Origin of the sequence: Streptomyces montanus (assembly GCF_005786655.1) — a bacterium.
In the GTDB taxonomy this organism is placed as follows: Bacteria; Actinomycetota; Actinomycetes; order Streptomycetales; family Streptomycetaceae; genus Streptomyces; species Streptomyces sporangiiformans.
The window spans coordinates 1-52,146 of record NZ_VBZC01000063.1; the positions used below are offsets into that span (position 1 = coordinate 1).

A 52,146-nucleotide genomic window follows, 5' to 3' on the forward strand; every position below is an offset into this window, starting at 1 on the left:
GGGGCCGGGCTCGGTGGCGGGTGGCCTCGGTCCGTCCGCGGTCGTCGCGGAGCCGGTCGTCGGGCGGTTCGGGGCGGCGCCGGAAGGCTTGGGTGCCGCGGGCGGCCGGCCCGCGTCCGGGGGTGGTGCGGCTGCGTCGTCGCCGCTCGAGGCCGTCGTGGGGGAGCGGGACGTACGGGCCGTGGGTGCGCCGCTGACCGCTGCCGCCTCGCTGTCCGCGACCGCGGCCGGATCCGCCGTCGCTGTGAAGTCGGCCGCTGTGGGATCGCTGTCCGCGGCCGTGACGCCCCCGCCCGGCGGCCCCGCCGCGGGCCGCAGCAGGGTCAGTGCTCCCGCCGCCAGCGCTAGCCCTCCGACGGCGAACAGGGCCCGCCGGGGGCGGGGCTTGCGGTGACGTCCACGGGGCGGCCGCGGCACCGGGCCGGGGCCCACGTCGCGTACCTGTTGCTTCGTCGCGGTGTCCCGCATGCAGATCCTTTCCCGACGCGAAGGCGCCCGCCGACGCGCTGTCGCGGTGCGCAGGTTATGCGGCCTCTGGGGCGGTACGTCGGGGTTGGCGGCGGGTGTCACTCGAACGTGGCGGGAACACCCCGGCTGCCCTTCCCCGGACGGGCCGCGCCTGGGATGATCGGCGATGACTTAAGTTAACCAGCGTTAACCGGGAGGGTGTCATGGCGGAACAGGGCGAGGGGCAGGGCGAGCGTCAGGGCGCCGAGCGGCGGTTCGGGGAGTACGTGGCCGTGCGCCGCCACGCGTACGTCGCCGAGCTCGCGCTCGACCGGCCCAAGGCCATGAACGCCGTGTCGACGCAGATGGCCCGGTCGATCGCCGCCGCCTGCGACGCGCTGGCCGCCGACCGGGACGTCCGCGTGGTCGTCCTGACCTCGACCCACGAGCGGGCCTTCTGTGTCGGCGCCGATCTGAAGGAGCGGAACTCGTTCACGGACGCCGACCTGGTCCGCCAGCGGCCGGTCGCGCGCGCCGCGTACACCGGCGTACTGGAGCTGCCGATGCCCACCGTCGCCGCCGTGCACGGGTTCGCGCTGGGCGGCGGTTTCGAGCTCGCGCTGTCCTGCGACCTGATCGTGGCGGACCGTACGGCCGTGCTGGGGCTCCCGGAGGTGTCGGTCGGTGTGATCCCCGGCGGGGGAGGTACGCAGCTGCTGCCGCGCCGGGTCGGGGCGGCCCGCGCGGCCGAGCTGATCTTCTCGGCGCGGCGACTGGAGGCGGCCGAGGCGAGGGATCTGGGGCTCGTGGACGAGCTGGTGGACGAGGGGCGTGACCGGGAGGAGGCGCTCGCGCTGGCCGGGCGCATCGCCGCGAACTCGCCCGTCGGCCTGCGTGCCGCGAAGCGCGCGCTCCGTCTGGGGCACGGTCTCGACCTGCGCGCCGGCCTGGAGGTCGAGGACGCGGCCTGGCGTTCGGTCGCCTTCTCGGGCGACCGCGCGGAGGGAGTCGCGGCGTTCAACGAGAAGCGCAAGCCGGAGTGGCCGGGCGAGTAGGGAGCCCCTCTGCCGCCCCCACGTTGCCCAACGTCTCAAAACGCCGCAAATCTACTTAACCTGGAGTGATGGGCGGTGACGATGTGCGGCTGAGGGCCGTGGTGGCGTTGGCGCAGGGTATGGCTGCCGCGCACACCCCGCGGGAGTCCTGGCGGGCGGCTGCGACGGGAGCCTGCCACGCGCTGGCGGGGAGTTTCGCCGCGCTGTCCGTCTGGGAGCGGGAGCTCGGCCGGCTGCGGGTGCTCGCGAACGTGGGGGAGCGTGCGCCGGGCGAGGAGGAGTACCCCGAGAACGAGGCGTATCCCGTGCATCAGTTCCCGGAGATCACGGAGTTCCTGCACGAGCGCTGGGTGGCCGGCGGCGAGCCCAACGCGTGGGTCGAGACGGCGGAGGGACCCGAGGGGCCGGCCGGGAGACACGCCGAGTACTGCCACCAGAGGGTCGCCGCGTTGCGCAGGCGCGGGCGCGGCTGCTGCGTCGTGGCACCGCTCGTGCTGCACGGCAGGGCGTGGGGCGAGCTGTATGTGGCGCGTCCGGTGGGGGCTCCGGCCTTCGAGCGCGCGGACGCCGACTTCGCGACCGTCCTCGCCTCGGTGGTCGCCGCCGGGATCGCCCAGACCGAACGCCTGGAGGAGGCCCGTCGGCTCGCCTTCACCGACTCCCTGACCGGTCTCGCCAACCGTCGAGCCGTCGACGTGGGTCTGGAGGAGGCCGTCGAGCGCCACCGTGCCGAGCATGTCGTCGTCAGCCTCGCCATCTGTGACGTCAACGGCCTCAAGCGGGTCAACGACACTCAGGGGCACGCCGTGGGCGATCGGCTCCTGGAGCGCTTCGGATCGGTCCTCTCCCTGTGCGGAGCGATGCTCCCCGGCACGCTTGCCGCGCGGCTCGGCGGCGACGAGTTCTGCCTGCTCGCCGTGGGGCCGGCCGCCGATGACGTCGTCCGCGTCGCGGACGAGCTCTGCCGCCGGGCGAGTGGGCTGGAGTTCGGGGAGGGGGTCGCCTGTGGTGTCGCCTCCACCGGTGACCCCATCGGGCCCGTTCGGTCGGCTCGTCGGCTCTTCCGTCTTGCGGATGCCGCGCAGTATCGGGCCAAGGCCGTTCGCGCGCCCAAGCCGGTGGTCGCCGGGCGTGAAGGGCCCGAAGACCCGGTCGTGCGTCTCGCGGACGCGCCCACTCCGGTGGCTCCGGAGCGGCGCCGCTTCCGCGGCCGCCCCTGAACTCCGTCCTCGGTCCGGGCTTTTCGCCCCCGCCGCCCCTACCCTCCCCCAAGCTCTCGGCTTCGCTCGAGCAGGGGGACCCCCATCATCCCTGGGGGCTCCGCCCCCAGACTCCCGGGTTCGTCTTTCGGCTGCGGACCGTCCGTGGCTGGTCGCGCAGTTCCCCGCGCCCCTGGAGGGGCGCGCTGCCGTCGGCGTAAGGGGTCAACCCGGCACCCGCTAGTGACACGGTGGCATTCAGTGCGTACGCTTCTGAATATGGATATGCACACTGTGGTGGTGGGGACCGCCGGGGTCAGCGCGGACGACGTGCTCGCCGTGGCGCGCGGCGCGGCGCGGGTCGAGCTTTCCGGTGAGGCGGTGGCGGCGCTCGGCGCGGCGCGCGAGATCGTGGAGGCGCTGGCGGCCAAGCCGGACCCCGTGTACGGGGTCTCCACCGGCTTCGGCGCCCTCGCGACGCGACACATCAGCCAGGAGCTGCGCACCCAACTGCAGCGCAACATCGTGCGGTCGCACGCCGCCGGGATGGGGCCGCGCGTCGAGCGCGAAGTGGTCCGCGCTCTGATGTTCCTGCGCCTGAAGACCGTCTGTTCGGGCCGGACCGGTGTCCGCCCGGTCGTCGCCCGCACCATGGCCGCCCTCCTGAACGCCGGTGTCACCCCGGTCGTGCACGAGTTCGGATCGCTCGGCTGCTCCGGCGATCTCGCACCGCTCAGCCACTGCGCCCTCACGCTGATGGGCGAGGGTGAGGCGGAGGGCCCGGACGGAGTCGTACGTCCCGCCCGTGAACTCCTCGCCGAGCACGGCATCGAACCCGTCGAGCTCCGCGAGAAGGAAGGCCTCGCCCTCCTCAACGGCACCGACGGCATGCTCGGCATGCTGGTCATGGCCCTGGACGACCTCGACACCCTGTACAAGTCCGCCGACATCACCGCCGCACTGTCCCTCGAAGCCCTTCTCGGGACCGACAAGGTCCTCGCCCCCGAGCTGCACGACATCCGCCCGCACCCCGGGCAGGGCACCAGCGCCGCCAACATGCTCGCCGTGCTGAAGGGTTCCGGCCTCACCGGCCACCACCAGGACGACGCCCCGCGTGTCCAGGACGCGTACTCCGTGCGCTGCGCCCCCCAGGTCGCGGGCGCCGGTCGCGACACCATGGCGCACGCCCGCCTGGTGGCCGACCGCGAGCTCGCCTCCGCCGTCGACAACCCCGTCGTCCTCCCCGACGGCCGCGTCGAGTCGAACGGCAACTTCCACGGCGCCCCGGTCGCGTACGTCCTGGACTTCCTCGCCATCGCCGCCGCCGACCTCGGCTCGATCGCCGAGCGCCGCACCGACCGCCTCCTCGACAAGAACCGCTCGCACGGCCTGCCCCCGTTCCTCGCGGACGACCCGGGCGTGGACAGCGGACTCATGATCGCTCAGTACACGCAGGCCGCCCTGGTGAGCGAGATGAAGCGGCTCGCCGTCCCGGCCTCGGCCGACTCGATCCCGTCCTCCGCGATGCAGGAGGACCATGTGTCGATGGGCTGGTCCGCCGCCCGCAAGCTGCGTACCGCCGTGGACGACCTGACCCGGATCATCGCCATCGAGCTGTACGCGGCGACCCGCGCCATCGAGCTTCGCGAGGGGCTCACCCCGGCTCCCGCCTCCCGCGCGGTCATCGACGCGGTCCGCGCGGCCGGCGTCCAGGGCCCCGGCCCGGACCGCTTCCTCTCCCCGGATCTGGAGGCCGCCGACGCCTTCGTGCGCGGAGGCCACCTGGTCGCGGCGGTGGAGCCCGTGACGGGACCGCTCGCGTAGCGACCGGTCACTCGATCGGTCAGCCAGTCGGCCGGTCGGTCTCGACACACTCGACACACACGGGTGCGGGTTTCGTTCGCTTCCGACACCGGCACCCGTATGTGTGCTACGGTCGTTACCGATTACGTTTTTGGTACCCATTAACTTTGTGCGCCTGAAAGGAATCATCTCTCAGGCGCGTTTTGTTTTTCCGGCCGCTCCGGTTCTCCGGCGCAACTCCGGGTGGGTCCGCTATCCATCCAGGAGAAAAAAAGCATGGCTACTGGCACCGTGAAGTGGTTCAACTCGGAAAAGGGCTTCGGTTTCATCGAGCAGGACGGCGGCGGCGCCGACGTCTTCGCCCACTACTCCAACATTGCCACCTCGGGCTTCCGTGAGCTGCAGGAGGGCCAGAAGGTCTCCTTCGACGTCACGCAGGGTCAGAAGGGCCCGCAGGCGGAGAACATCGTCCCCGCCTGATCCAGGGACGCGCTCTACACGAGCCGGGGCCCGCACCTTCGGGTGCGGGCCCCGGCTTGTGCTGTCCGCACGGAAGGAATCCCAGACCCAGCATGACCCGATCCGAACGTCCTGAACGTCCTGAACGACCCGCCGGTAAACGGCCGGCGAATTCTCGTGGTGCACGTGGTGCTCGTGGTGCTCATGGTGCGCGTGGTTCTCAGAGCGCCCGCAACGGAGCCCCGGCCGTCGCGAACGGCGGCGCCAGAAACGCGCGTAAGAAACCGTCGCCCGCGGTCACCGCGCCGCGCGAGTTCACGCTGCCGGAGACCGTCACGCCCGCACTGCCCGCCGTCGAGTCCTTCGACGCGCTGGACATGCCGGCCGCGCTGACGAAGACCCTCGCGGCCCAGGGCGTGATCGAGCCCTTCCCGATCCAGGGCGCGACACTGCCCAACTCCCTTGCCGGGCGCGACATTCTGGGCCGGGGCCGGACCGGCTCGGGCAAGACCCTCGCCTTCGGGCTCGCGCTGCTCGCCCGCACGGCCGGCCGCCGCGCCGAACCCAAGGCACCGCTCGCACTGGTCCTGGTGCCCACGCGCGAGCTCGCGCAGCAGGTGACCGACGCGCTCACGCCGTACGCCACGGCCGTCAACCTGCGCCTGACCACGGTCGTCGGCGGACTCTCGATCTCCCGCCAGGCGGGCGCGCTGCGGCGCGGCGCCGAGGTGCTCGTGGCAACGCCGGGCCGGCTCAAGGACCTCATAGACCGCGGTGACTGTTCCCTCCGCCGCGTGTCGATCACGGTCCTCGACGAGGCCGACCAGATGGCCGACATGGGGTTCATGCCGCAGGTCACGGCGCTGCTCCAGCAGGTGGAGCCGGGCGGGCAGCGGATGCTGTTCTCGGCGACGCTCGACAAGAACATCGACAAGCTCGTACGGATGTTCCTCAGCGACCCCGTCGTGCACTCCGTCGACCCCTCTGCGGGCGCGGTGACCACGATGGAGCACCATGTGCTGCACGTCGCCGACGAGACCGACAAGAAGGCCGTCGCCCTGCGCATCGCGGCCCGTGACGGGCGTGTGATCCTCTTCGTGGACACCAAGCGCGGCGCCGACCGCTTCACCAAGCGTCTGCTCGCCAGCGGCGTACGCGCCTCCGCGCTGCACGGCGGCCGCTCCCAGCCGCAACGCAACCGCACCCTGGACCAGTTCAAGAACGGCCAGGTCACCGCCCTCGTCGCCACCAACGTCGCGGCCCGCGGCATCCACGTCGACGACCTCGACCTGGTCGTCAACATCGACCCCCCGGTCGACCACAAGGACTACCTCCACCGCGGCGGCCGCACCGCCCGCGCGGGCGAGTCCGGCAGCGTCGTCACCCTGGTCCTGCCCGACCAGAAGCGCGACATGGCCCGCCTGATGGCGAACGCGGGCATCACCCCCCGGACGGCTCGCGTCAAGTCCACCGACGAGGAGCTGGCCAGCATCACCGGCGCCCGGGAGCCGTCCGGTGTTCCGGTGACGATCGAGGTACCGGCCCCCGCCGTCGCCCAGCCCGCACAGGCGAAGGGGAAGGCGAAGACCAAGGCCAACTCCCGGCCGCGGCCGCGCAGGGGCGGAGCGCGCACACGCAGTGCACGCGGCACGCGGAGCTGACGAGAGGTCACGCGGAGCTGACGGAAGATCAAGAAGCGCTGATCGCCAGATCGTTGGTGACAGTGAAGAAGAACCGGGCCTGAACCTGTCCGTCCGCCGTGCCGGGGGCCGCGGCGGTCAGGGTGGTGCTCGGATGCTTGTCCGTTTCCTTGCGGGTCACGATGTCGCCGACGAGCCGGCCGATACGGAGCGGCTCCGCGGTTTCGGCGGGGCGCAGGAACAGGTCCCACAGTGACTTGTCCCCGTCGGCCGGACCAGGTGGCAGGGAGGTCACGCGGGCCCGGAAAGCGCGGGCTCCGGTGGTCGTCGTCGCGGTCTCGAAGTCGTACGCGCTTCCGCTGCGGGAGACGCCCAGCAGCGCCGCGCCCGGGCCGAGTTCGGCCCCGTGGAGCAGGCCTTCGACGGCCAGGGATCCCTCGTGGGTGCGCAGGGCCGTGGCTTCCGCGTGGGCGGGGCGGCGGAAGGTCCGCAGGGCCAGGAAACCGTCCTTGGTGGTGTACGGGATCCACCATGCGAACGCCTGGTCCGCCGCGGGAGTCGCGCTCAGCAGGCCGCGCTGCTCGACGAGGGTGGCCTTGAGACGACGCCGTGCGCCGTCCTCCGCGCGCGCGATGTGCACATCCCAGCGCCCTTCCGCCAAGGCGAGCCGGTCGTGGGTCAGATCCGCCGTCCAGGGGGAGCGTGCCGCCACGGGTCTCTCCAGCGGGACGCGGATCTCGTCGTCGCCTTGCCGGTGACGCAGGACGAGTGCGAGGCTCCCCCCGGACACGCCGGAGGGGTTCACCGCGATCCGTACGCCGCCGGCCGAGTCGGCCGTGCAGCGGCCCTTCGGGCGCAGGGTGCGCGGCCGGTCATCCGCGTCCGTGGGCGGAACGGTCGTCGCCGGGGCCGCGGCGCCCTTGCCCGGGGATCCCTGGCCCAGGGACCTCTGGCCCAGCGATTCCTTGCCCGGCGATTCGTTGCCCGGGGACGGCGGAGCCTGCGTACGACGAAGGTGGGTGCGGCGGGGCAGAAGCGTGCCGGCGGCACGGCGTACACGGCGGGTGAGCTTCACCGCCGCCGGGATCCGGGCCTCGCGCAGCTCGTCGATCAACCGCTCGTACTCGCCGGCGATCCTGCGGGGCGCGAACCGCTGGACGGATTCCCTGGCGGACTCGCCCATGACGCGTCTCTGGTCCGCGTCCTCGATCAGCTTCAGCAGCCCGACGGCGAGCGCGTCCGGGTCGCCCGGAGTCACGAGCAGTCCGTCGGAACCGCTGGTGATGATTTCACCGGGACCGTGCGGGCAGTCGGTCGCGACGACCGGTACGCCGGCGTGCATGGCCTCCAGGATCGTCATGCCGAAGGACTCCCACTCGGAACTCACGGCGGCGATGGAGGCCTTGGCCCACTCGGTCTCCATGGTCGGATGCGGTCCCATGAGAAACACGTGGTCGTTCAGACGGAGCGTGTCGACGGTGGCGCGGAGGCGGGCGCGCTCCGGCCCGTGACCGTAGATCCGCAGCCGCCACTCGGGCCGTACGGCGACGACCTTGGCGAAGGCCTCGATGAGCAGGTCGTAACGCTTGACCGGCATCAGACGTCCCGCGGCGACGACCAACGGGGCCCGTACGTCGGAGAGCTCGGCCCGCGGCCTCGGCGCGGCGTTCGGGATGTTGGCGATCCGCGTCCTCAGTCCGGGCAGCCGCGCGCGGTGGTCGGCCGCGTCCTGGCCGGAGACGGTGACGAAGGCGTCCAGGCGCGGGATCGCGTCGTTCTGCGCTGCACGGACGCCGACTAAGTGATTGTCGTAGGACAGGTGTTCCTGCCCGATGCGCAGATAACGGCGCGAGCCGTGTCGGGCGAGGAAGACCACCAGCGCCGGGCGGGTCGCCACGACCACGTCGGCGTCGGTCTCCTTGAGGAAGTCTCTGAGCCGTTCGTCCGTGAGCGCGCTGTAGCGGTGGGCGAGGACCTCGGTGGGCGGTACGACGGCGGAGGGCCGCCCCATGAGCGGGTGGCCGCCGTCGTGAGCCGGGGAGTCCGGGCGCTCGTCGACCAGGGGGACGAGGCGGACCTTGCGACTCAGCTCGAGCAGCGGCCTCTCCGCGGTGCGGAACACCGAAACGATCTCAACCTCGTGCCGCGCGGCAAGTGCGTTGGCCAGGTTGAGCGTTGCACGGACCGTGCCCCCGATGGCGTAGGCGTTGTGCAGCAGGAAACTTAACTTCAAGGAGGCGACTCCCTCTCTCAGCGCCTCTCAGTATGCCCCGCTGCGCTCCCGCCGTACGGAATACACGACGAAGCCCGCCCCCAGGCCCAGGCACATCGTGCCGCCGAGTACATACGGGGTCGTGTCGACACTTCCCGTGTCGGCCAGTTCGGTGGACTGGGTACCGGAAGCGGAGCCGGCGGTGGAGCCGGAAGAGTCCGAAGAGTCGGAGGAGTCGGCCCGGGCCTGCGTGATGGTGGTGGTCGACGTCTGTGCTCTGTGGTCCGCCATGGATTTGTCCGCCGTCGCGTTGGCGGAGGGGACGAACCACAGGGCGCCCAGGAGGGCCCCCGCGGCGGTAGCGGTCAGCAACGATCGACGTGCGGCGGACACGGAATATCGATCCCCTTGCGGTGCTGGCGAATTGGCCGTGTGGGCGATGTTAATGAAAGTCGCGGGTCTCGGGAAAGTCACGGTGGCTGTGAGCCGTACGCTCCGGGTATGAATTCTTCGGAGACATCCCGCTTTGTGCGGTTGCATGTGGAACTGGTGCTGGAGATCGGCGACGAAGACGGCGTCACCAAGGCAGCGTTGGGGCGGATCGCCGGCGAAACAGAGATGCCTGCCGACGAGCGGGCGCACACCGAGAGCGCGGTGACGGAAGACACAGCGGAGGCCCTCGCGTACCTCGTCGACCCGTTCGACCTGGTCAGCAAGGTGCCGGGGATCGAGATCGCGCAGGCCTCGTGGAGCAGTGAGCGGATCGACTACGACCCCGATGCGCCGGAGTGGGACCTCGGCGGGGATGATGATGTGCTGGACGAAGAAGATGAAAAAGAGGTTGGCTGACGCGGCTTGGGATAATCGTGACCCCGGGCGGCAACCGCCACCCGGGGTTCTCTCGTCTCATGAGGCGCAGTGACCGACACCCGCACCGGTAGTACGACGGAGTATCGACGTGGTGTGCCCCACACCTGTGACGGATGGGGAACGGGACGAACCGGTCGTAGCGTTTGAAGCTGTTACGGGGATTCTTGGGGTTCTGGGGATTCGGCAACGATGGAGAAGCGTGTGATGACGGACAGTAAGCGGCGCAAGGGTCTCATGGCCGCGTCCGCACTGCTCGGCGGTGTGTTGTTGCTCTCGGCGTGCGGCGGGGGTGACGACGGTGCCAAGGGCGGCGGCGACGGTGGCGACAGCACCTCGCAGGCCAAGGCCGACGAGGCGGCAGCCGAGAAGGCCTCCGAGGCCCAGATCAAGATCACGCCCAAGGACGGCTCGGACAACGCCTCCATCAACAACGCCGCCAAGGTCACGGTCAGCAAGGGCACGCTCACCGACGTCAGCATGGAGACCGCGAGCGGCGCAGCTGTCGACGGCGAGATATCCGCCGACAAGAAGACCTGGGCGCCCAGTGTCCAGCTGGAGCGGTCCACCACCTACAAGATCACGGCCACCGCCAAGGACTCCGACGGTCGCGCCGCCCACGAGAACGCGTCGTTCACGACGGTCTCGCCGGCCAACAGCTTCATAGGCAACTTCACGCCCGAGGACGGCTCCACCGTCGGTGTCGGGATGCCGGTGTCGATCAACTTCGACAAGGCGATCACCAACAAGGCCGCGGTGCAGAAGGGCATCACCGTCTCCTCCAGCAGCGGCCAGGAAGTCGTCGGCCACTGGTTCAACGCCAACCGTCTGGACTTCCGCCCCGAGGACTACTGGAAGGGTGGCTCCACCGTCACCCTCAAGCTGAACCTCGACGGCGTCGAGGGCGCGAGCGGCGTGTACGGCGTGCAGCAGAAGACGGTCACCTTCAAGATCGGCCGCAACCAGGTCTCGATCGTCGACGCGAAGAGCAAGACCATGAAGGTCACTCAGGACGGCAAGACGATCAAGACCATCCCGATCTCCGCCGGTGCGCCCGAGAACAAGACGTACCAGGGCCGGATGGTGATCTCCGAGAAGTTCACGGAGACCCGGATGAACGGCGCGACGGTCGGCTTCACGGACGACGACGGCAAGGGCGAGTACGACATCAAGGACGTACCGCACGCCATGCGTCTGTCGACCTCCGGCACGTTCATCCACGGCAACTACTGGGCCGCCGATTCCATCTTCGGCAACGTCAACACGAGCCACGGCTGCGTCGGCCTGAACGACACCAAGGGCGCCAAGGACCCGAACACCGAGGCCGCCTGGTTCTACAACAACTCGATCATCGGCGACGTCGTGGACGTGCGGAACACCGGCGACAAGACCGTCGCCCCGGACAACGGCCTCAACGGCTGGAACATGGACTGGGCCGCCTGGAAGGAAGGCTCGGCCGTCTGACGGCCGGTCGGCCGGAGTGACGGCCGGCGAACCGGCGCCCGACCGGCGCCGGGCCCTCGCCACCGCCTCACCACCGCACTGATGGCGTCGGCCGCCCCCCAACCGGGGGCGGCCGACGCCATCGGCGTTCTCACAGGTTCCCCAGGCTCGCCACAGCCTTCTCATCACTCTCTTATGCCTGCCTTATCCCGCCATCACGTGCCGTACTTACCTTGCGGCCATGTTCTTCACCTACCTGAGGCGCGAACTGCGCCGCCGCAGAAAGGCGGCCCTGGTCGTCGCCTCCGGTCTGGCGCTCGGCATCGCGCTCGTCATCGTCGTCAGCTCCGTCTCGTCCGGCATGGAGAAGGCGCAGGGCAAGGTCCTCCAGTCCCTGTACGGCCTCGGCACGGACATGACCGTCACCAAGGCGGCACAGGCCGGGGCGAGCGGCGAGCGCCCCCGCTTCCGGTTCGACGCCCAGGGCAATGACTCCGACGAGGAGCAGAGCAGCGACCGGGTCATGGTGCAGGGCTTCCAGACCCTGTCCGCCGCGACGGTCTCCAAGGTCGGCGCACAGAGCGGCGTCTCGGACGCCGTCGGCGGGCTGAGCCTCCAGGTCCTCAAGGTCAGCGGCCAGTTCCGGCAGGGCGAGTTCCAGCAGAACCAGAACGGCGGCGACCGGCAGGGCGGTGGGCCCGGCGCCGCGCCCACCGGCGGGCCGCAGGGCCGCGTCGAGGGCGGCGGCGCCGACTTCGACGTCAACAGCTACTCGGTGTACGGCACCGACGTCACTAAGCCCGGGCTCGGCCCGCTGACCTCCTCGAAGATCACCAGCGGACGCACGTTCAAGACGTCCGAGACCGCTGCCAAGGTCGTCGTCGCCGACAGGTCCTACGCCAAGCAGAAGAAGCTCGAACTCGGCGACAGCGTCACCATCAAGGGCGTCAAGTTCGAGGTCATCGGTATCGCCACCCCCGACAGCGGCGACGCGGCCGCCAACCTCTACATCCCGCTCCAGCAGGCACAGACGCTGAGCGACTCCAAGGACAAGGTCACCACGATCTACGTCAAGGCGTCCGACTCGCAGCAGATCGGCGCCGTGAAGTCGGCCATCCAGAAGAACATCGACGGTACGACGGTCACGACCTCCGCCGATCTCGCGGACACCGTCTCCGGCTCCCTCTCCACCGCGTCCGACCTCGCCTCGAACGTCGGCAAGTGGCTGTCGATCGCGGTGCTCGTGGCCGCCTTCCTGGTGGCGGGGCTGCTCACCTCCTCGGCCGTCTCCCGCCGCGTACGCGAGTTCGGCACCCTCAAGGCGCTCGGCTGGAAGTCGGGGCGGGTCACCCGGCAGGTCGTCGGTGAGGCCCTCGTCAACGGTCTGGTCGGCGGCGCCCTCGGCATCGCGCTCGGCCTCGGCGGCGCGTACTTCGTCACGGCGATCAGCCCCACCCTGCAGGCCGACATCGGCGCCACGGGCGGCGGGCCGGGCGGCCCCGGTGGCGGCGGTCCCGGCCCCATGGGCGGTGCCGCCCAGCAGGCCGCGACCAAGGCCATGGACGTCGCGCTGACGGCGCCCGTCAGCCTCGCGACCATCGCCATGGCGGTCGGCCTCGCCGTCACCGGCGGCCTGATCGCGGGCGCCTTCGGCGGCTGGCGCGCCTCCCGGCTGCGTCCCGCGGACGCCCTGCGCCGCGTCTAGTAGCAGCCGAGCCGCATCCACACACCAGGAGTTGCACCATGTACGAACTCAGAGACGTCACCAAGCGCTACACACGGGGCAAGGAAACCGTCGACGCGCTCGACGGCGTCGACCTGACCATCGGGGACGGCGACCGCCTTGTCATCCAGGGCCCCACCGGCGGCGGCAAATCCACGCTGCTGCAGATGCTCGGCGGGCTCGACCGGCCCACCTCGGGCAGTGTCGTGTTCGACGGCACGGATCTGGCCACCCTGTCCGAGTCCAAACTCACCAAGGTACGCAGCGAGAACATCGGCTTCGTCTTCCAGAGCTTCAACCTCATTCCCACGCTCACCGCCCTGGAGAACGTGGAAACCGCGCTCGTCCCCCTGAAGGTGCAGGGCAGGCAGCGGCGTGAACGGGCCGCGGCGGCGCTGGAGTCCGTGGGACTCGCCGAGCGGCTCGGGCATCTGCCGGCCGAGTTGTCGGGCGGCCAGCAGCAGCGTGTTGCCATCGCCCGCGCGCTGGTGAAACAGCCGAAGGTGCTGCTCGCCGACGAACCGACCGGAAATCTCGACGAGTCGATGCGCGACGAGATCATGGAGGTGCTCGAGTCCCTCTGGAAGGAGCACGGGCTCACATTCATCATGGTCACCCACGATTCGACGATCGCGAAGAGGGCCCCGCGGCTCGTGACCATTCGCCAGGGACGCATCACGGTCCAGGAGAACGCCAACTCTTAACAGGCGCCTCACTATTGAGCACCCGTCAGCCCCCCGGCATACTGCGTATTCCGGGGGGGGCTGTGCGCGCATGAGTTCGGACCTTCCCCCGGCCGGACGGATGGGGATTTCGTCCGGACTTCATCTCCAGGGGGAGACTTGCGAAGACAAGTGAAGAGAGCGTGCGTGGCCACGATCGCCACGGCCGCGGCCGTGGCCCTGGCGGCGGGAATGACCACCCCGGCGCAGGCCAAGGCGGAGAGCGCGGCCGGTGCGGCCGCCGCTCAGTACTCCGCCAAGCACCGCATCACCCTGATCACCGGCGACCGTGTCGTCGTCGACGCGAAGGGCCGCGTCGTCGGTCTGGAGCACGCGAAGGGCCGCGAGGGGATACCCGTCCAGGTCCGCAAGGCCGACGGGCACACCCTCGTCGTACCGGCCGACGCCGCGCGTCTGATCGCCACCGGCAAGCTCGACCAGCGGCTCTTCGACATCACCGAGCTCGACAAGTCCGCGAACCGCAAGGCCCAGAAGCAGGGCCTCAAGGTGATCGTCGGCTACCGGGGCGCCGCCACGCAGGCCAAGGCGGACGTACGCGACGCGGGTGACACCCAGGTTCGCCGAACTCTCAAGACCCTCAACGCCGAAGCCGTGCTGACTCCCAAGGACGACGCGGGCGACCTGTGGACCGCGGTCACCGACGCGCGGGACGGCGGCGCGAAAACCGCCTCCGGCGTCGCCCACGTCTGGCTCGACGGGGTCCGCAAGGCCAGCCTCGACAAGTCCGTCCCGCAGATCGGCGCCGACAAGGCGTGGGCCGCCGGTTACGACGGCAAGGGCGTCAAGATCGCCGTACTCGACACCGGAGTCGACGCGACCCACCCGGATCTCAAGGACCAGGTCGTCGCGGAGAAGAACTTCACCTCGGCCACGAGCGCGGCCGACAAGTTCGGCCACGGCACGCATGTCGCGTCCATCGCGGCCGGTACGGGCGCCAAGTCCGGCGGCAAGTACAAGGGCGTCGCACCGGGCGCGAAGGTGCTCAACGGCAAGGTGCTCGACGACACCGGCTACGGCGACGACTCGGGCATCATCGCGGGCATGGACTGGGCCGCCGAGCAGGGCGCCGAGGTCGTCAACCTCAGCCTGGGCGGCGGCGACACCCCCGCGGTGGACCCCATGGAGGCCCAGGTCAACAAGCTGTCCGCCGAGAAGGGCATCCTCTTCGCGATCGCGGCGGGCAACTCCGGCGACTTCGGAGAGCAGACGGTCGGCTCTCCCGGCAGCGCGGAGGCCGCGCTCACCGTGGGCGCCGTCGACGACAAGGACAAGCTGGCGTCCTTCTCCAGCCGTGGCCCCGGCCTCGACGGCGCCCTCAAGCCGGACGTCACCGCGCCCGGCGTGGACATCACCGCCGCCGCGGCCCCGGGCAGCGTCATCGAGCAGGAGGTCGGCCAGAAGCCGGACGGCTACCTGACCATCTCCGGTACGTCGATGGCGACCCCGCATGTCGCGGGCGCGGCGGCGATCCTGAAGCAGCAGCACCCGCAGTGGACGTACACCGAGCTCAAGGGCGCGCTGACCGGCTCCGCGAAGGGCGGCAAGTACACGCCGTTCCAGCAGGGTTCGGGCCGTATCCAGGTCGACAAGGCCCTCAAGCAGTCCGTGATCGCCGACCCCTCGTCGGTGAGCTTCGGCATCCAGCAGTGGCCGCACACCGACGACACCCCGGTCACGAAGAAGGTGACGTACAGGAACCTCGGCACGACCGACGTCACCCTGACCCTGTCCATCGCGGCCACCAACCCGAAGGGCCAGGCCGCCCCGGCCGGATTCTTCACCCTCGGCGCCAAGACACTGACCGTCCCGGCGGGCGGCACGGCCTCCGCCGATCTCACCGCCAACACCAGGCTCGGCGGCACGACGGACGGCGCCTACTCCGCGTATGTGACCGCGACCGGCGGCGGCCAGACCGTGCGTACGGCGGCGGCGGTGCAGCGGGAGGTGGAGTCGTACGACGTCACGCTGAAGTTCATCGACCGTGACGGCAAGCCGGCGCAGTACTACAACGCCGACCTGAGCGGGGTCTCCGGCCTTGCCGAGGACAAGTCGTACATGCCGTACGACGAGTCCGGCACCGTCAAGGTCCGCGTGCCCAAGGGCGGTTACATCTTCAACACCTCCGTCTTCGCGGATCCGGAGGACGCCGCCGAGGGAATCGACTGGATCGCCCAGCCGAAGCTGAGCGTCACCAAGAACACCACGCTCACAGTGGACGCGCGGACCGCGAAGCCGGTCGACATCACCGTCCCCGACAAGGACGCCAAGTCCGCGTTCGCGTCGCCGGACTACACGGTCGACGTGGCGGGCGGCAGCTACACGTACGGCTGGTTCCTGGACACGTACGCCAACTTCCGTACCGCACACCTCGGTCCGCAGATCACCGATGGCACGCTGTTCCAGCAGTGGGGCGGCCACTGGGCCAAGGCGGGCGAGCAGTACGACACCATCGCCGGCGGCAAGGTCAAGCAGCTCGCCGCGGGCTACACCAAGCACTACAAGGCGAGCGAACTGGCCACGGTGAAGGTCGGCCTCGGCGGCGCGGCAAGCGGCAAGGAGGGCGGGGTCTCGGCCGTGGGCTGGCTCCCTGACAGCGGGATCGCCTCCTCGATCAGCGTGCTCCAGCCGCTGCCCAGCACCCGGAAGCTGTACCTGTCCACGGCGAACGGCGTGAAGTGGGGCCTTGATTTCGAGCAGTCCGGCGGTGTCGACTCGGACGGCTTCCCGATCACCGAGGCCTCCTACACGCTCGGCAACGCGCAGACCTTCAAGGCGGGCAAGAACTACGAGAAGGTCTTCAACACCGCCGTCTTCGGTCCGCGCCTCGGCTCCGAATACGGCCTCTTCCGCAGGGGCAACAACATCTCCGGCGTCGTGCCGCTGTTCGCCGACGGCAAGACGCACGCGGGTTCCTCGCTCTTCACCTCGGTCAACACGACGCTGTACCGCAACGGCACCAAGGTCGGTTCGAACGACGACCCGCTGTTCGGCGGGGAGAAGTTCAAGGTGCCGGCCGCCGAGGCCTCGTACAAGCTGACGACCTCGGTCAAGCGCAGCGTCAAGGTCGCCGCGGCCTCCACCCGCATCGACGCCAGCTGGACCTTCCGCTCCAAGAAGGTCACCAGCGCCAAGCTGCCGGCCTCCACGGTCCGCTTCAACGCGGCCGTCGGGCTCGACAGCAGGGTCACGGCCGGCGAGAAGGCCTCCGTCCCGGTCACCGTCCAGGGCGCGGCCGCGGGCAAGAACCTCAAGTCGCTGCTGGTGTACGTGTCGTACGACTACGGCCAGACCTGGAAGAAGGTCTCCGTCGACAACGGCAGGATCAGCGTGAAGAACCCGGCGAAGGGCGAGGCCATCTCGTTCCACGCCAAGATCGCCGACAAGAAGGGGAACAAGTCGACGATCTCGATCTACAACGCGTACTACGGGAAGTGAGCCAATAGCGAACGGCCCGCCGGAAGAGCCCCTTCCGGCGGGCGTCCGTGTTTCTGTGGCCCCATGACTGCCCACACCGTCGAATACATCCGGTACCTCATTCCCGAGCAGCAGTCGGCGGAGTTCCTGGCCGCCTACACCCGGGCCGCCGCCCAACTCGCCGCGGCCGAGCAGTGCGTCGACTACGAGCTGTCGCGCTGCGAGGAGGACTTCGAACACTTCGTCCTGCGCATCACCTGGACCTCGACCGAGGACCACATCGAGGGATTCCGCAAGTCGGATCTGTTCTCCGCGTTCCTCGCCGAGATCCGCCCGTACGTCGGCCACATCGAGGAGATGCGCCACTACAAGCCGACCACCGTACGCGGCACGGGCGGGTCCGTACCGACGCTGTACGCCTGGGCGGGCGGCGCCGAGGCCTTCGCGCGGCTCACCGAGGTCTTCTACGACAAGGTGCTCAAGGACGACGTGCTCGCGCCCGTCTTCGCCGGTCTCGCGCCCGAGCACGCGGCCCATGTGGCGCTCTGGCTCGGTGAGGTGTTCGGCGGCCCCGCGGCCTACTCCGAGACGCAGGGCGGCCACGGCCACATGGTCGCCAAGCACCTGGGCAAGGGCATCACGGAGGCGCAGCGCCGCCGCTGGGTCAACCTCCTCCAGGACGCGGCGGACGAGGCGGGCCTGCCGACCGACGCCGAGTTCCGCTCGGCGTTCGTCGCGTACGCGGAGTGGGGCACGCGGCTCGCGGTGTACTTCTCGGGCCCGGACGCGAAGCCGCCGGCGGAGCAGCCGGTGCCGAAGTGGACGTGGGGGGCGGCTCCGCCGTTCCGGGGGTGAAACACGGATCGGGCGGTCGATCGATATGAGAGGGTCCGGGGCCTCCCCGTCGCCACTGGTACCCACATGGCCGGATCTTGGGGCGTGCGGCTGGTCGGGCTCACTCCTGCTCAGCCTTCAGGAACGGTGAACCGGGGATCAGGGGTCCATTAGGGTCACGCCATGACCGCCGCAGTGACCGCCATGATCACCGCCGTCGTGGGCGTCCTCGGTACGCTTTTCGCGCCCGTGCTCAGCCAGCGGCTCACGGCGCGGCAGCGGGCCGAGGACGCCGAAAGCGCCGAGCGCAGGCAGCGGTTCGAGGAGCGCCGTACCGCGTACACGGCGATGAACCGGTCCTCGCGCCAGTTCCACACGCTTCTCAAGGACGCCCTGCACCGCATCCGTGACGGCGTCTACACCGGTCAGGACCGCGACCAGCTGGAGGAGGCGCGCCGCGACTACCGGGACCGGTACGCCGAGGCGCAGATGATCGTGCCGGAGCGGATCCTGGAGGCCTCGCGCGCGGTGAACCACGTCCTCGCGGGTACCGATGCCGTGGTCAAGCGGCTCGACCGGGGGATGGCCCGGGAGGGCGAGAGTCCCGAGCGGGCGCTGGCGGACCTGAAGGAGGCCGAACCCCCGCTGTCCGCCATGCGGCGGCTGATGCGAGAGGACCTGGGCGTCGAAGACTGAGACCGGGCGAGACCGGGCGAGACCGGGCGGACCGAGGTGTTACGCCTGGGGCGCTGTCGTGCCCGCGCTGATCGCGTCCGTGCCCCAGCTGGCCAGCAGCCGCAGCGCCTCCGCGGAGGCCGAGCCCGGCTCGGCGTGGTACGTGACCATCGACTGCTCATCGTCGTCGACGAGCTTGAACGACTCGAAGGACAGGGTCAGCTCACCGACCAGCGGGTGATGCAGCCGCTTCACCCCGTGGCTCTTCTCCTTGACGTCATGCGTGGCCCAGAGCCGCCGGAACTCCTCGCTCTTCACGGAGAGCTCACCGACGAGGGCCGACAGACGCGGATCGTCGGGATGGCAGCCCGCGTCCATGCGCAGGAGGCTCACTATGTCGTACGCCTTCTGGTCCCATTCCACGAACAGCTCGCGGTACTCGGGCCTGAGGAACACCATCCGCGCCCAGTTCCGCTCCTGCGGCGGCAGCTCCGACCAGTCGCCGAAGACGGCCGCGGCCATCCGGTTCCAGACGAGGATCTCGGAGCGCCGCCCCACGACGTACGCGGGCACGTTGTCGAAGGTGTCGATCAGCTCGCGCAGCGCCACCCGCACCTGCTGCTGCCGGGTAGACGGCTTCTTCTTGTGCCGCTTCGGCTTCGCGAGATGCGTGAGATGCGCGTGCTCGGCGTCCGTCAGGCGCAGAGCGCGCGCGATCGCGTCGAGCACCTCCGCCGACACGTTCCGCCCGTTGCCCTGCTCCAGCCGCGTGTAGTACGCGACGGACACCCCGGCCAGCTGCGCCAGCTCCTCGCGGCGCAGCCCCGGCACCCGGCGGTGCCGCCCGAAGTCCGGCAGCCCGACGTCCTCCGGCTTCAGCCGGGCCCGGCGGGACCGCAGAAACTCGCTGAGCTCGGCACGCCGGTCCAGTGACCCGCCCGCTTCGCCCGCGGGCGACCCAGAGCGCTGTTCATCCATGCTTCAAGTATTCACGGTCGTACGCCTGTGAGCGTAACCCCGCCAGTAGTAGGACCAGTGGACGTAGGCACAACCGTGGCCTGGGTAAACGCCGCGCGCAGGAGCAGGCTGGTGATCGTGCCCGGCCCGAAGGCCCGCCGGGCGCCGAACCAGTCACCGGGAGAAGCCCAGCATGACCACTGTCGCCGCGTACGCCGCACCCGCCGCCAAGGCTCCGCTGGAGCGCACCACGATCGAGCGTCGTCCGGTCGGTGAGCACGATGTCCTGATCGAGATCAAGTTCGCCGGTATCTGCCACTCCGACATCCACCAGGCCCGCGAGGGCTGGGGCGAGGCGATGTTCCCGATGGTCCCCGGCCACGAGATCGCCGGCATCGTCACCGAGGCCGGCTCCGGCGTCACCAGGTTCGCAGTCGGCGACCGCGTGGGCGTCGGCTGCATGGTCGACTCGTGCCGCGCGTGCGAGAACTGCGAGGCGGGCCTCGAGCAGTACTGCCTCAAGGGCAACGTCGGCACGTACAACGCCCTCGACAAGAACGGTGAGCCCACCTACGGCGGCTACTCCGAGAAGATCGTCGTCGACGAGAACTTCGTCGTGCGGATCCCCGACGGGCTCGCGCTGGATGTCGCCGCGCCGCTGCTGTGCGCCGGCATCACCACGTACTCCCCGCTCAGGCACTGGAACGCCGGCCCCGGCAAGAAGGTCGCCGTCCTCGGCATGGGCGGTCTCGGCCACATGGGCGTCAAGATCGCGCACGCGCTCGGCGCCGAGGTGACCGTCCTGTCGCAGTCGCTGCGCAAGAAGGACGACGGCCTGAAGCTGGGTGCCGACCACTACTACGCGACCAGCGACCCGAAGACCTTCGAGGACCTGCGGGGTTCCTTCGACCTGATCCTTTCGACCGTCTCGGCCCCGCTGGATCTGAACGCGTTCCTGTCCCTGCTGAAGACGGACGGCGCCTTCGTGAACGTGGGCGCGCCCGAGGAGCCCGTCTCGATCAACCTGTTCTCGGTGATAGCCGGCCGCAAGACCCTCGCGGGCTCCGGCATCGGCGGCATCCGCGAGACCCAGGAGATGCTGGACTTCTGTGCCGAGCACGGTCTGGGCGCCGAGATCGAGCTGATCAGTGCCTCCGAGATCAACGACGCGTACGAGCGGGTGCTGTCGAGTGACGTGCGGTACCGCTTCGTGATCGACACGGCGACGATCTGACGTTCCCGTGGCGGTTCGGTGAGGGCCGGGGCCTGTGACACGGCTCCGGCCCGGCGTTGTCAGTGGGGTCGTGCATGATGGCCGCATGCATGATCCACGGGGGAGTCGGAGCGCGTACGCCGTGCATGGGCCGTACGGTCAGGCGCATCAACAGGCCTACGCGCCCCAGAGGTTGGGGCGGCCCGCGGTGCCCCGGCAGGCGAGCGACGTGCGGCGTATCTGCGCCGTCACCCTGGACGGGGTCCTCGCCTGGTCCGTCTGGTACGTCGCGGCGGTGACGCTCGACAAGGGCGCGTGGCTCCCGGGGCTGCCCGCGGGTGCCGAGCTCGGGGTGCATGTGGGTGTCCTCGCCGGCGTCTCCTTCGCCAACCAGGTGCTGCTGACCCTGATGACGAGGGCGAGCGTGGGCAAGCTGATCAGTGGCGTCCGTGTGGTCCGTGCCGCCGACGGCCACCGCCCCGGCCCGTTCCGCCTCACCTGGCGCTGGCTCTCGGGCCTGTGCTGGCTGCCGCTCCAGCCGTACTACTGGCTCCGCTCGTGGATATCCCTCCTCACCGGCCATGTGTCCCGCGGCACGGTCGGCGACAACGAGGACGGCGATCTGTACGAGGGGATATGCGGGCTGCGGTACGTACGCCGCAAGGACCTCGCCGGAGCCGCGTAGGCGTGCCGCCGGACGGGGTGGTCGAGCCGTGGGCTGCCTTCCGTCGTAGCGGCGCTTAGCGTGGAAGTGTCACTACGGCAAGCCGAGGAGGTCCGTACGATGACCGTCGAGCTGAACCACACCATCGTCGCCGCCCACGACAAGAAGGCCTCGGCCCGGTTCCTCGCCGACGTCCTGGGCCTGGAGGTGAGCCCGCCGTACGGCCCGTTCATCCCGGTGCAGATACCCAACGGTGTCACTCTCGACTACATGGACGCCGACGATCCCATCACGCCGCAGCACTACGCGTTCCTGGTCTCGGAGGACGACTTCGACGCGGTCTTCGCCCGCATCCAGGCCGCCGGCCTGACGTACTGGGCGGACCCGTCCCACCGCCGCGTCAACGAGATCAACAGGAACGACGGCGGGCGCGGTACGTACTTCGACGACCCCAACGGCCACAACTTGGAGATCCTGACCAGGCCTTACGGCAGCGGCGACGAGTCCGCGTAGGAGTGCCTCCCGGCGCACCTGGCGGCCGGGGGCGGTCATCACCCGGTCGGCGGCGTGGGTCCGTCGGCTGTGAGCCGCGCCCTCGGACCGGTCACCCGGCACGGCGCCGTCCCGCCGGCCCGGGGCTGCCGGGCGTCCCGTGTTGCCGGTCGAGCCGATGCGCCGATCGGGATGCTCACGCGGGTGCCGGTCGTCCGATGGCGGCCGAGCCGACACCAACTTAGCTTCGGGATGTCGGATTACCCGATAGGGCCGATGTGCCCCCTATGTCGGCCTTCCCTTGGTGGCATCGAACGGAGCTTTTTCATGTCGGTGATGACCGGTACTCAGCAACCCCAGCAGTTCGGCCAGCAGTTCGGCCAGCCGCAGCAGCAGATCGCCCAGATGGTCCAGCAGGCGATCCAGCAGGCCTGTCAGCAGACGGCCCAGCAGGTCGCGCAGCAAGTGCAGCACACGTTCCAGCAGATCCAGCAGATCCAGCAGCAGCTCCAGCAGCAGGGCATGGCCCAGCAGGCGCACCCGTACCTCGCGCTCGCGCTCCACCGCTCGCTGCACTCCGGGATCCGGCACGCCGTGGAACAGTCCGTGCAGCAGGCGCTGCCGACCGCGATCGTGGCGCTGCTCCAGCAGAGCCAGCAGGGCCAGCAGGGCCAGTACGGCCAGGGCCAGCAGGGTCAGCAGGGCCAGTACGGCCAGGGTCAGCAGGGCCAGTACGGCCAGGGTCAGCAGGGCCAGATGTTCGGCGGCGGGTTCGGTCAGCAGTACCCGCAGTACCAGCAGCAGCCTGGCTTCGGCTTCCAGACGGGCATGCCGTTCGGCATGAGCTGACGTCCGGGCGGCGTGATGCGGTGTGCCAGGGGCAGTACCCGGGCACACCGCATCACCGTGGAAGCGTGAGCCGCCCCGCCGCCAAATCAGGAGCACTAGTGACGACTCAGGACGTAGGCGTGGTGAAGGTGGACGTGATGGTCAAGGAAAGGCCCGGAAACAGCCGCGAGAGCGGGGCCGAGGGCGCGGGAACGGCTGGGCCCGGATCCGACGAGGGCAGGCAGACGGAGCCACGCAAGAAAGGCGCGCAGTCACCGCTCCCGGTGGAACCGCGCCGGGAGCGGTACATGGTGACACCGCTGCCGCAGCATCTGCTCCCACCGGGAGTGACCGAACTCAGCATGGACGCCGTGTGTGACCGGCTGGACCGGATGCCCGAGGTCAAGGTGATCCGAAGACTCCGGCCGTCGGAGAAGCTCCAATCGGCCGGACTGCACCCCTCCTGTCCGGAGATCGCGGTCGTCGAGGCGGCCGGGGCCCAAGTGCCGGCGATGAGATCGCTGCACGTACACATCGAGCCGGACCTGCCCCTGTCCGGAACCGGAACCGGCATCGGACCCGTCGCCATGCCGACCGCGGCGATCCTGCCGCTCCGCGACCCGGGGCTGGTCATGCCGCTGGACGAACCCGTGGAGATCTCGCTGCGGGTCTGCGACCCGAAGGGCCAACCACTGGCCGGCGCGGGGGTGTTCCTGATCGGGGCGTCATGGCCGGCTCAGGGCACCACCGGTTCCGACGGGAGGGCCACCGTCACGCTGACCACGGAGACCGCGGAGTCCGTACAGTCCCTGTACGTCCGGCCCGCGGACGGGTACGCGGACCGCTGGATCAACCGCCCGGACCTGTCGGTGACCAGGGAGAACCTGGTCACGCTCACACCGTTGGCCGAGGTGTACCCGGGGCTGGCCGACCGGCAGCAGTACGGCTGGGGCCAGCAGGCCATGCGGCTGGACCCGTTGCCTCCCACCTTCCGCGCCTTCGGGGTCAGGGTCGCCGTCATCGGTTCCGGTGTCGCCGCCGAGCACCCCGATCTGAAGCAACGCGTGCGCTCCGGGGCCGATCTCGTCCGCGGTACGGAGGAGGGCTGGACCCAGGACACGGTGGGCACCGGTACCCACGCGGCGGGCATCATCGCCGGGGCGGACACCGGCAAGGGCATCATCGGCATCGCGGTCGACGCCGACATCGAGGTCTGTCAGGTGCTGCCGGACGGCTGCTTCAGCGACCTGATCGCCGCTCTGGACCACTGCGTCGAACACGAGGTGGACATCGCCCACATCGCGGTGGCGACCCCGTACGCGTCGGCGCTGGTGTCACGCAAACTCGCCGATGCCAACGCGGCGGGAATCGCCTGTGTCGCCCCCGCGGGCGACACGGCCGGACCGGTCGCCTTCCCGGGCACGCTGCCGACCGTGTTCACCGTGGGCGCGCTGGGAGTCTTCGGTTCCTATCCGCCGGACTCGTCCCAAGCCACCCACGCGGGCCCGCAGTTGACACCGGAAGGCCTGTTCGCCGCGCCGTTCAGCTGCTACGGCTCCGGCGTCGACGCGGCCGCCCCCGGCGTGGCGGTCCTGTCGTGCTCGCCGCGCGGCGGATACACGGCCCTCGACGGCACCGGCACGGCCTCGGCCCACATCGTCGGTCTCGCCGCACTCGTCCTCGCCCACCACGAGGACTTCCACGGCCAGCTGCTGCCCCGAGGGCACGGCCGGGTGCAGCACCTCTTCGAGATCATCGCGGCCAGCTGCCGTCCGCTCGCCGCCCCGGGCACGATGGAAGCGGCCCGCGTCGGCCGGGGCCTGCCCGACGCTCTCGTCGCCCTCGGCCTGGCCCCCGGAGTGCAGCTCGCGCCGGCAGGGTCTCCGTACGCCCCGTCCATGGCCGGTTAGTCACACAGCCGAAGACCAGCAGAACAATGGCACCCGCCCCGGAAAGGGGCGGGTGCCATTGTGTGGAGGTTCTTCAAGCCCGAGCGCCGACGGTCACGGTCCGGAATCGGCGGCCGGGGGCTTCGCCGCCGGGTCCAGTCCGCCCATGTCGAGTCGGAACGGCGGGTACTGATCGGTCATCAACGCGGCATAGGCGGTGACGCGTGCGACCCAGCGGGCGAGACCCAGCAGGAAGTTGAAGAGGTGCCCCGGGTAGTGGGCGGTGACCGCCAGGATGACCACGGCGACCAGGGAGAGGAAGGGAATCAGGCCGCCGCCGCGCCAGCCGTTCTCGTTCGAGCCCCAGCCCCCGACGAACATCCCGACGACGATGTACTGCGGGATCGCCAGCAGCCACCACTTCACCAGCACGAGACCGCGGGAGAGGCGCTCGGGGTAGACGACGTCGAAGTGCGCCGGATAGTCCGGTACGTCCGCGAGGGTGAAAGGCGGGTACCGGTCGGTGCCGAGGGCCGTGTGGGCGTAGTAACTGACACGCCAGTTCCAGCGCAGTACGCCGACATTGAAGTCGAAGAGGGCCCGCGGATACCGGGCGGTGAACAGGATGGCGAAGAACGCGACGATCGTCACCAGGACGAACGCGAACCACAGGAAGCACAGCACGATGTAGTGCGGGATGGCGAGGAGCCACTTCACCAGCCAGAGCCATCTGGACAGCCGAGGCTCGAGAGTCGCCTCGATACGCACAGGTGACGGGGTGACAGGAATCATGGGGGGCGCACCTCCTTTCGAGCGTCCCGCCCGACGGGCACCCGGCCAGAGCATTCACCCACATGAGCCAACGGGCCCCGTTCCGGCGGCTGGGTGAGGCGACCGCCCGCGAGGCAGGCAGGCCGAGCCACCGCACACACCCACCGGATCAGCGGGAACAGGACGACGGCACTCGGCACCCGGCCAAGCTGACCGCCCGATCATGAACTCAGACTCGCACGGGGGGAGGAAGGCCGCGACTTGTCACCCACGGGCCGCTTGGCACGGGCGTCCTCCGTGGCGTCGAAAGTCACCAATCGGCGGCGTACAACGACTGACGGACTCCTGAGCCACCTGGCACGCCAGGTGCCGGCGCTGGAACGCCTCCTGGAGCGGGCGCGTACGGGTGGAGACACCGCAGTACACGAACCGGCGGGCCCGCGACGCCGAGATCGAGGCCGGGCGCCCACCGCCCGGCCGCCGACCTGGTGACGGACGTACGGGACACCGCGACGCACTTCCAGCGGACCGTCGAGGAACTGCCCGCGCCTGCCTGGAACGCCACGATCAGGCCCTTCACAGGGGAGCTGTGCACCCCGCGCCGCATCCTGGTGATCCGGCCGCGCGAACTCGAACTGCACCACGTCGACCTGGCCGTCGGCCAGCCGCCGACCTCCTCGCGTGGCCGGCCGGCCGGACGTCCGGCGCCCGCCTCGACACGACGGACGACCTGCCGGCACTGCCGCCGTGGATCTGACGCCCGCGCGCGGGCCCCGATCTCGTCGACGGGTCGCGCCGGCGTATCGGCCGAGCCGACAGGCAAGCGTGGGCCGGCGATGCTTGCCCTGGAGCGGACTCCAACTCGTAAGGTCGCGGCAATCCCAACAGGACGACGTCCAAGGAGAGTTGCATGCGCCACCGCGTTCTGGGCGGGACCGGCATCGAGGTCAGCCCCTACTGCCTCGGCACCATGATGTTCGGTTTCGTCGGCAATGCCGACCACGACGAGTGCGTCCGCATCATCCACGCCGCGTTCGACGAGGGGATCAACTTCGTCGACACGGCCGACATGTACTCGGCCGGAGAGTCGGAGACCATCGTCGGCAAGGCGCTGAAGGGCCGCCGCGACGACGTGGTGCTTGCGACAAAGGTCCACTTCTCCATGGGCGACGGCCCCAACCGCGGCGGCAACTCGCGGCGTTGGATCGTCCGGGAGGTGGAGGACAGCCTGCGGCGGCTGGGGACGGACTGGATCGACCTGTACCAGGTGCACCGGCCGGACCACACGACCGACATCGAGGAGACGCTCTCCGCCCTGACCGATCTCGTACGGCAGGGCAAGATCAGAGCGTTCGGCTGCTCCACGTTCCCCGCGGACCAGATCGTGGAGGCGTACCACGTGGCCGATCGCCGCGGGCTCCAGCGGTTCCGCACCGAGCAGCCGCCCTACTCGCTGCTGGCCCGAGGCGTCGAGAAGGATGTGCTGCCGGCGGCGCAGCGCCTGGGTATGGGGGTGCTGACGTGGAGCCCGCTGGCCTCGGGGTTCCTGACCGGCCGCTACCGGAAGGGCCAGGCCCTCGATCTGAGCAGCGGACGTCCCACCCTGAACCCGGACCGCTTCGATCCCTCCGCGCCGCGCACCGCCGCGAAGCTGGAGGTGGTCGAGCAACTCGTTGCCGTGGCCGAGGAAGTGGGCTGCTCGCTGCCGGAGTTGGCCATCGCCTTCCCGCTCGCGCATCCAGCCGTCACGTCGGTGATCATCGGCCCGCGCACGATGGAGCAACTGCGCAGCACGCTCAAGGGCACGTCCGTGATGCTGACCGACGCCGTACTCGACCGGATCGACGAAATCGTGTCACCCGGAACCGACGTCTACCCCCCGGACGGCGCCTGGACTGCGCCCCCGCTCACCACGCCGACGCTCCGGCGACGCCCGGCCGAGTCCAGGCCCGCCGCCTGAAACAGGCCCTGGCGGGCGTCGGCGCGATGAGTCGGCTCTCGACGTCGGGTGTGGGACGGGGCGGTTCGCGCGGCTGCTGGCGGAGCGAGGGCTGGATGTTGAGGGGGTGGATGCCAGTGCGGACGTCGTCGCGGCGGCGCAAGCGGCGGGCGGCGGCCCCCGGTACCGTCAGGCCGACGTGCGGGAGGAGCAACTGCCGGACTCCCGCTACGACTTCATCTCATGCATCGCCAGTCTGCACCACATGCCGTTCGACACGGTGCTGACCTTGAGGAAGGCCCTCGCACCGGGCGGAGTCCTGGCAGTGCTGGGGCTCTGTCCGGTCAGGACGGCGACCGACTTCCTGTGGCCCTGCCGGCTCGGTCCCTCCTCAGGGCGAACCGGCTGCTGGACAAGCGCCGGCCCACCCCGGCGGTTCAGGTCCCGCTGGTTTGGCCGCCCCCGCTGACGTACGCCGCGACCCGCGCCGAATCCGCCCGACTCCTGCCCGGCTCATCCGTGCGTCGCCTGCTGTTCTGGCGGTACCTGCTGGTGTACCGGGCCTGAGCGCATCTGCCGGTTCCCCACAGCAACGGCGGCTTGATCCATGTCAAGCCGCGTTCACAGCCCTTTTCCCGCGGCCCGGCCCGGCCCCGGCCTCGGCCCCGGCCGAGAGGACGGTACGCCGCGGCGCACGGTGCCGCGACCTCAGTCGGCCGCCTTGAGTGTGCTGGTCGGCTGTCGCGTCGTTCGTTCCGCGTGCGCGCGGAAGCTCCGCGGCCGACGGCCGGTGAAGCGTTGGACAGTGTCGGTGGTGCGGTCCTCGGCTCCTTCGGCGTTCGCGCGGTCCATGCCGGCGAGCATGGCGGCGTATTCAGGCGGCATTGTTGAAGCCAAGTGATCGCGCATCTGCTCGTACGTCAACTGCCGATGGATGACTTTCCGCCCGGTCACCTCGGTGAGGATGGTCGCGACGTCGGTGTGACTCAGCGCCTCCGGACCGGTGATGACCAAGTCGGCGTTGGGGGCCTGGACATCGGTCAGCGCGTGCACGGCGACGGCCGCGATGTCGTCGGCGTCGACGAAGGCAACACGCCCCTCTCCCGCCGCGGTCATGATCGCCCCCTCCGCGCGGATACTCCTGGCGTGCAGGTGGTCGCCGGTGAAGTTCTGCATGAACCATGACGGCCGCAGTACCGCCCACTGGTCGAACAAGGCAGGAAGAGCCCGGTGAACCTGTCCGACGGCCGGGCCCCCGGCAGGAACCGCCGACGAGCTGAGCAGTACGGCGCGGCGTACGCCGGAGGCACGGGCCTGTTCCAGGAAGGGCAGCATGATGCCGGCCGGTGCCGCAGAGTCCAGGGGTGGGATGAGGTAGACGCGGTCCGCGCCGCTCAGGGCCTCCTCGTACGTTGCCGGGTCATACCAGTCGAAGCGGACGGCTTCCGCGCCATCGACGGGCGTGGCGCGTCGGCCGGCGGCCTTGACCAGGTGCCCTCGTGCGGCGAGGCGGGACGCCACGCGGCTCCCGGTGGTACCGGTGGCTCCGAGGACCAGGGTGGTGATGGAAGCGGTCATCGGTCCCTCCGCGCGAAGTCGGCCGCGCCGTTCCGGGGGAGGCCCAGCGGGTTCCAGTAGTCGCGGTAGTGGGTGATGAATCCGTTCGTGACCGTCACCACGGCGACGTAGCCCATTTCATAGGGGTCTCCGCTCCTCACCAGCCGCCCCACCCCGCGCATTTCCACCACGATCGTCTCGGGATCGCCGGTCTGATGGATCTTCAGGTCGGGGAAGTCGTGGAGGTCGATGTGGTCGGGGTAGTGGCGCATGTAATCGGAGACGGCGGCCTTGCCTTCCAGTCGTTTCGGCCACCCGTCGGGCGCGAAGGGGAACTCGAGGACGCCGTCGTCGTCCCACAGATCGGCCCAGGCGGGGATGTTCTTGTCGAGCAGCAGCTGCAGGCCGTGGCGGTACAGGTCCGCCGGCTGCGTAGGTGTGGTCATGGAGGCACCTCCGATACGATCGAACGCGATGCGGACCCTTGGTCCGCTTGGCTCAATATACGGACCGGTGGTCCGCTTATGCAAACTGGAGGTACCCGGTGCCCGAGCGCAAGCCCCGTGCGGACGCCGTACGCAACCGAGAAGCCGTACTCGCAGCAGCCGACCGGCTGTTCGTCGGCTGCGACAGGCCCGAGCACGTGACCATGGCTGACATCGCGGCCGAGGCCGGTGTCGGCAAGGGGACTCTCTTCCGCGGCTTCGGAGACCGCACCGGCCTGATCTACGCGCTCTACGAATCCCGGCTCGAACCGATTCGCCGGGCCATCACGGACGGCCCCCACCCCCTCGGGCCCGGCACTCCGCCGCTCCAGCGGGTTCCGGCCATGCTCGACGCCATCCTGTGCTTCAAGCTCGACCACCGGCATCTCGCACTGGCGCTGGAGGAGGCGGGAACCGACAGCCCGTACCGTGCAGAGCACTACGGCTGGTGGCACGACACGCTCCGAGGCGTCCTGGAGCAGCTTTCAGAGTTCACCGGCAGTGACTTCGCCGCGCACGCGCTGCTTGCGGCAGTCCGCGCCGACCTCGTCGACCATCTGGTCGACCGGCAGAACATGCCCCGTGAGCGGCTGCGGGCAGAGCTGGCCGCCTTTGTCACGAAGGTCATGAGCGGCCCATGTCCCAGCGAACCGAATGCCGGCCCGTGACCCGGGCTTCGGCACGGAGTATTGCCGCTGGGGTTCGCGCATGAAGGCCGCGGTGTACAGCCGGTACGGGCCACCGGCCGTGGTCCGGATCGCCGAGGTGGGCATGCCCTCGATCGGAGACCACGACGTTCTTGTGAAGGTACATGCGACGACGGTCAACCGGACGGACTGCGCCCTCCGTATCGCGCTCCGGTATCGCCTGTGCGCGGTACGGCTGTTTGGCGGCTGCTTTCCGAAGCTCGTCTTGCTGCGGCCCTCGCCCAACTGATGAGGCAGCGTCGTCGAGATCCTTCGCGTTGGCCTGAGTACGCGATCCAAGCCCTGTTCCCGCCGGCGTTCTTCCCGGACGACACGGAAGCCGTATGGGAACGAGGCTTACGAAACCCTGAACTCGATCTGGCTGATGGCCGGCCCGTCCCCGGTGACCTGGCCTTCGCTGATCTCTTCCGTCCAGGAGTCCTCCGTTTGGAGTTTCGCCAAAACCATGGGAGAAAGACTGACCGTGATCTGGATGCCGCCCCCGGGAGCGGGGGCGCGGTCTATACGGACTTCATGACTCATACCGACGACGTTACTTGCAACAGGCCATTCAGCATGGGCAGTTGAGCTTTTACCCAGGGTCGATAAGGTATGGGCTGATCGGTCCTGTCAGCGGAATGTCATACGCCTACATCCTGTCTTTCAAGGTTCTCGGCGCACTCCTAGGCTATAAGCCGAAATAATTCATCGAACCAGGGGAAGACGTCGTGCGAGCGGCCATACACGCAGGAATCGCGGCTTGCGCCGTTACGCTGACGACCCTTCTCACCGGTTGTGGCAGCACGGTGGCACCATCTGACGCGGGGCGCCCCGCCGCGTCGGAGGACCCGTCGGGGACCCCCTCCACAGCGCCCGGGGTCGACGGCGAGGCCGACCCGGACCGGGTCTTCACCGAAGCCAGGCTGAAGGCCGCGCTCCTGCCCGCCGAGGCGTTCGGCGAGCGCGCCAGGGTGGCCGCGACTGATCTGGGGCCCTTCGGCCCGTACGGGCATGGCGACTGGGGCGGGTGCGAGCCCGCGGAGGACCTGGTTGAGGAGCAGAACGGCGTCGACGGCGCCAGCGCCATGCAGACCGTGCGCTTCGGACCTGATACTGAGGACGCTCAAGTGATCACCGTCCAGTTGGTGTCGATGCCCGCCGCGAGGACCGCGCGCTATCTGGAGATCCAGCGCCGACTCCGTGAGCTCTGTCCCGAGGTCACCGTCGACACGGAGGCCGCCCCCGTTCAGGAGCACCACGAGACCCAGGAAATCGCCGCTCTCGGCGACGAAGCGATGCTGGACATCTTGCGAGTCACCGGCGGCGACGAGTACGACGGCAGCCCGTCGTACGCCGTCGACGTGCGCGTCGGCGGCGTGCTCGCCATCGTCAACGCCGGTGGCGACAGGGGTACCGCCGTCTCGCTCGCCGCGAGGGCCACCCAGCGGATCCGCGCCGAGTTGTACGGCGTGTGAGTCGCCAGTGTCCCGCCTCCTTTGTCAGAGACCGGCCGGGTGGCTGGAGAGCCATTCGGTGTGCTGGTCGCGGAGTTGGTCTCGTTCCGCGGGCGTGGCGAGGATGACGTCCGCGCCGCCGTCGTACGGGTGGTGGATGCGTCGAAGTTCCGTGTCTGTGAAGAACACTTCGACGAGTGCCTCGTCCGCTACGGCGCGCAGCAGTTCATCGACGCAGCCGCGTAGCCATGGCCGCCGGTCGGCGTAGAGACGTGTGTGGGTGTGGAACTCCGGGTCGGGGTCGTCCTGGTCCGACTCGGTCCACCAGCGGATGCCGTCGGGATGCAGTGTCTGTCGTGGTGTCGGGTAGCCGGCGGGCCCGGTCGGCGTGGTCGACCAGTCCATGGTCACCACGAACACCTCCGCGCCCGCGAACAGTTCGTCGAGGATCGTGTTGTACCGGTCCAGCACGATCGCGTACTCGTCCTCGGACTCCGGGTAGCGCTTCGAGCCGGGGAGGCTGTGGAAGCGCACCCAGTGGTCCGCGTACGTACCGCGGAAGGTGTGGGCGATGGGCGGTCCCGACGATCGTCGGGACCGCCACAGCGCTTGGAGCGTCGTCGGTGTGACGCCAGGGCTCACCCGCGCAGACCCGTGAGCCCGTCATACGCCGCCGTGACGATCTCCAGTCCCCGACTGTCGTCCGCGGGTTCGCGCATCTGATGTGTCACGTACGCCACTGCCATACGGGCGTCAGGATCGATCACGACCAGTGAGCCGCCCCAACCGCCCCACCCGTAGGTGTTGCCGAAGAGTCCGTAGCCCAGACCCCAGCGCATCGGCATGCCCAGGACGCGGTCATCGCCGTGGAACTGCTCCTCCCGGGCACGGTCACAACCCGCCTGCGACAGCAGCCGCGTCCCCCGCACCGATCCTCCGCAGGCCATCACGGACTGGACGAGGGCGACCGAGCGGGCGTTGCCGAGACCGTTCGCCGCAGGGATTTGCGCACGGCGCCAGGCCACGCTGTTCCCGTCGTGGACCCGTATCGGGGTCCCGGCGGCAGGAGCCGCGCCGCCGGCGGGGGCACTCGCGGTGTAGCCGTCGTCCCGGGACTGTGGCGGGATCGTGAGCGCCACCCGGTGGTCGTGCTCGGCGGGCAGGCCGATGTGGAAGTCCGCGCCCAGCGGGCCGGCGACCTCGTCGGCGAAGAACGCGCCCAGAGTCCGGCCGGTGATGCGGCGTACGACCTCGCCCACGAGGAATCCCTGGGTGAGCGAGTGGTATCCGGCCTCGCTGCCCGGCTCCCATTGCGGAGCCTGCGCGGCCAGTCGTGCCGTGGCGGACGTCCAGTCGTACAGCTCCGCCACCGGCCCGTCCCAGTCGGGCAGGCCGGCCGTGTGCGCGAGCAGGTGGCGTACCAGCACCTTCTCTTTGCCCGCCGCGGCGAACTCCGGCCAGTACCGGGCGACCGGCGCGGCCAGGTCGAGTTCGCCACGGTCGGCGAGAACCAGGGCGCACAGCGCGGTCATTGTCTTGGTGACGGACCAGACGTTGACGATCGTTTCGCGCTGCCACGGGATCGTACGGTCGGCGTCGGTGAATCCGCCCCAGACGTCCACCACCGGCCGGCCATCCACGAAGACGGCCGCCGAGCCACCGGCGTCTCCCTCGTCCAGCAATGCCGCCAGCGCGCTGGGCACGGCAGTGAACAGATCATCGTATGAGCCCTGAATGTCCGCCATGTGGAGAATCTAGCCAGCTCGGGGTGACGCGAGGCAACTGAATTCCCGGCCCGCCAGCGGCGACTACCCCTCAGTGGCTTCCGGCGCAGGGGCGATGCTGCCCGCGGGTGTGGGCGGTGTGGCGTGTCCACAGAGTCAGATCACTGCTTGTCGCGACGGCGAGGGTTTGCCCGGAGGGGGAGAAGCCGGCGGTTCGGAGTTCGGAGTAGTCGGAGTGGAAGACATGCCACCACTGCTTTCCATACGGACCGCTGTGAGGCAGTCCGCCGTCACGGGAGAGCAGGACACGGTCATTCGGCCAGGCCGGGGTGACGACCTCCAGAGTCCAGCCGTCAGCGGTGGTGGTGTGGAGCCCTCCACCGAAGAGCCCGGCGATATGAACCCTGCTGTCGGCGATCGGCCCCAACCCTGGGCACGACAGATCGGCAGCGCTATCGGGGGTGCTGTCCTCAGGATCGGGGTCCCGGTTCCGGGCGATCTTCTCCCCGGTAACGGCATCGAAGAGGCCGTGGCCGTCATGCGAGACGACCATCACCAGGTCGTTGCCGCTGTCGGGGTGCGACGCGAAGCCAATGCCGAGAAGCCCACCGACGGCGGCGCAGGACTTGAAGACCAGATGCCAGGGCTCAGGTGCGGGAAGCACCGGGGCCGCGAGAAGCCGATCCCGCAGAGCTCGCTGATAGGCCGAGAGTTCCGTTTCGCTCTCCGGGCGCTCAAACGGAGCTGATTTCCTGGTCCACTTCGTCACCCTGCCATGATCCACGCATCGGTCCTTCGCCTTGCCTGGTCAACCGGGGAGGGCGGAGATTCAAGCGCTGCCTCGCCGGAGGGGGAACGTGCACGAGCGTCAGGTCATCCTCAACGAGCTTGCCCAGGGGATTCGACCAGTGCCGGAAGGCGCGGCCTGGTTCGCCGCTCTCGCGGAGCGAACAGCGTCTGGTCCTGACGGAGTTGGTGCAGTTCTGCATGCAGGCCCGCGCCGTGGAGTCAGATGCTGAGAACGCCATTGCGCGCTCCGGGCTACGCCCGGCCTACACGCCGGCCGTGATGCTGACCAGATGGCGGCTGAACATGTCCGACCTGCCGTTCTACGACCGTGCCAGGGCGTTTCTTCTGCTGGTCGCACTGTTCGCCATCGCCGACACCCGCCGACGCGAGCGTTACTGCGCCGGCGGGTGCAGCCAGAGTGGGGTCACATCGCTCATGGGGACCGTCCACTCATCCGCGTAGCGCCGTACGGCCTCACCGGAGAGACCGAGTTGCAGGGAGCGGTTCGGCAGGGCTTGAAGGTGCAGGTCGCGCTCGGGGTCCCACCGGATGCGAGTGGGCGCGCGCTTCAGCTGACGCTGCCAGGTGGCGCGGTCGGGGTGCACCCCGAGCACGTAGCTCGACAGGCACGCGTGGCGCAACGCCCACTCGAAGCCGTCGCGCGTGACTCAACAGCCAGGACGGTCTCCTGACCGGCTTTCGTACCGAGGATGGCGCACAGCCGCTTCACGCCGAAGCGGCGCTGGTGGTCGGCGACGAACTGGAAGCGGTTCGCCGGCGCGTCTCCCCGGCATACCCACGTCGCCCGCACCACTGCCTACCCCTGACATCCGCCTCCCCCGGCGGGGATACGACCACCACGGAAGACGCTGAACGGGCATCTCAGGCTCGGCCCGGCGTGCGCGGTTGCGCGGCGGACCAGATCATTCCCTCTGTGGCGGAAATGTGATGGCGTGTGAACTCCCTGTGTATTGCCGCAGGTTGACAGTGTCCGGGCAGGAGATCCACCATGTGGTCTCACTGTGGCGCATGTGACCAATGAGCCCAGTGAGTCTTCGACCACTCACCCCGGTACGGCCGGCCGCCGCGTGCTGCCCTGCTGCCGTCACCCGGGTCCTGTACAAGCCAAGAATGGGATCCGCATGTCCATAGCGAGACGTGTCACCCTGCGACGACTGCTGGGGACGGGCGCCGCAGCAATCACCCTCTGCGCCGCCTCTGCCACCGGCGCCTGGGCCACCGGTACACCCGGCGGCGACGGCTGGAAGTCCGGCGACGGCTACAAGCCCGGCACAGGCGCGGGCACGAAGACTGAGACCGATCGCTGCCAGTTCTCCCTCGACGGGACCAACTTCTACGACTCGGTCAAGGTCGACGACCAGAACCTCAAGCCCAGCGACGACGGCAAGGTCCACGTCACGGTCCGTGCCGCCGGTGACGCCACCACCTGCACCGCCTCGCTCGCCGCGTACCGCGCCCACGGAGCCACCTTCAAGACCTCCGGCCTGCAGGTCTTCCACGACTTCGACAGCGTGACGGTCAAGCCGGGCGCCACCGGCTCCCTCGACATCGCGGTGCCGGACGCGGGCTGCTTCGCGCAGATCGACCTGTACCGCGGCGCGGTCAAGTTCGACGGCCACTTCGACGCGAACGACGGTTTCGAGCACGGCGACCTGCCCAAGGGCCCGGACCGCCCGGTCATCAAAGACAAGCTGATCGCCGCATGGAACGGCGGCACGAAGGACTGCACGCAACAGCCGTCCGAAACGCCGGGCACCCCGACCCCGACGGCCCCCGAGCCCTCCCAGCCGCCGACGCCGACCACCCCGGCATCCGAGACGCCCCCGCCCGCCTCCGAGACTCCGTCGAGCCCGACCCCCTCCGAGTCCGAGTCGTCCACCCCGCCGGCCGCGCCGACGCCCAACGGCTCCAATCCGCCCCTCGCCGAGACCGGCGGCAGCGGCGCCACCATGCCGCTCGCGGCCGGCGCCGCGGTGCTCCTCGCGGGCGGTGGCACGATCATCATCGCGACCCGACGCCGCCGCGCGGCCAAGACCGGTTCCTGACTCCGCGGTTCCGTAGTAGGCCCGCAGTTCCGTAGTACGTCCGCCCCGGCGATGTCTCCCACGAGGCCGCCGGGGCGTTCGTGATCTTCGCCTGATGATGAAAGGCCGCCCTCTTCAGGCACCTGGGCTCACGGCACTGGCCACTTGTCCGTGGCCTCGGGAGCCGGAGCTACGCCCGTCGGGCGGGAGGCTCCCCAGTTCGTCTCGGACGGGTCACTTGGCTGCGAGCGTGACGAGGGCTGCCTTCCGGTCCGAGAACAGCCCAGAGCCCGCTGGCAGGTGAGCGGGTCACAGGTCTACGCCTGTGACCGGTGAGCCACGGGGGTCTCCGGATCAGGGCACCGGCGTGGGGAGGCAACCGGTGGGTGCACTCCTCGCAGGGGCCAACCGCAGGGCCGGTTGGACGGGCACGGAATCGCTTAGAACCCTCGTGCGTTGAGGGGAATGAGTATGGGAAGCCGGTGGTGTGCGAGCCGAGCAGCCCGAGTGACCGAGCTGACAGATATTGGAGGGGCCGCAATGGCTGCGCAGACGCAGAGGGCCGTGCTGGCGGGCGGATGCTTCTGGGGGATGCAGGACTTGATCCGTCGGCTCCCGGGTGTGACGGCGACCCGGGTCGGATACACCGGGGGTGACGTGCAGAACGCGACGTACCGTAACCATGGCACGCACGCGGAGGCCATCGAGATCCTTTTCGACCCTGAGAGGACGGACTTCCGCGCGATCCTGGAGTTCTTCTTCCAGATCCACGACCCGAGCACCAAGAACCGTCAGGGCAACGACATCGGCCTCAGCTACCGCTCGGCGATCTACTACGTGGATGACGAGCAGAAGCGGGTCGCTGAGGACACGATCGCGGATGTGGACGCCTCCGGGCTGTGGCCGGACAAGGTCGTCACTGAGATCGAGCCGGTCGGCCCCTTCTGGGAGGCCGAGCCCGAGCACCAGGATTACCTGGAGCGTTACCCGGACGGCTACACCTGCCACTTCCCGCGCCCTGGATGGCGGCTGCCCGCCCGGGCGGCGGGCTGACTCGGGGAAGGGCAAAACAACGGTCCAGCGATCCCGGTTGAGCTTTGCCGTATGGAGAAAGCAAAGGACTGGCCTGACTATCACGGCGATCTGGCACCGGAACATGTGCCTCTCGGCCGGAGAGCGCTGTACCTGGCGAGGTGACAGGATGCACCTTCGCCCGGACGAGTCTGAGAACCACTCCGTACGCAATACCGCGCCCCGACCACTGTGGTCAGGGCCGTACCGCTGAAGCCGTGCGTCTCAGCCGTCGGTCGTGGCGACGCCTATGGGGCAGGAAGCGCCCCTGTTGGTCTGGGACGGGTCACTCACCTTGACCCCCGTCCCGCCGAGCCCGCAGTACCCGTTCGGGTTTTTGGTGTCCGAAAGGTGCTGCTGGTGGTATCCCTCCGCGGGATAGAAGGTGCGGCCCTCGGCGGGGAGTATCTCCGTGGTGATCGTGCCGTGGCCGGAGTCGATCAGGACCTTCTGGTAGGCGGTGCGGGAAATAGTTCGGCCGGCTCAGGCCGGCTCGCTCAGTGCGGCAGCGTCGCGGGGCTCCCTCCGTTCGCCTCGTACCCCGCCACCGCCAGCGCCCGGTAGACCGCGTAGTCCGCCGCCGGGTCCGGCGTCAGCGTCCACGGCAGCGCCCCCACGTGGCCGTCGACATGCACCAGCTGGTTCATCGCCTCCGCCCAGCGCTCGCCGCGTACCAGGAAGAACACCAGGAGGTGGCGGACGTGCGCGAGCATCGGGTCGTCGGAGCGGGCCGCGTGCACCGCGTAGAGAGCGCCGTGGACCGCCTTCGTGACGACCTCGCTCTGGTAGAAGCCCCGCACGAGGTTGACCTCCGGCAGGTGCTCGAAGACCGCGAAGAGAGGCATCGCCGCGAGCAGCGACCCCTGCGGCGCGCGCCCCGCCGCTGCCTCCGCGAAGGCGTACGCCATCTCGCGCGAGCCGTGCCACTTCTCGCACCAGTAGTGCAGCGCCGCCAGATGTGCCCCCATGTGCGCGGGGGCGCGGTCCAGGATCTTCAGCCAGAGCTTCTCGAACTCCGCCTGCGGGTACGCCAGCCCGCGGCCCACGGAGAGCTCGATGATGTACGGGATCGGGTCACCGGGGGAGAGCAGCGCCGCCTCGCCGCAGGCCTCCCTGGCCTCCTCCATGATGATCCGGAACTCGTCCGTCCCGGGCGTCGAGGTGCGCCACGCCTGCTGCACCAGGAACTCCGCGTGCACCGCAGCGCCGCCGGCGTCCTTGGGATTCTCGGCCCGCCACACCCGCAGCCACTGCCCGCCGGGGCTCTCGGCGACCCCGCCCGGGCGCCGCTGCAGCTCCAGCGACGCGGCGCCCGCGAATGCCTGTACGCGCTGCCAGCGCAGCTCGCCGTCCACCTCGGTGCCGGCGAGGAGCTGCGACGCCGCACGGTAGTCCTGGCTGCGCTGCACCAGGTCCAGGACCTCCAGCAGGTCCTCGTCGGGGCCGGGCATACGGATGTCCAGCTCCTCCTGGCGCAGGAAGCCGTAGTTCGCCGGGTCGGCCGCGTCCGGGTCGCCGGGTGCGACCTGCTGGATGCCGGCACGCCTGCGCATCAAGATCGGCCCGAGGACGAAGCCCAGCATGACCAGCGCCATCAGGACCCAGAGAATCTCCATGACACAAGCGAACCAGACGGGTCCGACAATTGGCCAACCTGGTCGCGAACAAAGGTCCGTAGAGGGCCACGAAGGTGCCTCGTAGAGGGCCACGAGGGTGCCTGGCATGGTCCGGACAGCTCGGGCCCGCTTTCGTGGCCCGCTTCGGCCCAGCAGTCGGGCCCAGCAGTCGCGCCGAGCCGCTGCGCCGAGCCGCTGCGCCCAGCTGCTCCACCCAGCCGCTCCGCCCCGCGCCCCCGCCGTGCGACCCGCCGCCATCCACCGTCACGAATCCCCGCGGCGCACTACCCTCGGTGCCCATGAGCGACAGGCACATCAGCCAGCACTTCGAAACCGTGGCGATCCACGCGGGGAACACCGCCGATCCCCTCACCGGCGCGGTCGTCCCGCCGATCTACCAGGTCTCGACCTACAAGCAGGACGGCGTCGGCGGGCTGCGCGGCGGCTACGAGTACAGCCGCAGCGCCAACCCCACCAGGACCGCCCTGGAAGAGAACCTCGCCGCCCTGGAGGGCGGTCGCCGCGGACTCGCGTTCGCGTCCGGACTGGCGGCCGAGGACTGCCTGTTGCGTACGCTGCTCGCTCCCGGCGACCACGTGGTCATCCCCAACGACGCGTACGGCGGTACCTTCCGTCTGTTCGCGAAGGTCGTCTCCCGGTGGGGTGTCGAGTGGTCCGTCGCGGACACGAGCGATCCGGCGGCGGTACGGGCCGCCCTCACGCCGAAGACGAAGGCCGTCTGGGTGGAGACGCCGTCCAACCCACTCCTCGGCATCACCGACATCGCAGCCGTGGCCCAGATCGCGCGCGAGGCGGGCGCCAAACTGGTCGTCGACAACACCTTCGCCAGCCCCTACCTGCAGCAGCCACTCGCGCTCGGTGCTGACATCGTCGTGCACTCGCTGACCAAGTACATGGGCGGCCACTCGGACGTCGTCGGCGGTGCCCTCGTCGTGAACGACGAGGAGCTGGGCGAGGAGCTGGCCTACCACCAGAACGCGATGGGCGCGGTCGCGGGGCCCTTCGACTGCTGGCTGGTGCTGCGAGGAATCAAGACGCTCGCCGTACGGATGGACCGGCACAGCGAGAACGCCGAGAAGGTCGCGGAGATGCTCACCCGGCACGCGCGCGTGACGCGCGTTCTGTACCCGGGCCTCCCTGAGCACCCGGGGCACGAGGTCGCCACCAAGCAGATGAAGGCGTTCGGCGGCATGGTCTCCTTCCAGGTCGAGGGCGGCGAGGAGGCGGCCGTCGAGGTCTGCAACCGCGCCAAGGTGTTCACGCTGGGGGAGTCGCTGGGCGGCGTCGAGTCCCTGATCGAGCACCCGGGGCGCATGACCCACGCGTCCGTGGCCGGCTCGGCGCTCGAGGTGCCCGCCGACCTCGTACGCCTCTCCGTAGGCATCGAAAACGTCGACGACCTGCTCCAGGACCTCGCACAGGCCCTCGGCTGAGTGCCCGACTCGTAACGCCTACCAGCCGGTGAGCGGTGGAGTCGTCTCCGACGGCGGCTCCACCCACGGCCGGGCCATCGACGCCCACACCACGAAGGCGACTGCCGCCGCGAGCAGCAGCAGCCACAGCAGGCGCCGGGCCGCCTTCCTGCGGCGCAGCATGCGGCTGCCGCGCCGCACCACATCCACGTACAGATCGGGCGGCACGGACGGCGGCGCGCCCTCCAGCATGCGGCGGACGGCGTCCTCCCTGCGGTTGAGCGGGCTCATGACGGTGCCACCTTCGCCACCGCGGGCGGCGACTCCCGCGGAGGATGCAGCGCGGTCGCCATGGCGCGGGCACAGATCGCCCGTACGCGCTCCAGGGGCAGCCCCAGCAGCGCCGCCGTCTGCTCCTCGCCCACGCCTTCGTACATCCGCAGGACCAGGATCAGGCGCTCCTGGGGAGTGAGGTGGCGCAGTACGCCGCCGGTGTTCGGGCGGCCGCGCGGGTGTGCCCAGCCCAGTCCGCCGTACTGGTGCCAGGCCCCGCGCGCGAAGCGCACCGCCAATTGCTGCCGGGCGCGGTCGTACGGGTCCTCGCCGCGCAGCCGGTCCCAGATGGCGTACGTATGGGCGAGGGCCGCCGTGAGCAGGCGCCGCGCGCGCGGGTTGTCGTGCGGGGGCTCCGCCGTGAGCAGTGTGGCGGCATGCAGCAGCCGCCCTGCCGCGCCCGCGACGAATGCCTCGAACTCCCGGGCTCGGCGGGCGCCTTGGAACGCCTGCCGTTCTCGCACCGCTCCTCCCGACTCGGGGAAACCGGGCCCCGGGCGTACGACGAGCGCAGCGGCGTACCACTGGGGGCGATCGCGTACTGGTCGTGTACTACAAGGGGCCCGGTCTCATATGAGGCCAGGCACGGCCCCCCGGTCAAGAGCTCGGCACGACGCAGTCCCGGCGGCAGGACTCGGCGGCCGGACGGCTGTGCGGGCACGGTCGGTTGCAGCCATGTGCGCGGTGCGTGGTCGCCGTCGGTCGGCGTGGCGGCGTGGCACGCGGTGCGCGGAAGGCGGTATGTGGGGCGTGGTGCGCGGTGCGCGACGTTCAGGAAGGCGTCGGCTCCTCCATGGACGGCGTGGCCATCCGGGCCGAGAGCGCGACGTTGAATCGGGTGAGGAGCGTGCAGAACGCCTCCCGCTCCTCCGGGGCCCAGTCCTGCGTGAGCTCGGCCATCAACTGGCGCCTGGAGGAGCGGACTTCCTCCAGACGGGAGAGTCCGCGTGGCGACAGCTGGAGCACCACCGCGCGTCCGTCCTCGGGGTGCGAGGTGCGCTTGACGAGCCCGGTGTCGACGAGCGGGGCGACCTGACGGGTGACCGTCGACGAGTCGATGCCCATGCTCGCGGCGAGCGCCTTGACGCCCATCGGGCCCTCTTTGTCGAGGCGGTTGAGCAGCAGATACGCGGCTCGGTCCATGGAGTTGCGGACTTGCCCGACCCCGCCGAGGCGGGTCTGTTCTGCACGGCGGGCGAACACCGCCACCTCGTGCTGGAGCGATTCGAGAAGACCGGTGTCACCGACGGTCGTCATGTCCATCGACATTTCAGGTGTTGTGGGCATGGCCGGGGGCTCTATTCATTGCGTGGGGCTGGGTTGGGGGACAGAGTACGCGGACGGGGCGCGGGCCGTACCGGGGCTGCGCAAACCGGTCCCGGACCGTGGTCACTACCAATGGTGCTTCGCGAGGCCTGCGAGACTGGTGGTCATGAGCTACAGCACGGCTGACTCCTTGCCGACGGTGACCCTCGACGACGTGCGGGGCGCCCAGAAGATGCTCACGGGTGTGGCGCGGGTGACTGCCATGGAGGGCAGCAGGCATCTGTCCCGGCTGGTGGGCGCGCCGGTGCACTTCAAGTGCGAGAACCTGCAGCGGACGGGTTCCTTCAAGCTGCGCGGCGCGTATGTGCGGATCGCGGGGCTGCTTCCCGAGGAGCGGGCCGCGGGCGTCGTCGCGGCGAGCGCCGGCAACCACGCGCAGGGCGTCGCACTGGCCTCCTCGCTGCTCGGCGTGCGTTCCACGGTGTTCATGCCGACCGGCGCCCCGCTGCCCAAGGTCGCCGCCACGCGGCACTACGGCGCCGAGGTGCGCCTGCACGGCACGGTGGTGGACGAGACACTGGCCGCCGCGCAGGAGTACGCGGCCGAGACGGGGGCCGTGTTCATCCATCCCTTCGACCATGCGGACATCATCGCGGGCCAGGGCACGGTCGGGCTGGAGATCCTGGAGCAGTGCCCCGAGGTGCGCACGATCGTGGTCGGGATCGGTGGAGGCGGGCTCGCCGCGGGCATCGCGATCGCCGTGAAGTCGCTGCGGCCGGACGTACGGATCGTCGGGGTGCAGGCGGCGAGCGCGGCGGCGTACCCGCCCTCGCTGGCGGCCGGGCGTCCGGTGTCGATCGAGAACCCGGCGACCATGGCGGACGGCATCAAGGTGGGGCGGCCCGGCGACGTGCCGTTCCGGATCGTCCGCGAGCTGGTGGACGAGGTCCGTACGGTCTCCGAGGACGACCTGTCGAGCGCGTTGCTGCTGTGCCTGGAGCGGGCCAAGCTGGTCGTCGAGCCGGCCGGCGCGAGCCCGGTCGCGGCGCTGCTGAGCAGGCCGGAGGAGTTCGAGGGGCCGGTCGTGGCGGTGCTGTCCGGCGGGAACGTGGACCCGCTGCTGCTGCAGCGCATCCTGCGGCACGGCATGGCCGCGGGGGGCCGCTACCTGGCGGTCCGGTTGCGCCTGACGGACCGCCCCGGCGCCCTCGCCACGCTCCTCGGGGTGTTGTCAGTGGTGGACGCTAACGTGCTTGACGTGAGCCACGTACGGACCGATCCGCGGCTCGGGCTCACGGAGGCGGAGGTCGAGCTGCACCTGGAGACGAAGGGGCCGACGCACTGCGCCGAGGTGGGCCTGGCGCTGCGGGAGGCGGGTTACACGGTCATCGACTGAGGGCGCGGCCGCCACGTACGGGCGTCGTACGAACGTGGCGCACGGCCGACGCGTACCGGCGTCGTCGGCGGTGCTTGCCCGGTCTTGTCGAGCCCTGTCGGATTCAGGTCGGAAAAACCCGTTGAGGAACGCGATACATCGCGTTATGGTGTGTCGGCTGTCACTATCACCTGTCACCCGTCACAGCCGCGGTCAAGAGCAAGCTCCTTCCGTAGTAACCCAACCCTTGGGAGAACTCACATGCCAGGCGCCATCTACGCAGAAGGTCTCGTGAAGACCTTCGGTGACGTAAGGGCTCTGGACGGCGTCGATCTCGATGTCCCGGAGGGCACCGTCCTGGGCCTGCTCGGCCCGAACGGCGCGGGCAAGACCACCACGGTGCGATGCCTCACGACCCTGCTGCAGCCCGATCGGGGCAAGGCGATCGTCGCGGGCATAGATGTGCTCAAGCACCCCAACGAGGTGCGGCGCTCGATCGGCCTGTCCGGCCAGTTCGCCGCGGTGGACGAGTATCTGACCGGCCGCGAGAACCTCCAGATGGTCGGCCGGCTGTATCAGATGCGGGCGAAGGACGCGAAGGCGCGGGCGGACGAGCTGCTCGAGCAGTTCAACCTCGCCGACGCCGCCGACCGCACGGCCAAGACGTACTCCGGCGGTATGCGCCGCCGACTGGACCTCGCGGCGGCGCTCGTCGTCTCGCCGCCGGTCATGTTCATGGACGAGCCGACGACCGGCCTCGACCCGCGCAACCGCCAGCAGCTGTGGGAGGTCATCAAGCAGCTCGTCTCCGGCGGCACGACACTGCTGCTGACCACCCAGTACCTCGAAGAGGCCGACCATCTCGCCCACGACATCTGCGTCGTCGACCACGGCCGCGTCATCGCCCGCGGCACCTCCGACCAACTCAAGGCGCGGACCGGCGGCGAGCGCGTCGAGGTCGTCGTGCACGAGCGCGAGCACATAGCGACCGCCTCGGAGGTACTGCGCGGCTTCGGCAAGGGCGAGACCAGCGTCGAGGAACACACGCGCAAGCTGACCGTGCCCGTCGCCGGCGGCGCGAAGCTCCTCGCGGAGGTGATCCGCGAGCTGGACACCCGCGGTATCGAGATCGACGACATCGGCCTGCGCCGCCCCACTCTCGACGACGTCTTCATCTCCCTGACGGGACACCACGCCGATGCGGCGGACGAGGAGAACGGCGTCGTGCAGGACGCGAAGGGCCGCAAGGCCAAGGCCAAGAAGGAGACCGCTTCATGAGTGCCGTCACCGACGCGGTGCGGGGCGTACAGCCGGGGGGTTCCCTCGGCCAGTCCGTACGGGACTCCCTCGTCGTCGCCAAGCGCAATCTGATCCGGATGAGCCGCATCCCCGAGATGGTGATCTTCGGACTCATCCAGCCGATCATGTTCGTGGTCCTCTTCACGTACGTGTTCGGCGGCTCCATCGACATCCCCGGCGCTCCCGAAGGCAGCGCCGGGCCCTACCGCGAGTTCCTCATGGCGGGCATCTTCGCGCAGACCGTCACCTTCGCCACCGCGGGTGCGGGCGCGGGCATCGCGGACGACATGCACAAGGGCCTCATCGACCGCTTCCGGTCGCTGCCGATGGCGCGCGGCGCGGTGCTCACCGGCCGCACCCTCGCCGACCTGGTGCAGACCGCGCTCACCCTCGTCGTGCTCGCGGTCGTCGCCCTGCTCATCGGCTGGCGGACCCACGAGAACATGGGCAAGGTCCTCGCCGGCTTCGGCCTGCTGCTCCTGCTCGGCTACGCGTTCTCGTGGATCGGCGCGCTCATAGGACTCTCGGTGCGTACCCCGGAGGCGGCCACGTCGGGCGGCCTGATCTGGCTGTTCCCGCTGACGTTCATCTCGAACGCCTTCGTGCCGGTCAAGGGCATGCCCACGTTCCTGCAGCACATCGCGGAGTGGAACCCCTTCAGCGCCACCGTGGCGGCGGCCAGGCAGCTCTTCGGCAACACCATCGCGAGCCAGCCCAAGTCGCTCACCGGGGCCTGGCCGATGGAGCAGCCGGTCCTGGCCTCGATCCTCTGGTCCGTCCTGATCATCGTGGTCTTCCGCACCCTGGCCGTGCGCAAGTACCGCTCGGCGACGGCCTGACGAACGGCCGGGCGTCCCGCAAGGACGACGTGCTCCCGGTGCACGATGTGCACCGGGAGCACGTCGTCGTCCACGTCACGTCCACGTCAGGTCAGCGACCGCCGTCAGGAGCAGTGCACGTTGCTGGTGGAGCGCTTGAACTGCCGTGTCTTGCCCTCGTACTTGTAGAACGACAGCGACTTGTACGAGCCGCAGCCGGCCAGCTCGACCGACGTCCACACCCAGCCGGTGCGTCGCTTGGTGCAGGCGTTGGCGACCTGGACGTCGGGGGTGTACGGGTGCGCCTGCAGCAGTGAGACGCAGGTCTTGGCGCCCTTCGGCATCGTGCCCGTGATCTTCGCCCGGGCGTAGACTCGCCCGTTCTTCCTCTTGGGCGGCTTCGGGGTCAGCTTCACGGCATGGACGCTGACGTCCTTCGAAGCAGCCGGGGAGACGTCGGTCGCACTCGCCGTGGCGGCACTGCCGGCGAGCAGGGCAAGGGTCGCGATGGTGGCCGCGACGGAGCGCTTTGTGCGCACTGGGCTGACTCCTTCCGGGGCGGAACAGGCGGTTTGGCCTGCACATGCCATCCTTCCTGCCGCCCCTGTCCGCCGCTATTGGACCTTGGTGCATTGCCCGAAGAGGCAACAGTCGCTCGGGAATGAGCGCGGCGGCGATTTCTTCTTTTCCACGTCGGGAGTTCGGATGGGCCGCGCTCGCGGCGGTGCGGAAATGACCGGTCCGGTGCCGGGGGTGGCCGCCGTCGGCGATGGTGGTGGACCTGCCGACGGCGGCCGACTTTCGCCCTTTACTTCAGCACTTGAATCGCCGGCTCTCTAGCCGTCCCTCAAATGCAGGTCCGGGCATATCTGGTTATGGTAGACATTGGAGATAACGGCAGCCTCAAGGCGAGTCCGCAATCCCAACTTTCCGACGATGTGCGCGACGTGAGCCTTGACGGTGCGCTCCGCGATGCCCAATTGCCGGGCAAGGGCGCGGTTGGGCAGGCCTCCGCCAAGGAGTATGAGTACCTGCCTCTCGCGGTCTGTCAGCTCGTTGAACGCCGGTTCGTGTCCGGCGGGGTGAACTGCGAGTTCGCACGGGCAGTGCATTTCTCCGGACCTGTGAAGGGGGCTGCGAAGATAGTCACGCTCCGCCTCCTGGTTCGTCACAGTGATGGACTCCTTCCCCGTTTTCATGCAACTTCACGTAGCACTGTAGGGGGGAAAGTTCGCGTCCGGGAAGCCTTGGAAGAAGTGGCCGCACGGGCGGCAAATTGAGTCACTTGAGCTTTATTTGAGGAAAAACTTCTCGGCTGGCCTCAAGGGCTTGCAGAGAATCAATATTCGGCAAGCCGACGCAGGTGCGCGGACATGGCTGCGCCCCGGCGTGGGAACGCCGGGGCATGCCGGAGGTGCTGCGTCGGCCGGGCTCGGTCCAGGCGGAACGGGCGCACCGGGCGCACCGGATCGCGTGGACTCGGGCGTGAGCTCAGGCCGCGTACGGCTTGGCCTCGAGGATCTTCACCGAGGCGAACTTGCCGTTGGGCAGTTCGTACTCGGCGTCCTCGCCGACCTTCTTGCCGTTCACGCCGGAGCCCAGCGGGGACTGCGGCGAGTACGTCTCGATGTCCGAGCTCGCGTACTCGCGCGAGGCGAGCAGGAACGTCAGCGTGTCGTCCTCGTCACCGTCGAAAGCGATGGTGACGACCATGCCGGGCGCGACCGCGCCGTCCGCCGCCGGAGCCTCGCCGACCTTCGCGTTCTCGAGGAGCTGGGTCAGCTGGCGCACCCGGAGCTCCTGCTTGCCCTGCTCCTCCTTGGCCGCGTGGTACCCGCCGTTCTCGCGCAGGTCGCCCTCCTCGCGCGCGGCCGCGATCTTGGCGGCAATCTCCGTGCGCGCAGGACCAGACAGGTACTCCAGCTCGGCCTTCAGCTGGTTGTACGCCTCCTGGGTCAGCCAGGTGACGTTCTCGCTGGTCTGGGTCACAGGTGCTCCTCGTCGGTACTGGGAATACAAAGCATCGCCCTACCCAGAAGAATGTTCCTTCATAGGTGGGCGAAACCACGAGCCTAACAATTCAGCGACGGAAGGGGGAGGACATAAGCCATCAGATTTGCGTCAACGCAGGTCAGCGCCCCGTTTCCAAGGAGTGACCGCGGGCGTTGGGGGCGCGGATCCGGCCACCACGCGCCCGGGGGACCCGGTTCTCGGCGCGCCCGTGGCCCCGTGGCCCCGGGTTCGCGGCGCGTCCGGCGCGCCAGGCTCAGTCGGCGTGGCAGCCGAGCAGCTCCGCGGTGGTGCCCCGGCTGGTCGTGCGCAGAGTGACGACCTTGTCGATGCGTGAGGCGTCCTGGTCGAAACGGAAGTCCGCGCGGCCCACCTCGGCGCCGTCCTCGGCCTGCGAGCGCACGGTGCAGTAGCCCTTGGCGTCCGCGTCCTTGCGCACCTCCAAGTGCACCTGCACCGCCGTGCCGGAGGTCTCGAAGGTGATCACTTCGGCGCTGATCTTGTTGCCGGCCACGTAGTAGTACGCGAACCAGCCGATGAGGACGACCAGGGCCGTGCCCAGGACGCTACCGACGATCTTGAGCTTGCGATCGGCGCGCTCGTCCGCGGAGCGGCCGTACCGGCCCTCGGGCAGCTGCGTGCTCGCCGTACTCATGATCGTCCTCTCTGCGGGGGCGCAGAGGACTGGGCCCCGGAATTTTTCGCCCCCCGGTTCGGTCACTATAGAAGCCGCCGATCGCACCGTTTCCCACGGGGCGCCGACTTACGAGGATTGTGTCTTGACTGACCAGCTGCGACTGATGGCCGTGCACGCGCACCCCGACGACGAGTCGTCGAAGGGCGCGGCCACCATGGCCAAGTACGTGTCCGAGGGGGTGGACGTGCTGGTCGTGACCTGCACGGGCGGGGAGCGCGGCTCCATCCTCAATCCGAAGCTGAAGGGTGACAAGTACGTCGAGGAGCACATCCACGAGGTACGCAAGAAGGAGATGGACGAGGCCCGCGAGATCCTCGGCGTCAAGCAGGAGTGGCTCGGCTTCGTGGACTCCGGCCTCCCGGAGGGCGACCCGCTGCCTCCCCTCCCCGAGGGCTGCTTCGCCCTGGAGGACGTCGACAAGGCGGCGGGTGAGCTGGTCCGCAAGATCCGCTCCTTCCGTCCGCAGGTGATCACCACCTACGACGAGAACGGCGGCTACCCGCACCCCGACCACATCATGACCCACAAGATCTCGATGGTGGCGTTCGAGGGCGCGGCGGACACCGAGACGTACCCGGAGTCGGAGTTCGGCCCGGCCTATCAGCCGCAGAAGCTCTACTACAACCAGGGCTTCAACCGCCCGCGCACCGAGGCCCTGCACAACGCCATGCTGGAGCGCGGCCTGGAGTCCCCGTACGGGGACTGGCTCAAGCGCTGGGACGAGTTCATGCGCGTCGAGCGGACCCTGACCACGCATGTTCCGTGCGGCGACTTCTACGAGATCCGCGACAAGGCGCTGATCGCGCATGCCACGCAGATCGATCCCGACGGGGGCTGGTTCCGCGTGCCGATGGAGCTCCAGAAGGAGGTCTGGCCGACGGAGGAGTACGAGCTCGCGAAGTCTCTCGTGGATACGTCCCTCCCCGAGGACGACCTCTTTGCGGGCATCCGCGACAATGCCTGACATGAGCGCAAGCGCAAGCCTGGCAATGACACATCTCGTCTCTCTCGCGAAAGAGGTCGACGAGGACAAGGTGACCCCTGGTGTCCTCGGCTTCATCGTGTTCGCGGTGATGGCTCTCGCGGTGTGGGGCCTCATGAAGTCGATGAACCGGCATATGGGGAAGGTCGACTTCAAGGAGACGTCCGAGCGGGGCGACTCCGGTGAGGGCGGCGACTCGGACAGCAAGGCCTCGCCTGCGAAGGGCTGAGCCGGCGCCCGGGCCCGGTACCACGTGCCGGGCCCGGACTTTCCGGCGGACGTAGGGGAGCGCGTCCGCCGGCCGCTGCGCCTCGTCGACCCTGCGAAGACACTCGGCGACCTCTGCGAAGACTCTCGTAGCCCCCTACGAAGACTGAGCCGCCACCGAGACCCCCATCACCTCCCGTGCATGCCGGTTCGGCACCATCCCCAGCCGCCACGCCTGCCAGCCCGCGTCCAGGTCGGCGCCCCGCTCAAGCAGCAGCTGATACGCCTCGATGTAGTCGTCCAGCTTCCCGTCGCGGGCCGGGTGACCGGTGCGGGAGAGCTGGGTCAGTTCCTCCTGGGCGACGGCGGTGCCGATCTCGACGCCGCCCGGGGAGGCGTACGGCAGCAAGGTGCACCTCAGAAAACGGGCCCAGTCCTCGCCTCGGCGGTCGCCGTAGGAGGCGAACAGGGACGCCGCCTCGTCGCACAGCGAGAGAGCGGACTGGGTACGGGCGTTGCCCGCGTCCACGACCGCCAGTTCCAGGCAGGTCCAGGCCTCGCCATGGGCGACACCGATGCGCTGGAAGTCCGCGCGGGCGTCCACCAGGAGCTGACGGGCGAAGCCCGAGTTGCGCAGCGAGCCCGTCTGGGCCGCCCGCTGGTCGCGGGTCGCGCGGGCCGAGTGGTGACGGGCGCAGGCCAGACCGTATACGTCGCGGATGCGGGAGAACATCGTGCGTGAGCGCTCCAGCTCCCTGACCGCCTGGTCCAGGCTGCCCGACTCCTCCAGGGCCTGGCCCAGGTAGTACACCGTCCATGCCTCGCCCCGCGCGTCCTCATTGTCGCGGTGGCGGGAGGCCGCCTGGCGCAGCCCGTCCATCGCGGAGGACGGGTCGCCGTCGACCAGACGGGCCCGGGCCAGCTGGGTCAGGGCCCAGGCCTCGCCCCGGGCGTCGCGCGTGCGGCCGTACAGATCGAGGGCGTCGCGGAGTTCCGCCTCGGCGCGCGGTACGTCCCCCATGCGCAGGCCCAGCTGGCCGAGCTGGAAATGGGCCCAGGCCTCGCCGTGCACGGACTCGCCCTGCCGGTGCAGGACCAGGGCGTTGGTCAGCAGATCCAGGGCCTCGGCCAGACGGGCGCGGTCCCGCTCCACCGCCGCCAGCGCGTGCATCGTCCAGGCGCGGTCCGCCGCGAGTTCGGGGGAGGCCTGGAGGTCCAGGGCCTCCTGGAGCCTCGCCGCGGCCTCGGACAGGTTCCCCTGGTGGTGGAGCGTGATCCCGAGGGAGCACAGCGCGCGTGCCGCGCCCGCGTCGTGGTGGGCCTCGAAGTAGAGGTCCACCACCGAGGTCAGGGTCGTCCGCGCCTTGTCGAGCTCGCCGAGCTGACGGGCGGCGATGCCCGTGCGCCATTGGACCGAGCGCACGAGCAGTCCCTGGTCCACCGCCTGCGTCAGCTCGCTGATCTCGCCCAGGCGGTAGAGGTCACCGCGCAGCAGGCAGTAGTCGCACAGGGCGCCGAGCAGGTTCAGTACCGCCGCCTGGTTCACGCCCTCCGCGTGCCGCAGGGCCGCCGTGATGAAGCTCGACTCGTCGTCCAGCCAGCGCAGCGCCGCGTCCAGCGAGGTGAACCCCTGCGGGCCGACCGTGTCCGCGCGTGTCGACGTCTTGCCGTCCACCAGGCGGATCACCGAGTCCGCCAACTCCCCGTAGTTCACGATCAGTCGTTCCTGGGCGGCCGTACGCTCGGCCGGTTCCTCCTCGTCCAGCAGGCGGGCCTGCGCGAAGGCGCGGACGACGTCGTGCAGACGGTAGCGGCTGCCGCGTACGTGGTCGATCAGGCCGGCGCGTGACAGCGCCTGAAGGTGGCGGGTCGCCTCCGGTTCGTCCGTCGCCAGCAGGGCTGCCGCCGCGGCCGCGCCCAGCGAGGCCCGGCCCGCCAGGGCCAGTCTTCTGAACAGCCGCCGGGCCGAGTCCGACTGGTCCGTGTACCGCAGCCACAGCGCCCGTTCGGCCGGCTCGACCGGGCCGTACGCCGCCAGATCCGAGGCGAGCTGCCGGGGCGTGCGCGGGCCGAGCGACGAGCCCGCGATACGCAGCGCCAGGGGCAGACCGCCGCACAACTCCCGCACCTGGTCGGAGGATTCGGCGTCGTAGGGGCCCGAGGTGTCCTGCGCCGCCGCGTTCAGGAGCTCCTCGGCGCCCGATGCCTCGAGCGGTTCCACGGGGAGCTGGTGCACCCAGGCGGGGAGGTCGGCGGGCAGGTCGAGCGGTTTGCGGGCGGTGACCACGACCAGGCTGTCGGAGCGCTCGGGCACCAGTGTCCGTACCTGCTCCGCGTCGCTCGCGTCGTCCAGCACGATCGTGACGGGCAGGCCGGTCAGATGCTGGTGGTAGAGCTCGCTCAGCCGCCGTACCTGCTGCTCCGGCGAGGAACGCTCCCGGAACAGCAGCTGCTCGCGCGAGGCGCCGAGCCGGTTGAGCAGGTGCAGCAGCGCGTCGCGGGTGGGCAGCGGCGGTTCCTCCGGGCTGTCGCCGCGCAGGTCCACCACGCACGCGCCCCGGAACTGGTCCTTGAGCTCGTGCGCGACGCGGACGGCGAGTGTGCTGCGGCCCGAGCCCGGGGCGCCGTGCAGCACGACGACCGTCGGCTTGGTCTCCGTGCTCGCGCGGGCCGCGTGCACCCACTGCGCCACCCGTGACAGCTCCTGCCTGCGGCCCGCGAACGGACCGTCGGGCTCCGGTAGTTGGTCGAAGGACCGCTCCAGCACGCTGCGCCTGCGCGCCGCCGCGCTCTTGTCGGTACGCCGCAGCTGTGGTGACCCCTTCTTCGGGCCGGTGGACGCGATGAGCACCCGCTGCTGGTCGATGAACGGGCGGATGCCGCGCACCTCCAGCGCCGTCAGCCACTGGAGTCGCAGCTGTTCCGGCCCGCCCGGCTGGCCCAGGGCGCCGGCGCGGCGGCTGGCGGCCGGCAGATGGGCGGCCGTCACCTTCGCCACCGTGGCCGCGGCGCCCGCCACGCCGACGACCGCG

50 protein-coding genes and 5 pseudogenes are annotated in these 52,146 nt (G+C 69.8%); 32 read left to right on the top strand and 23 right to left on the bottom strand.

Translation table 11 applies throughout. From position 1 onward, the window contains the following. A pseudogene (locus tag FE633_RS38165) lies at positions 1-468 on the bottom strand (hypothetical protein); the annotation flags it as partial. A 203-nt stretch (positions 469-671) separates the two neighbouring features. Here FE633_RS38165 and FE633_RS38170 point away from each other — a divergent pair. The 4 genes from FE633_RS38170 (at position 672) to FE633_RS38185 (ending at position 4,984) form a co-directional block, all read left to right on the top strand. Next, a complete protein-coding gene (locus tag FE633_RS38170; protein WP_138049757.1) occupies positions 672-1,502 on the top strand; it encodes an enoyl-CoA hydratase/isomerase family protein in 831 nt (276 codons plus the stop codon). Between the two features lie 68 nt (positions 1,503-1,570). Further along, positions 1,571-2,722 (top strand): GGDEF domain-containing protein, encoded by a 1,152-nt coding sequence (locus FE633_RS38175; protein ID WP_138049758.1) that lies wholly within the window; start codon positions 1,571-1,573, stop codon positions 2,720-2,722. A gap of 264 nt (positions 2,723-2,986) precedes the next feature. Then, positions 2,987-4,525: a histidine ammonia-lyase gene (gene hutH, locus FE633_RS38180; RefSeq protein ID WP_138049796.1), complete on the top strand. Its 1,539-nt coding sequence runs from the start codon at positions 2,987-2,989 to the stop codon at positions 4,523-4,525. 255 nt (positions 4,526-4,780) lie between these two features. Beyond that, on the top strand, positions 4,781-4,984 hold the full coding sequence (locus tag FE633_RS38185; RefSeq protein WP_003969786.1) for a cold-shock protein: 204 nt from the start codon (positions 4,781-4,783) through the stop codon (positions 4,982-4,984). Positions 4,985-5,183: 199 nt separating this feature from the next. Here the strand turns inward: FE633_RS38185 and FE633_RS49915 are convergent, their stop codons facing one another. Beyond that, positions 5,184-5,342 (bottom strand): hypothetical protein, encoded by a 159-nt coding sequence (locus FE633_RS49915; protein ID WP_425473286.1) that lies wholly within the window; start codon positions 5,340-5,342, stop codon positions 5,184-5,186. Between FE633_RS49915 and FE633_RS38190 the strand changes: the two genes are divergently transcribed. Then, the gene (locus FE633_RS38190) at positions 5,341-6,624 is read left to right on the top strand and encodes a DEAD/DEAH box helicase (protein WP_425473287.1); all 1,284 of its coding nucleotides are present in this window, start codon (positions 5,341-5,343) and stop codon (positions 6,622-6,624) included. The genes FE633_RS49915 and FE633_RS38190 overlap by 2 nt on opposite strands. A gap of 28 nt (positions 6,625-6,652) precedes the next feature. Here the strand turns inward: FE633_RS38190 and FE633_RS38195 are convergent, their stop codons facing one another. Further along, a complete protein-coding gene (locus FE633_RS38195; protein ID WP_138049760.1) occupies positions 6,653-8,836 on the bottom strand; it encodes a glycosyltransferase in 2,184 nt (727 codons plus the stop codon). A 27-nt stretch (positions 8,837-8,863) separates the two neighbouring features. Then, positions 8,864-9,208 carry a hypothetical protein gene (locus FE633_RS38200; protein WP_138049761.1) on the bottom strand — a complete coding sequence of 115 codons (345 nt, stop codon included), beginning with the start codon at positions 9,206-9,208 and terminating at the stop codon, positions 8,864-8,866. Between the two features lie 108 nt (positions 9,209-9,316). Here FE633_RS38200 and FE633_RS38205 point away from each other — a divergent pair, with 108 nt between their 5' ends. From FE633_RS38205 to FE633_RS38235, 7 genes are all read left to right on the top strand, one after another. Then, entirely contained in the window at positions 9,317-9,664 is a 348-nt protein-coding gene (locus FE633_RS38205; protein WP_138049762.1) for a hypothetical protein, read from the top strand. Positions 9,665-9,874: 210 nt separating this feature from the next. Further along, complete coding sequence (locus FE633_RS38210; protein WP_138049763.1) at positions 9,875-11,146, top strand: L,D-transpeptidase; 1,272 nt, start codon at positions 9,875-9,877, stop codon at positions 11,144-11,146. A gap of 220 nt (positions 11,147-11,366) precedes the next feature. Next, positions 11,367-12,830 carry an ABC transporter permease gene (locus tag FE633_RS38215; RefSeq protein WP_138049764.1) on the top strand — a complete coding sequence of 488 codons (1,464 nt, stop codon included), beginning with the start codon at positions 11,367-11,369 and terminating at the stop codon, positions 12,828-12,830. Between the two features lie 38 nt (positions 12,831-12,868). Beyond that, positions 12,869-13,552 (top strand): ABC transporter ATP-binding protein, encoded by a 684-nt coding sequence (locus tag FE633_RS38220; protein WP_119102983.1) that lies wholly within the window; start codon positions 12,869-12,871, stop codon positions 13,550-13,552. Between the two features lie 150 nt (positions 13,553-13,702). Next, positions 13,703-17,026: a S8 family peptidase gene (locus FE633_RS38225; protein WP_138049765.1), complete on the top strand. Its 3,324-nt coding sequence runs from the start codon at positions 13,703-13,705 to the stop codon at positions 17,024-17,026. Positions 17,027-17,089: 63 nt separating this feature from the next. After that, positions 17,090-17,860: a group II truncated hemoglobin gene (locus tag FE633_RS38230; protein WP_138049766.1), complete on the top strand. Its 771-nt coding sequence runs from the start codon at positions 17,090-17,092 to the stop codon at positions 17,858-17,860. Positions 17,861-18,022: 162 nt separating this feature from the next. Then, the gene (locus tag FE633_RS38235) at positions 18,023-18,535 is read left to right on the top strand and encodes a hypothetical protein (RefSeq protein WP_138049767.1); all 513 of its coding nucleotides are present in this window, start codon (positions 18,023-18,025) and stop codon (positions 18,533-18,535) included. A 39-nt stretch (positions 18,536-18,574) separates the two neighbouring features. On the opposite strand, the gene FE633_RS38240 is transcribed toward FE633_RS38235, so the two are convergent. Then, positions 18,575-19,492 carry a helix-turn-helix domain-containing protein gene (locus FE633_RS38240; RefSeq protein ID WP_138049768.1) on the bottom strand — a complete coding sequence of 306 codons (918 nt, stop codon included), beginning with the start codon at positions 19,490-19,492 and terminating at the stop codon, positions 18,575-18,577. Positions 19,493-19,664: 172 nt separating this feature from the next. Here FE633_RS38240 and FE633_RS38245 point away from each other — a divergent pair, with 172 nt between their 5' ends. From FE633_RS38245 to FE633_RS38265, 5 genes are all read left to right on the top strand, one after another. Next, positions 19,665-20,705: an NAD(P)-dependent alcohol dehydrogenase gene (locus FE633_RS38245; protein ID WP_138049769.1), complete on the top strand. Its 1,041-nt coding sequence runs from the start codon at positions 19,665-19,667 to the stop codon at positions 20,703-20,705. Positions 20,706-20,790: 85 nt separating this feature from the next. Further along, entirely contained in the window at positions 20,791-21,369 is a 579-nt protein-coding gene (locus tag FE633_RS38250) for an RDD family protein (RefSeq protein WP_138049770.1), read from the top strand. A 99-nt stretch (positions 21,370-21,468) separates the two neighbouring features. Next, positions 21,469-21,861 carry a VOC family protein gene (locus FE633_RS38255; RefSeq protein WP_138049771.1) on the top strand — a complete coding sequence of 131 codons (393 nt, stop codon included), beginning with the start codon at positions 21,469-21,471 and terminating at the stop codon, positions 21,859-21,861. A gap of 306 nt (positions 21,862-22,167) precedes the next feature. After that, on the top strand, positions 22,168-22,689 hold the full coding sequence (locus FE633_RS38260) for a hypothetical protein (protein WP_138049772.1): 522 nt from the start codon (positions 22,168-22,170) through the stop codon (positions 22,687-22,689). Between the two features lie 98 nt (positions 22,690-22,787). Next, positions 22,788-24,578: a S8 family serine peptidase gene (locus FE633_RS38265; protein WP_246114018.1), complete on the top strand. Its 1,791-nt coding sequence runs from the start codon at positions 22,788-22,790 to the stop codon at positions 24,576-24,578. 93 nt (positions 24,579-24,671) lie between these two features. Here FE633_RS38265 and FE633_RS38270 read toward each other — a convergent pair whose 3' ends face one another. Continuing rightward, entirely contained in the window at positions 24,672-25,349 is a 678-nt protein-coding gene (locus FE633_RS38270; protein WP_138049773.1) for a DUF4389 domain-containing protein, read from the bottom strand. A 458-nt stretch (positions 25,350-25,807) separates the two neighbouring features. Here FE633_RS38270 and FE633_RS48885 point away from each other — a divergent pair. The 4 genes and pseudogenes from FE633_RS48885 to FE633_RS48895 form a co-directional block, all read left to right on the top strand. Then, a pseudogene (locus tag FE633_RS48885) lies at positions 25,808-26,302 on the top strand (maleylpyruvate isomerase N-terminal domain-containing protein); the annotation flags it as partial. Further along, on the top strand, positions 26,239-27,288 hold the full coding sequence (locus FE633_RS38280; protein WP_138049774.1) for an aldo/keto reductase: 1,050 nt from the start codon (positions 26,239-26,241) through the stop codon (positions 27,286-27,288). The pseudogene FE633_RS48885 and the gene FE633_RS38280, both read left to right, overlap by 64 nt. Positions 27,289-27,364: 76 nt before the next feature. Beyond that, positions 27,365-27,535, top strand: a pseudogene (locus tag FE633_RS48890) (methyltransferase domain-containing protein); the annotation flags it as partial. A 98-nt stretch (positions 27,536-27,633) separates the two neighbouring features. Next, positions 27,634-27,834 carry a hypothetical protein gene (locus FE633_RS48895; RefSeq protein WP_246114019.1) on the top strand — a complete coding sequence of 67 codons (201 nt, stop codon included), beginning with the start codon at positions 27,634-27,636 and terminating at the stop codon, positions 27,832-27,834. A gap of 141 nt (positions 27,835-27,975) precedes the next feature. Here FE633_RS48895 and FE633_RS38290 read toward each other — a convergent pair whose 3' ends face one another. Both FE633_RS38290 and FE633_RS38295 read right to left on the bottom strand, forming a co-directional pair. Continuing rightward, positions 27,976-28,845 carry an NmrA family NAD(P)-binding protein gene (locus tag FE633_RS38290; RefSeq protein ID WP_138049775.1) on the bottom strand — a complete coding sequence of 290 codons (870 nt, stop codon included), beginning with the start codon at positions 28,843-28,845 and terminating at the stop codon, positions 27,976-27,978. After that, positions 28,842-29,270: a nuclear transport factor 2 family protein gene (locus FE633_RS38295; protein ID WP_138049776.1), complete on the bottom strand. Its 429-nt coding sequence runs from the start codon at positions 29,268-29,270 to the stop codon at positions 28,842-28,844. Before FE633_RS38295 ends, FE633_RS38290 begins: the two co-directional genes overlap by 4 nt. A gap of 98 nt (positions 29,271-29,368) precedes the next feature. On the opposite strand from FE633_RS38295, the gene FE633_RS38300 reads away from it, so the two are divergent. Then, positions 29,369-29,977 (top strand): TetR/AcrR family transcriptional regulator, encoded by a 609-nt coding sequence (locus FE633_RS38300; RefSeq protein WP_138049777.1) that lies wholly within the window; start codon positions 29,369-29,371, stop codon positions 29,975-29,977. A 375-nt stretch (positions 29,978-30,352) separates the two neighbouring features. Here the strand turns inward: FE633_RS38300 and FE633_RS38310 are convergent, their stop codons facing one another. Beyond that, a complete protein-coding gene (locus FE633_RS38310) occupies positions 30,353-30,538 on the bottom strand; it encodes a hypothetical protein (RefSeq protein WP_138049778.1) in 186 nt (61 codons plus the stop codon). Between the two features lie 263 nt (positions 30,539-30,801). Between FE633_RS38310 and FE633_RS38315 the strand changes: the two genes are divergently transcribed. Further along, the gene (locus tag FE633_RS38315) at positions 30,802-31,470 is read left to right on the top strand and encodes a hypothetical protein (RefSeq protein WP_138049779.1); all 669 of its coding nucleotides are present in this window, start codon (positions 30,802-30,804) and stop codon (positions 31,468-31,470) included. Between the two features lie 24 nt (positions 31,471-31,494). Here the strand turns inward: FE633_RS38315 and FE633_RS38320 are convergent, their stop codons facing one another. From FE633_RS38320 to FE633_RS38330, 3 genes are all read right to left on the bottom strand, one after another. Beyond that, positions 31,495-32,091 carry a DUF3885 domain-containing protein gene (locus FE633_RS38320; protein ID WP_246114020.1) on the bottom strand — a complete coding sequence of 199 codons (597 nt, stop codon included), beginning with the start codon at positions 32,089-32,091 and terminating at the stop codon, positions 31,495-31,497. Beyond that, on the bottom strand, positions 32,088-33,194 hold the full coding sequence (locus FE633_RS38325; protein ID WP_138049780.1) for a serine hydrolase domain-containing protein: 1,107 nt from the start codon (positions 33,192-33,194) through the stop codon (positions 32,088-32,090). The genes FE633_RS38320 and FE633_RS38325 overlap by 4 nt, the downstream gene beginning before the upstream one ends. Positions 33,195-33,264: 70 nt before the next feature. Continuing rightward, entirely contained in the window at positions 33,265-33,942 is a 678-nt protein-coding gene (locus FE633_RS38330; RefSeq protein WP_138049799.1) for a hypothetical protein, read from the bottom strand. Positions 33,943-34,160: 218 nt separating this feature from the next. On the opposite strand from FE633_RS38330, the gene FE633_RS48900 reads away from it, so the two are divergent. Next, the gene (locus tag FE633_RS48900) at positions 34,161-34,424 is read left to right on the top strand and encodes a DUF5958 family protein (RefSeq protein WP_246114022.1); all 264 of its coding nucleotides are present in this window, start codon (positions 34,161-34,163) and stop codon (positions 34,422-34,424) included. Here FE633_RS48900 and FE633_RS38340 read toward each other — a convergent pair. Next, a pseudogene (locus FE633_RS38340) lies at positions 34,379-34,668 on the bottom strand (DUF4291 family protein); the annotation flags it as partial. The gene FE633_RS48900 and the pseudogene FE633_RS38340 overlap by 46 nt on opposite strands. A 436-nt stretch (positions 34,669-35,104) precedes the next feature. Here FE633_RS38340 and FE633_RS38345 point away from each other — a divergent pair. Together FE633_RS38345 and msrA are read left to right on the top strand one after the other, a co-directional pair. Beyond that, on the top strand, positions 35,105-36,028 hold the full coding sequence (locus tag FE633_RS38345) for an LAETG motif-containing sortase-dependent surface protein (RefSeq protein WP_138049781.1): 924 nt from the start codon (positions 35,105-35,107) through the stop codon (positions 36,026-36,028). 519 nt (positions 36,029-36,547) lie between these two features. After that, positions 36,548-37,060 carry a peptide-methionine (S)-S-oxide reductase MsrA gene (gene msrA / locus FE633_RS38350; protein WP_138049782.1) on the top strand — a complete coding sequence of 171 codons (513 nt, stop codon included), beginning with the start codon at positions 36,548-36,550 and terminating at the stop codon, positions 37,058-37,060. Positions 37,061-37,303: 243 nt separating this feature from the next. Here msrA and FE633_RS38355 read toward each other — a convergent pair. After that, positions 37,304-37,546 (bottom strand): annotated as a pseudogene (locus FE633_RS38355) (peptide-methionine (S)-S-oxide reductase); the annotation flags it as partial. 29 nt (positions 37,547-37,575) lie between these two features. Then, entirely contained in the window at positions 37,576-38,694 is a 1,119-nt protein-coding gene (locus FE633_RS38360; protein ID WP_138049783.1) for a hypothetical protein, read from the bottom strand. Positions 38,695-38,993: 299 nt separating this feature from the next. Here FE633_RS38360 and FE633_RS38365 point away from each other — a divergent pair, with 299 nt between their 5' ends. Beyond that, positions 38,994-40,148, top strand: a complete 1,155-nt coding sequence (locus FE633_RS38365) for a cystathionine gamma-synthase (RefSeq protein WP_171060294.1) — start codon at positions 38,994-38,996, stop codon at positions 40,146-40,148. An 18-nt stretch (positions 40,149-40,166) separates the two neighbouring features. On the opposite strand, the gene FE633_RS48905 is transcribed toward FE633_RS38365, so the two are convergent. The 3 genes from FE633_RS48905 to FE633_RS38380 form a co-directional block, all read right to left on the bottom strand. Next, positions 40,167-40,418, bottom strand: coding sequence for a hypothetical protein (locus tag FE633_RS48905; RefSeq protein WP_138049785.1), 252 nt, complete (start codon positions 40,416-40,418; stop codon positions 40,167-40,169). Then, positions 40,415-40,924: a sigma factor-like helix-turn-helix DNA-binding protein gene (locus tag FE633_RS48910; protein WP_138049786.1), complete on the bottom strand. Its 510-nt coding sequence runs from the start codon at positions 40,922-40,924 to the stop codon at positions 40,415-40,417. Before FE633_RS48910 ends, FE633_RS48905 begins: the two co-directional genes overlap by 4 nt. Before the next feature lie 307 nt (positions 40,925-41,231). After that, the gene (locus FE633_RS38380) at positions 41,232-41,729 is read right to left on the bottom strand and encodes a MarR family winged helix-turn-helix transcriptional regulator (protein WP_171060297.1); all 498 of its coding nucleotides are present in this window, start codon (positions 41,727-41,729) and stop codon (positions 41,232-41,234) included. A 163-nt stretch (positions 41,730-41,892) separates the two neighbouring features. On the opposite strand from FE633_RS38380, the gene ilvA reads away from it, so the two are divergent. The 3 genes from ilvA to FE633_RS38395 all read left to right on the top strand — a co-directional run bounded on the left by ilvA (position 41,893) and on the right by FE633_RS38395 (position 45,239). Beyond that, positions 41,893-43,122, top strand: coding sequence for a threonine ammonia-lyase (gene ilvA / locus FE633_RS38385; protein WP_138049787.1), 1,230 nt, complete (start codon positions 41,893-41,895; stop codon positions 43,120-43,122). 240 nt (positions 43,123-43,362) lie between these two features. After that, the gene (locus FE633_RS38390) at positions 43,363-44,379 is read left to right on the top strand and encodes an ATP-binding cassette domain-containing protein (protein ID WP_138049788.1); all 1,017 of its coding nucleotides are present in this window, start codon (positions 43,363-43,365) and stop codon (positions 44,377-44,379) included. Beyond that, positions 44,376-45,239: an ABC transporter permease gene (locus FE633_RS38395; RefSeq protein ID WP_138049789.1), complete on the top strand. Its 864-nt coding sequence runs from the start codon at positions 44,376-44,378 to the stop codon at positions 45,237-45,239. Before FE633_RS38390 ends, FE633_RS38395 begins: the two co-directional genes overlap by 4 nt. A gap of 104 nt (positions 45,240-45,343) precedes the next feature. Here FE633_RS38395 and FE633_RS38400 read toward each other — a convergent pair whose 3' ends face one another. The 4 genes from FE633_RS38400 to FE633_RS38415 form a co-directional block, all read right to left on the bottom strand. Then, complete coding sequence (locus FE633_RS38400; protein ID WP_138049790.1) at positions 45,344-45,757, bottom strand: hypothetical protein; 414 nt, start codon at positions 45,755-45,757, stop codon at positions 45,344-45,346. A gap of 297 nt (positions 45,758-46,054) precedes the next feature. After that, positions 46,055-46,417 carry a helix-turn-helix domain-containing protein gene (locus tag FE633_RS38405; protein WP_342791251.1) on the bottom strand — a complete coding sequence of 121 codons (363 nt, stop codon included), beginning with the start codon at positions 46,415-46,417 and terminating at the stop codon, positions 46,055-46,057. Positions 46,418-46,709: 292 nt separating this feature from the next. Then, on the bottom strand, positions 46,710-47,207 hold the full coding sequence (gene greA / locus FE633_RS38410; RefSeq protein ID WP_138049791.1) for a transcription elongation factor GreA: 498 nt from the start codon (positions 47,205-47,207) through the stop codon (positions 46,710-46,712). A gap of 277 nt (positions 47,208-47,484) precedes the next feature. Continuing rightward, entirely contained in the window at positions 47,485-47,883 is a 399-nt protein-coding gene (locus FE633_RS38415) for a DUF4307 domain-containing protein (RefSeq protein ID WP_138049792.1), read from the bottom strand. Positions 47,884-48,028: 145 nt separating this feature from the next. Between FE633_RS38415 and mca the strand changes: the two genes are divergently transcribed. Next, positions 48,029-48,889, top strand: a complete 861-nt coding sequence (gene mca, locus FE633_RS38420; protein WP_171060298.1) for a mycothiol conjugate amidase Mca — start codon at positions 48,029-48,031, stop codon at positions 48,887-48,889. After that, the gene (locus FE633_RS38425; protein ID WP_171060295.1) at positions 48,882-49,136 is read left to right on the top strand and encodes a hypothetical protein; all 255 of its coding nucleotides are present in this window, start codon (positions 48,882-48,884) and stop codon (positions 49,134-49,136) included. The genes mca and FE633_RS38425 overlap by 8 nt, the downstream gene beginning before the upstream one ends. Positions 49,137-49,271: 135 nt before the next feature. Here the strand turns inward: FE633_RS38425 and FE633_RS38430 are convergent. Beyond that, positions 49,272-52,146 (bottom strand): tetratricopeptide repeat protein (locus FE633_RS38430; protein ID WP_138049795.1); only part of this gene is annotated, 2,875 nt, incomplete at its 5' end.

Coding starts and splice junctions, on each gene's coding strand:
- FE633_RS38170 (WP_138049757.1), top strand. CDS start 672: ATGGCGGAACAGGGCGAGGGGCAGGGCGAGCGTCAGGGCGCCGAGCGG.
- FE633_RS38175 (WP_138049758.1), top strand. CDS start 1,571: ATGGGCGGTGACGATGTGCGGCTGAGGGCCGTGGTGGCGTTGGCGCAG.
- hutH (WP_138049796.1), top strand. CDS start 2,987: ATGCACACTGTGGTGGTGGGGACCGCCGGGGTCAGCGCGGACGACGTG.
- FE633_RS38185 (WP_003969786.1), top strand. CDS start 4,781: ATGGCTACTGGCACCGTGAAGTGGTTCAACTCGGAAAAGGGCTTCGGT.
- FE633_RS38190 (WP_425473287.1), top strand. CDS start 5,341: ATGCCGGCCGCGCTGACGAAGACCCTCGCGGCCCAGGGCGTGATCGAG.
- FE633_RS49915 (WP_425473286.1), bottom strand. CDS start 5,342: ATGTCCAGCGCGTCGAAGGACTCGACGGCGGGCAGTGCGGGCGTGACG.
- FE633_RS38205 (WP_138049762.1), top strand. CDS start 9,317: ATGAATTCTTCGGAGACATCCCGCTTTGTGCGGTTGCATGTGGAACTG.
- FE633_RS38210 (WP_138049763.1), top strand. CDS start 9,875: ATGGAGAAGCGTGTGATGACGGACAGTAAGCGGCGCAAGGGTCTCATG.
- FE633_RS38215 (WP_138049764.1), top strand. CDS start 11,367: ATGTTCTTCACCTACCTGAGGCGCGAACTGCGCCGCCGCAGAAAGGCG.
- FE633_RS38220 (WP_119102983.1), top strand. CDS start 12,869: ATGTACGAACTCAGAGACGTCACCAAGCGCTACACACGGGGCAAGGAA.
- FE633_RS38230 (WP_138049766.1), top strand. CDS start 17,090: ATGACTGCCCACACCGTCGAATACATCCGGTACCTCATTCCCGAGCAG.
- FE633_RS38235 (WP_138049767.1), top strand. CDS start 18,023: ATGACCGCCGCAGTGACCGCCATGATCACCGCCGTCGTGGGCGTCCTC.
- FE633_RS38240 (WP_138049768.1), bottom strand. CDS start 19,492: ATGGATGAACAGCGCTCTGGGTCGCCCGCGGGCGAAGCGGGCGGGTCA.
- FE633_RS38245 (WP_138049769.1), top strand. CDS start 19,665: ATGACCACTGTCGCCGCGTACGCCGCACCCGCCGCCAAGGCTCCGCTG.
- FE633_RS38250 (WP_138049770.1), top strand. CDS start 20,791: ATGCATGATCCACGGGGGAGTCGGAGCGCGTACGCCGTGCATGGGCCG.
- FE633_RS38255 (WP_138049771.1), top strand. CDS start 21,469: ATGACCGTCGAGCTGAACCACACCATCGTCGCCGCCCACGACAAGAAG.
- FE633_RS38260 (WP_138049772.1), top strand. CDS start 22,168: ATGTCGGTGATGACCGGTACTCAGCAACCCCAGCAGTTCGGCCAGCAG.
- FE633_RS38270 (WP_138049773.1), bottom strand. CDS start 25,349: ATGATTCCTGTCACCCCGTCACCTGTGCGTATCGAGGCGACTCTCGAG.
- FE633_RS38280 (WP_138049774.1), top strand. CDS start 26,239: ATGCGCCACCGCGTTCTGGGCGGGACCGGCATCGAGGTCAGCCCCTAC.
- FE633_RS38290 (WP_138049775.1), bottom strand. CDS start 28,845: ATGACCGCTTCCATCACCACCCTGGTCCTCGGAGCCACCGGTACCACC.
- FE633_RS38295 (WP_138049776.1), bottom strand. CDS start 29,270: ATGACCACACCTACGCAGCCGGCGGACCTGTACCGCCACGGCCTGCAG.
- FE633_RS38310 (WP_138049778.1), bottom strand. CDS start 30,538: ATGAGTCATGAAGTCCGTATAGACCGCGCCCCCGCTCCCGGGGGCGGC.
- FE633_RS38325 (WP_138049780.1), bottom strand. CDS start 33,194: ATGGCGGACATTCAGGGCTCATACGATGATCTGTTCACTGCCGTGCCC.
- FE633_RS48900 (WP_246114022.1), top strand. CDS start 34,161: ATGCAGGCCCGCGCCGTGGAGTCAGATGCTGAGAACGCCATTGCGCGC.
- FE633_RS38345 (WP_138049781.1), top strand. CDS start 35,105: ATGTCCATAGCGAGACGTGTCACCCTGCGACGACTGCTGGGGACGGGC.
- msrA (WP_138049782.1), top strand. CDS start 36,548: ATGGCTGCGCAGACGCAGAGGGCCGTGCTGGCGGGCGGATGCTTCTGG.
- FE633_RS38360 (WP_138049783.1), bottom strand. CDS start 38,694: ATGGAGATTCTCTGGGTCCTGATGGCGCTGGTCATGCTGGGCTTCGTC.
- FE633_RS38365 (WP_171060294.1), top strand. CDS start 38,994: ATGAGCGACAGGCACATCAGCCAGCACTTCGAAACCGTGGCGATCCAC.
- FE633_RS48905 (WP_138049785.1), bottom strand. CDS start 40,418: ATGAGCCCGCTCAACCGCAGGGAGGACGCCGTCCGCCGCATGCTGGAG.
- FE633_RS38380 (WP_171060297.1), bottom strand. CDS start 41,729: ATGTCGATGGACATGACGACCGTCGGTGACACCGGTCTTCTCGAATCG.
- ilvA (WP_138049787.1), top strand. CDS start 41,893: ATGAGCTACAGCACGGCTGACTCCTTGCCGACGGTGACCCTCGACGAC.
- FE633_RS38390 (WP_138049788.1), top strand. CDS start 43,363: ATGCCAGGCGCCATCTACGCAGAAGGTCTCGTGAAGACCTTCGGTGAC.
- FE633_RS38395 (WP_138049789.1), top strand. CDS start 44,376: ATGAGTGCCGTCACCGACGCGGTGCGGGGCGTACAGCCGGGGGGTTCC.
- FE633_RS38405 (WP_342791251.1), bottom strand. CDS start 46,417: ATGAAAACGGGGAAGGAGTCCATCACTGTGACGAACCAGGAGGCGGAG.
- FE633_RS38415 (WP_138049792.1), bottom strand. CDS start 47,883: ATGAGTACGGCGAGCACGCAGCTGCCCGAGGGCCGGTACGGCCGCTCC.
- mca (WP_171060298.1), top strand. CDS start 48,029: ATGGCCGTGCACGCGCACCCCGACGACGAGTCGTCGAAGGGCGCGGCC.
- FE633_RS38425 (WP_171060295.1), top strand. CDS start 48,882: ATGCCTGACATGAGCGCAAGCGCAAGCCTGGCAATGACACATCTCGTC.